At 61.5% G+C, this 56,913-nt stretch carries 53 protein-coding genes and 1 tRNA gene (2 of these 54 running past the window's edge); 36 read left to right on the top strand and 18 right to left on the bottom strand.

Annotated elements, in window-relative coordinates; genetic code table 11:
- Positions 1–39, top strand: partial view of a PLDc N-terminal domain-containing protein gene (locus tag IPQ13_13845; GenBank protein MBL0211973.1) — the end only. 204 nt of this gene lie to the left of the window's left edge; only the last 39 of its 243 coding nucleotides appear in the window; its start codon lies off the left edge, out of view; its stop codon occupies positions 37–39.
- 132 nt (positions 40–171) lie between these two features.
- Here the strand turns inward: IPQ13_13845 and IPQ13_13850 are convergent, their stop codons facing one another.
- Entirely contained in the window at positions 172–381 is a 210-nt protein-coding gene (locus IPQ13_13850; GenBank protein MBL0211974.1) for a hypothetical protein, read from the bottom strand.
- A 580-nt stretch (positions 382–961) separates the two neighbouring features.
- Positions 962–1,153: a hypothetical protein gene (locus tag IPQ13_13855; GenBank protein MBL0211975.1), complete on the bottom strand. Its 192-nt coding sequence runs from the start codon at positions 1,151–1,153 to the stop codon at positions 962–964.
- 265 nt (positions 1,154–1,418) lie between these two features.
- Between IPQ13_13855 and IPQ13_13860 the strand changes: the two genes are divergently transcribed.
- From IPQ13_13860 to IPQ13_13875, 4 genes are all read left to right on the top strand, one after another.
- On the top strand, positions 1,419–1,613 hold the full coding sequence (locus IPQ13_13860; GenBank protein ID MBL0211976.1) for a hypothetical protein: 195 nt from the start codon (positions 1,419–1,421) through the stop codon (positions 1,611–1,613).
- Positions 1,614–1,724: 111 nt separating this feature from the next.
- On the top strand, positions 1,725–2,270 hold the full coding sequence (locus IPQ13_13865) for a hypothetical protein (protein MBL0211977.1): 546 nt from the start codon (positions 1,725–1,727) through the stop codon (positions 2,268–2,270).
- A gap of 456 nt (positions 2,271–2,726) precedes the next feature.
- Positions 2,727–3,233: a hypothetical protein gene (locus IPQ13_13870; GenBank protein ID MBL0211978.1), complete on the top strand. Its 507-nt coding sequence runs from the start codon at positions 2,727–2,729 to the stop codon at positions 3,231–3,233.
- Positions 3,234–3,463: 230 nt separating this feature from the next.
- Positions 3,464–3,802 (top strand): hypothetical protein, encoded by a 339-nt coding sequence (locus IPQ13_13875; protein ID MBL0211979.1) that lies wholly within the window; start codon positions 3,464–3,466, stop codon positions 3,800–3,802.
- Positions 3,803–4,588: 786 nt separating this feature from the next.
- Here IPQ13_13875 and IPQ13_13880 read toward each other — a convergent pair.
- Entirely contained in the window at positions 4,589–4,795 is a 207-nt protein-coding gene (locus tag IPQ13_13880) for a hypothetical protein (GenBank protein ID MBL0211980.1), read from the bottom strand.
- Between the two features lie 1,468 nt (positions 4,796–6,263).
- On the opposite strand from IPQ13_13880, the gene IPQ13_13885 reads away from it, so the two are divergent.
- The 7 genes from IPQ13_13885 to IPQ13_13915 all read left to right on the top strand — a co-directional run bounded on the left by IPQ13_13885 (position 6,264) and on the right by IPQ13_13915 (position 12,191).
- The gene (locus tag IPQ13_13885) at positions 6,264–6,602 is read left to right on the top strand and encodes a hypothetical protein (protein MBL0211981.1); all 339 of its coding nucleotides are present in this window, start codon (positions 6,264–6,266) and stop codon (positions 6,600–6,602) included.
- A gap of 126 nt (positions 6,603–6,728) precedes the next feature.
- Positions 6,729–7,067: an NIPSNAP family protein gene (locus IPQ13_13890; GenBank protein ID MBL0211982.1), complete on the top strand. Its 339-nt coding sequence runs from the start codon at positions 6,729–6,731 to the stop codon at positions 7,065–7,067.
- A gap of 2,406 nt (positions 7,068–9,473) precedes the next feature.
- Positions 9,474–10,106, top strand: a complete 633-nt coding sequence (locus IPQ13_13895; GenBank protein ID MBL0211983.1) for a hypothetical protein — start codon at positions 9,474–9,476, stop codon at positions 10,104–10,106.
- A gap of 100 nt (positions 10,107–10,206) precedes the next feature.
- Positions 10,207–10,593, top strand: coding sequence for a VOC family protein (locus IPQ13_13900; protein MBL0211984.1), 387 nt, complete (start codon positions 10,207–10,209; stop codon positions 10,591–10,593).
- A gap of 292 nt (positions 10,594–10,885) precedes the next feature.
- Positions 10,886–11,236, top strand: coding sequence for a DUF2200 domain-containing protein (locus tag IPQ13_13905; protein MBL0211985.1), 351 nt, complete (start codon positions 10,886–10,888; stop codon positions 11,234–11,236).
- A gap of 144 nt (positions 11,237–11,380) precedes the next feature.
- Positions 11,381–11,638 carry a TfoX/Sxy family protein gene (locus tag IPQ13_13910; protein MBL0211986.1) on the top strand — a complete coding sequence of 86 codons (258 nt, stop codon included), beginning with the start codon at positions 11,381–11,383 and terminating at the stop codon, positions 11,636–11,638.
- Positions 11,639–11,753: 115 nt separating this feature from the next.
- Complete coding sequence (locus tag IPQ13_13915) at positions 11,754–12,191, top strand: helix-turn-helix transcriptional regulator (protein ID MBL0211987.1); 438 nt, start codon at positions 11,754–11,756, stop codon at positions 12,189–12,191.
- Positions 12,192–12,279: 88 nt separating this feature from the next.
- On the opposite strand, the gene IPQ13_13920 is transcribed toward IPQ13_13915, so the two are convergent.
- Positions 12,280–12,367: transfer RNA gene (locus tag IPQ13_13920), tRNA-Ser, on the bottom strand.
- A 16-nt stretch (positions 12,368–12,383) separates the two neighbouring features.
- Positions 12,384–12,845, bottom strand: a complete 462-nt coding sequence (locus IPQ13_13925) for a nucleoside deaminase (protein ID MBL0211988.1) — start codon at positions 12,843–12,845, stop codon at positions 12,384–12,386.
- Between the two features lie 184 nt (positions 12,846–13,029).
- Between IPQ13_13925 and carA the strand changes: the two genes are divergently transcribed.
- The 4 genes from carA to IPQ13_13945 all read left to right on the top strand — a co-directional run bounded on the left by carA (position 13,030) and on the right by IPQ13_13945 (position 19,446).
- Positions 13,030–14,112 (top strand): glutamine-hydrolyzing carbamoyl-phosphate synthase small subunit, encoded by a 1,083-nt coding sequence (carA, locus tag IPQ13_13930; GenBank protein MBL0211989.1) that lies wholly within the window; start codon positions 13,030–13,032, stop codon positions 14,110–14,112.
- Between the two features lie 88 nt (positions 14,113–14,200).
- Positions 14,201–17,440 carry a carbamoyl-phosphate synthase large subunit gene (carB, locus tag IPQ13_13935; GenBank protein ID MBL0211990.1) on the top strand — a complete coding sequence of 1,080 codons (3,240 nt, stop codon included), beginning with the start codon at positions 14,201–14,203 and terminating at the stop codon, positions 17,438–17,440.
- Between the two features lie 71 nt (positions 17,441–17,511).
- Positions 17,512–18,960, top strand: coding sequence for an aminoacyl-histidine dipeptidase (locus tag IPQ13_13940; GenBank protein ID MBL0211991.1), 1,449 nt, complete (start codon positions 17,512–17,514; stop codon positions 18,958–18,960).
- A gap of 75 nt (positions 18,961–19,035) precedes the next feature.
- Positions 19,036–19,446 (top strand): CoA-binding protein, encoded by a 411-nt coding sequence (locus IPQ13_13945; GenBank protein ID MBL0211992.1) that lies wholly within the window; start codon positions 19,036–19,038, stop codon positions 19,444–19,446.
- A 7-nt stretch (positions 19,447–19,453) separates the two neighbouring features.
- Here IPQ13_13945 and IPQ13_13950 read toward each other — a convergent pair whose 3' ends face one another.
- The gene (locus IPQ13_13950) at positions 19,454–20,050 is read right to left on the bottom strand and encodes a phosphatase PAP2 family protein (protein MBL0211993.1); all 597 of its coding nucleotides are present in this window, start codon (positions 20,048–20,050) and stop codon (positions 19,454–19,456) included.
- 149 nt (positions 20,051–20,199) lie between these two features.
- Here IPQ13_13950 and IPQ13_13955 point away from each other — a divergent pair, with 149 nt between their 5' ends.
- From IPQ13_13955 to IPQ13_13975, 5 genes are all read left to right on the top strand, one after another.
- Positions 20,200–21,108 (top strand): ACP S-malonyltransferase, encoded by a 909-nt coding sequence (locus tag IPQ13_13955; protein MBL0211994.1) that lies wholly within the window; start codon positions 20,200–20,202, stop codon positions 21,106–21,108.
- 169 nt (positions 21,109–21,277) lie between these two features.
- Positions 21,278–23,104, top strand: a complete 1,827-nt coding sequence (locus tag IPQ13_13960; protein MBL0211995.1) for an HD domain-containing protein — start codon at positions 21,278–21,280, stop codon at positions 23,102–23,104.
- A 143-nt stretch (positions 23,105–23,247) separates the two neighbouring features.
- Entirely contained in the window at positions 23,248–23,772 is a 525-nt protein-coding gene (locus tag IPQ13_13965) for a hypothetical protein (protein ID MBL0211996.1), read from the top strand.
- Positions 23,769–24,986: a D-alanyl-D-alanine carboxypeptidase gene (locus IPQ13_13970; protein ID MBL0211997.1), complete on the top strand. Its 1,218-nt coding sequence runs from the start codon at positions 23,769–23,771 to the stop codon at positions 24,984–24,986. The genes IPQ13_13965 and IPQ13_13970 overlap by 4 nt, the downstream gene beginning before the upstream one ends.
- 31 nt (positions 24,987–25,017) lie before the next feature.
- Positions 25,018–25,917, top strand: coding sequence for a DMT family transporter (locus IPQ13_13975; GenBank protein MBL0211998.1), 900 nt, complete (start codon positions 25,018–25,020; stop codon positions 25,915–25,917).
- 8 nt (positions 25,918–25,925) lie between these two features.
- Here IPQ13_13975 and IPQ13_13980 read toward each other — a convergent pair whose 3' ends face one another.
- From IPQ13_13980 to IPQ13_13990, 3 genes are all read right to left on the bottom strand, one after another.
- Positions 25,926–27,203: a nitrate/sulfonate/bicarbonate ABC transporter ATP-binding protein gene (locus IPQ13_13980; GenBank protein ID MBL0211999.1), complete on the bottom strand. Its 1,278-nt coding sequence runs from the start codon at positions 27,201–27,203 to the stop codon at positions 25,926–25,928.
- A 3-nt stretch (positions 27,204–27,206) separates the two neighbouring features.
- Entirely contained in the window at positions 27,207–28,952 is a 1,746-nt protein-coding gene (locus IPQ13_13985) for an ABC transporter permease subunit (GenBank protein ID MBL0212000.1), read from the bottom strand.
- A gap of 327 nt (positions 28,953–29,279) precedes the next feature.
- The gene (locus IPQ13_13990; protein ID MBL0212001.1) at positions 29,280–30,242 is read right to left on the bottom strand and encodes a MoxR family ATPase; all 963 of its coding nucleotides are present in this window, start codon (positions 30,240–30,242) and stop codon (positions 29,280–29,282) included.
- A gap of 279 nt (positions 30,243–30,521) precedes the next feature.
- Here IPQ13_13990 and IPQ13_13995 point away from each other — a divergent pair, with 279 nt between their 5' ends.
- From IPQ13_13995 to IPQ13_14040, 10 genes are all read left to right on the top strand, one after another.
- Positions 30,522–30,905: a hypothetical protein gene (locus IPQ13_13995; GenBank protein MBL0212002.1), complete on the top strand. Its 384-nt coding sequence runs from the start codon at positions 30,522–30,524 to the stop codon at positions 30,903–30,905.
- A complete protein-coding gene (locus tag IPQ13_14000) occupies positions 30,902–31,264 on the top strand; it encodes a hypothetical protein (protein ID MBL0212003.1) in 363 nt (120 codons plus the stop codon). Before IPQ13_13995 ends, IPQ13_14000 begins: the two co-directional genes overlap by 4 nt.
- Complete coding sequence (locus IPQ13_14005) at positions 31,261–36,006, top strand: hypothetical protein (GenBank protein MBL0212004.1); 4,746 nt, start codon at positions 31,261–31,263, stop codon at positions 36,004–36,006. The genes IPQ13_14000 and IPQ13_14005 overlap by 4 nt, the downstream gene beginning before the upstream one ends.
- A 168-nt stretch (positions 36,007–36,174) precedes the next feature.
- Positions 36,175–37,323 (top strand): thiolase family protein, encoded by a 1,149-nt coding sequence (locus tag IPQ13_14010; GenBank protein ID MBL0212005.1) that lies wholly within the window; start codon positions 36,175–36,177, stop codon positions 37,321–37,323.
- A 106-nt stretch (positions 37,324–37,429) separates the two neighbouring features.
- Positions 37,430–37,750, top strand: coding sequence for a GxxExxY protein (locus IPQ13_14015; protein MBL0212006.1), 321 nt, complete (start codon positions 37,430–37,432; stop codon positions 37,748–37,750).
- Between the two features lie 54 nt (positions 37,751–37,804).
- Positions 37,805–40,168 carry a crotonase gene (locus IPQ13_14020; GenBank protein ID MBL0212007.1) on the top strand — a complete coding sequence of 788 codons (2,364 nt, stop codon included), beginning with the start codon at positions 37,805–37,807 and terminating at the stop codon, positions 40,166–40,168.
- 41 nt (positions 40,169–40,209) lie between these two features.
- Entirely contained in the window at positions 40,210–41,082 is an 873-nt protein-coding gene (locus tag IPQ13_14025) for a hypothetical protein (protein MBL0212008.1), read from the top strand.
- Positions 41,079–42,083 carry a zinc-dependent alcohol dehydrogenase family protein gene (locus IPQ13_14030; GenBank protein ID MBL0212009.1) on the top strand — a complete coding sequence of 335 codons (1,005 nt, stop codon included), beginning with the start codon at positions 41,079–41,081 and terminating at the stop codon, positions 42,081–42,083. The genes IPQ13_14025 and IPQ13_14030 overlap by 4 nt, the downstream gene beginning before the upstream one ends.
- Before the next feature lie 51 nt (positions 42,084–42,134).
- A complete protein-coding gene (locus IPQ13_14035) occupies positions 42,135–42,587 on the top strand; it encodes a cell division protein DedD (protein ID MBL0212010.1) in 453 nt (150 codons plus the stop codon).
- Positions 42,587–43,000 carry a hypothetical protein gene (locus IPQ13_14040; GenBank protein MBL0212011.1) on the top strand — a complete coding sequence of 138 codons (414 nt, stop codon included), beginning with the start codon at positions 42,587–42,589 and terminating at the stop codon, positions 42,998–43,000. The genes IPQ13_14035 and IPQ13_14040 overlap by 1 nt, the downstream gene beginning before the upstream one ends.
- A gap of 12 nt (positions 43,001–43,012) precedes the next feature.
- Here the strand turns inward: IPQ13_14040 and IPQ13_14045 are convergent, their stop codons facing one another.
- The 4 genes from IPQ13_14045 to IPQ13_14060 form a co-directional block, all read right to left on the bottom strand.
- A complete protein-coding gene (locus IPQ13_14045) occupies positions 43,013–44,374 on the bottom strand; it encodes a 1-acyl-sn-glycerol-3-phosphate acyltransferase (GenBank protein MBL0212012.1) in 1,362 nt (453 codons plus the stop codon).
- A gap of 184 nt (positions 44,375–44,558) precedes the next feature.
- The gene (locus IPQ13_14050; protein MBL0212013.1) at positions 44,559–45,782 is read right to left on the bottom strand and encodes an ABC transporter permease; all 1,224 of its coding nucleotides are present in this window, start codon (positions 45,780–45,782) and stop codon (positions 44,559–44,561) included.
- Positions 45,779–47,047: an efflux RND transporter periplasmic adaptor subunit gene (locus IPQ13_14055; protein MBL0212014.1), complete on the bottom strand. Its 1,269-nt coding sequence runs from the start codon at positions 47,045–47,047 to the stop codon at positions 45,779–45,781. The genes IPQ13_14050 and IPQ13_14055 overlap by 4 nt, the downstream gene beginning before the upstream one ends.
- A gap of 1 nt (position 47,048) precedes the next feature.
- On the bottom strand, positions 47,049–47,804 hold the full coding sequence (locus tag IPQ13_14060) for a YIP1 family protein (GenBank protein MBL0212015.1): 756 nt from the start codon (positions 47,802–47,804) through the stop codon (positions 47,049–47,051).
- Positions 47,805–48,056: 252 nt separating this feature from the next.
- Between IPQ13_14060 and IPQ13_14065 the strand changes: the two genes are divergently transcribed.
- Positions 48,057–48,491: a hypothetical protein gene (locus IPQ13_14065; protein MBL0212016.1), complete on the top strand. Its 435-nt coding sequence runs from the start codon at positions 48,057–48,059 to the stop codon at positions 48,489–48,491.
- On the opposite strand, the gene IPQ13_14070 is transcribed toward IPQ13_14065, so the two are convergent.
- Both IPQ13_14070 and IPQ13_14075 read right to left on the bottom strand, forming a co-directional pair.
- Positions 48,448–49,650, bottom strand: a complete 1,203-nt coding sequence (locus IPQ13_14070) for an MFS transporter (protein ID MBL0212017.1) — start codon at positions 49,648–49,650, stop codon at positions 48,448–48,450. The genes IPQ13_14065 and IPQ13_14070 overlap by 44 nt on opposite strands.
- 19 nt (positions 49,651–49,669) lie before the next feature.
- Positions 49,670–50,506, bottom strand: coding sequence for a sulfurtransferase (locus IPQ13_14075; protein MBL0212018.1), 837 nt, complete (start codon positions 50,504–50,506; stop codon positions 49,670–49,672).
- A gap of 26 nt (positions 50,507–50,532) precedes the next feature.
- Between IPQ13_14075 and IPQ13_14080 the strand changes: the two genes are divergently transcribed.
- Positions 50,533–51,102 carry a TlpA family protein disulfide reductase gene (locus IPQ13_14080; protein MBL0212019.1) on the top strand — a complete coding sequence of 190 codons (570 nt, stop codon included), beginning with the start codon at positions 50,533–50,535 and terminating at the stop codon, positions 51,100–51,102.
- 4 nt (positions 51,103–51,106) lie between these two features.
- Complete coding sequence (locus IPQ13_14085; protein MBL0212020.1) at positions 51,107–52,237, top strand: sel1 repeat family protein; 1,131 nt, start codon at positions 51,107–51,109, stop codon at positions 52,235–52,237.
- Here IPQ13_14085 and IPQ13_14090 read toward each other — a convergent pair.
- Entirely contained in the window at positions 52,228–52,884 is a 657-nt protein-coding gene (locus IPQ13_14090; GenBank protein ID MBL0212021.1) for an HAD hydrolase-like protein, read from the bottom strand. The two genes, IPQ13_14085 and IPQ13_14090, sit on opposite strands and share 10 nt — an antisense overlap.
- A 110-nt stretch (positions 52,885–52,994) precedes the next feature.
- Between IPQ13_14090 and IPQ13_14095 the strand changes: the two genes are divergently transcribed.
- Positions 52,995–53,741 carry a hypothetical protein gene (locus IPQ13_14095; protein MBL0212022.1) on the top strand — a complete coding sequence of 249 codons (747 nt, stop codon included), beginning with the start codon at positions 52,995–52,997 and terminating at the stop codon, positions 53,739–53,741.
- A 23-nt stretch (positions 53,742–53,764) separates the two neighbouring features.
- Here the strand turns inward: IPQ13_14095 and IPQ13_14100 are convergent, their stop codons facing one another.
- Entirely contained in the window at positions 53,765–55,015 is a 1,251-nt protein-coding gene (locus IPQ13_14100) for an MgtC/SapB family protein (protein ID MBL0212023.1), read from the bottom strand.
- A gap of 53 nt (positions 55,016–55,068) precedes the next feature.
- Entirely contained in the window at positions 55,069–55,806 is a 738-nt protein-coding gene (locus tag IPQ13_14105; GenBank protein MBL0212024.1) for a hypothetical protein, read from the bottom strand.
- A gap of 82 nt (positions 55,807–55,888) precedes the next feature.
- Here IPQ13_14105 and IPQ13_14110 point away from each other — a divergent pair, with 82 nt between their 5' ends.
- On the top strand, positions 55,889–56,913 hold the 5' portion of the coding sequence (locus IPQ13_14110) for an amidophosphoribosyltransferase (protein ID MBL0212025.1). It continues 352 nt past the right edge of the window; only the first 1,025 of its 1,377 coding nucleotides appear in the window; its start codon is at positions 55,889–55,891; the stop codon falls past the right edge of the window.

The following is a 56,913-nucleotide window of genomic DNA, read 5'->3' on the forward strand; positions in this document are numbered from 1 at the left end:
CAAGATGCGTCACGCGCCAAGGATAAATGGGTTGTGTAGCCTGCCTAACCTCTCGTTCAACCCGGACCCAACCGTGCGCGACAACTGTCATGCTTTAAACATTCGGCTCTCGGTTGGGCCGGTTAACTTTGTTCGTTAGGCTGCAAGCGGGCGGATCTCTGGCAATACGATTCATGCGGTTGGTAACGTCCAAATTTCAAAAGCTGCTCCTTTGATCTTTCCAATTTCGGCGGTCACGTCAGGGCCAACATCGTCCGGCGTCTCACTGGCATCGGTCGTCAGTTGGTATTTTGGTCGTATCATGTGGGCACGATCTTCATTTAAGTCGGCCATCATTCGTTCTCCCGCAGTCGCGTCAAAAATTTCAGCGAGTCGGTACATGTCGCAAAACCAGTCCAGTACTCAGCCTAACCTCTCGTTCAACCGGACCCAACCGTGGGTTGCTGCTAGCTCCTTCGGGCATTCGGATATCTCGTCTCCACTCAACACCCGGCTCACGGTCGGGTCGGTTAACTTTGTTCGTTAGGCTGCATGCATTCAGCTCTTTCAAAATTCGTGTGGGATTGGTTGCGATTCGATTTCTGCGGGGTGCTTCTCTCGTCGGTCAGTTTAGGTTTCGCGTTAGGGCCAAATGTTTTGCGGCGTCTCACTGGCATCGGTCGTCAGTTGGTACTTTGGCCGTATCATGGTTGCAGGGTCAGCATTCAAACCTCGCGCCATCACTCGTTCTCCAACGGTCGCGCAAAAAATTCAGCGAGTCGGTACATGAATCAAACAAGCCCAGTTCTCGGCCTAACCTCTCGTTCAACCCGGACCCAACCGTGGGTTGCTGCAAGCTCCTCCGGGCATTCGGATATCGCGTCTCCACTCAACACCAGGCTCACGGTCGGGCCGGTTAACTTTGTTCGTTAGGCTGCACGCGGGTGGTTCTCTGGCAAAGCGTTTCGGGCTGTTGGTAGCGTCAAAAGTTCAAAAACTGCTCCTTTGATCTTTCTGATTCGGCGGCCACATCGGGGCCAATGTTTCGTGGCGTCTCACTGGCATCGGTCGGCAGTTGGTAATTTGGTCGTATCATGTGGGCACGATCTTCCTTCAAATCGGCCATCCTTCGTTCTCCCGCCGTCGCAGCAAAAATTTCAGCGAGTCGGTACATGTCGCAAAACCAGTCCTGTGCTTGGCCTAACCTCTCGTTCAACTCGGACCCAACCGTGGGTTGCTGCCACCATGCTTTAAACAGTCGGCTCACGGTCGGGCCGGTTAACTTTGTTCGTTAGGCCTCCATGTCTATTTCGCTTCGATCCTCTTCACTGGTCCTCGGGCTGATTTCGATTGCCGTACCCACATTCTTGGTAATTCGGACAAATCACTTTTCGGTGCAAACAGCATCAACAAACGGAGGGCTGGTTTGCGGAATGCCAATGCTGGCCGCCATCGTTTTCGGCACCACCTTCCTTGGCGTGTTTTCTCTGATGTCATTTCTTCTTGGAGTTCTGGCATTCCGTCGTTTGCCGATTCCTCGGTCAAAACATCGGCAAGTCGAACTCATCATTCTCGGGCTGCCCGTGGCTCTGGCCATACTTTTCTCAATCTCCCTATTTATTGTTCCGGCCTAACCTCTCGTTCAACCCGGACCCAACCGTGGGTTGCTGTCACCATGCTTTAAACAGTCGGCTCACGGTCGGGCCGGTTAACTTTGTTCGTTAGGCTTCTCCCCCGAGGCATAGATGCAAGACATCCCAAACAAGAATGAACAAATATTTGTGAGCACTTTACTCTCAGATATAAACGGGAAAACATCCTCCATTCTGGACGCTTTCTCTGGCTGGCTTGTTGCAGGGTTTGGAGCGGCTTCAGTGGTGCTTGTAAGTCAATACGAATCAATCGCCAAACACTTAGGCGTAGAAGCAATCCACCAATTTCTAATCCTTTTTCTTTGCTCACTTGCCATTGGGGTAATAGAAAAATACTTATTTGTTGGAATTACATCAAATTCTCAGGGCTTTGCAGTTGGATTTGACTTGGGCGAAAAAGCAAAGGCGAAGTCAATCACCTTAGACTTCGAGATCATCAACGCTGAGGTGTCGAAATCAGTCCTTCCTCCAATGCGCTGGCTTGTGACTAACAGCATTTCAAAGGTAACGAACGGTGATCTGATTTCGAGCACGCGTAGTTTTACTCGACTGCTCCAAATACAAGGCTTCCTCGCCCTAGCGCAAGCTCTGCTCATCATGGTTGCAATTTTTAAAATCGCCTTTGGCTTCCATGCCTAACCTCTCGTTCAACCCGGACCCAACCGTGGGTTGCTGCCATCATGTTTTAAACCTTCGGCTCACGGTCGGGCCGGTTAACTTTGTTCGTTAGGTCGCCAATGTTCGAACTCCTCACTTTCATCGTAATGATGACCCTGATGATACTGGGTTCGGTTCTTACGCATCGAGCAAGGAGAGACCCTGGGCTTTACAAGGTGGTGAAAATCTATGAATACACATTCTGTATGGCCGCTCTCTTGGTGGGCTGGCTGCTGTCTGTCGTGTTCAGCAAATCTTATGTAGGGCTAATGTTGCTGCTAGTCGGGTGCTTGGGTTTATATGACCTATACTTCAAGCAACAACAGCCCGCGGCCTAACCTCTCGTTCAACCCGGGCCCAACCGTGGGTTGCTGCCATCATGCTTTAAACATTCGGCTCACGGTCGGGCCGGTTAACTTTGTTCGTTAGGCGTCCTTCATGAACTCCCCCACAGCACTCCACCAACTCGGCCTTTTCATTTTTTCGTTTCAGCACGTTGAGAACCGGTTGAAAAACCTGATCGCCCTCATTGCTGGTGATGATGAGGAAGCAACGCAGATATTGATTAATTACATGGAATACAATCAACTTATAAAGACTATTGATGTTCTATTTGCAAGATATATCAATATTCATAAAGATGCAGAGAAGTCAGTGAAAGATGAATTCCATAATTTAATGGTAGATCTTGGAAAGCTCGGAGAGCGTAGAAATGAATTAGTACATTCTCACTACTTTCGGTGGATCGATATCGAAGGGCGCGAAGGATTGCTGCGCCAGAACTCGAAGCTTTCCAGGAAAGCTGGCATCAGTGAGGAGACTGAGGAAGAACTTCAACCAAATGCGTTCGACAACGATCTCAAAAAACTAGAGAACGCTGATGCGCACATTGAGTCATTTCGCCTGCAAGTTATCGACTGTCTCTACCCTGTAGATCGCGCCTAGGCACGGGGCAGGGTTTCTGACATCGTTTCGTCAAGCTCGAACGGTATGCTCGTTCAATGGTTCAAAAACAAATGCCCCCATCTCTGCCTAACCTCTCGTTCAACCGGACCCAACCGTGGATTGCTGCAAGCTCCTCCGGGCATTCGGATATCTCGTCTCCACTCAACATCCGGCTCACGGTTGGGTCGGTTAACTTTGTTCGTTAGGCCGCATCGCAATTCTGGGTGTTTATGACTGCAAAGAAACCAAACGCTTTTCTGGGTCGGTGGCGCATCACTGAGATGGAAGAATGGGACCAGGATTATGTGGACCTCGTCGTTCCAGGTTTCATCGAGTTTGATGCGGATGGCTCTGGAGAGTTTCAATTCGGTACGGTTCATGGTTTTTTAGATTGCCGGCTCGAAACCTATAACGGAAAGAAGCGAATGGAGTTTTCATGGCAGGGTGAAAACGACTCCGATCCTGGTTTCGGTCGTGGATGGGCCGCCCTTGAGAGCGGCGAGATGATTGGTCATCTTTTCATCCACATGAGTGATGATTCCGAGTTCTTGGCGATAAGAAACAAATGATTCCTGTGCGTGAACCCATGCGGTCTAACCTCTCGTTCAACCCGGACCCAACCGTGGGTTGCTGCCATCATGCTTTAAACCTTCGGCTCACGGTCGGGCCGGTTAACTTTGTTCGTTAGGCATCGTCCATGATCAGCATTGGCAGAGATGGTTTCGTTCTCCTCGCACTCCTTGCGGCTGTGATAGCTGTCTTTGTCGCTTTCGCTCTCGACTCTTCCAGGTCACAACGTGAACTGAAGCATTTTGGGAAACCAGATTTTCCCCCAATGAGAGCTGGAATCTTGAATTTGATCCCCGGTTTAGGCTTATGGAGATTAGGCTCACCATCCAAAGCCATCGCATGGAACATTGGCACATCATTCGTGGCAATTCTTTTGGCCATATTTTGGCCCAAGTGGTCCATAAACAATCGAATTCAACTAATCCTCACTGTCTGTCTTGTGTCTGCACTCACCGCTGAACGCACTGCTACCGAAATGTGGAAAAACCCCAAAAAATGAAATCCATCTGCCTGCCTAACCTCTCGTTCAACCCGGACCCAACCGTGGGTTGCTGCCTTCATGCTTTAAACAGTCGGCTCACGGTCGGGCCGGTTAACTTTGTTCGTTAGGCTGCACGCGGGCGGTTCTCTGGCAAGGCAGTTCGGGCGGTTGGTATCGACCAATATTGAAAAGCTGCTCCTTTGATCTTTCTAATTTCGGCGGTCACGTCAGGGCCAATGTTTTGCGGCGTCGCGCTGGCATCATTCGGCAGTTGGTATTTTGGCGGGGACACGGGGCAGGGGCTTCATTCACACCGGCCATCATTCGTTCTCCCGCCTTCGCTCAAACAATTCAGCGGTAACGTCAAATATTCACAACCAATCCCCTTTGATCTTTCACATTCAGCAGCCACGTCGGGGCCAACATCTTGCGGCGTCTCACTGGCATCGGTCGGCAGTTGGTATTTTGGCCGTATCATGTGGGCACGACCTTCTTTCAAATCGGCCATCATTCGTGCTCCCGCAGTCGCGTCAAAAATTTCAGCGAGTCGGTACATGTCGCAAAACCAGTCCAGTACTCAGCCTAACCTCTCGTTCAACTCGGACCCAACCGTGGGTTGCTGCCATCATGCTTTAAACCTTCGGCTCACGGTCGGGCCGGTTAACTTTGTTCGTTAGGCTGTACGCAATCTGCTCTTTCTAAACTGGCGTTGGGTTGGTTCGACTCGGTTCCTGAGGGCGTCTCCTTCGCTGATCAGTTTAGGTTTCGCGTCGGGGCCAAATGTCTTGCTGCGTCTCACTGGCATCGGTCGTCAGTTGGTACTTCGGTCGTATCATGGTTGCAGAGTCAGCAATCCATCCTCCCGCCATCACTTGTTCTCCCTCGGTCGCGCAAAAATTGCCGCAGGTCGGTACATGAATCAACGCAAGCCCAGTTCACGGCCTAACCTCTCGTTCAACCCGGACCCAACCGTGGGTTGCTGCCATCATGCTTTAAACCTTCGGCTCACGGTCGGGCCGGTTAACTTTGTTCGTTAGGCGCCAGCCATCTGGGTCTTTGTCAAGTTTGGTACATGTTCCGATCCCCGGGTTCGATGGCTCAACTACGGTCATTCGGTCGTCGCAAAGCGGAGCATTGTTCTCCTGGCCATACCTGGTCATTGGGCCCGCCACAGTACACGGTTCCGACTTCCGCGGTTCCGCTAGGCCCCGATTGGTCCGTTCCGCTCGGAAGCAGGGGATCATTCTTCCGTTCATCGCCCATCGCGTCGGCTCCTAGGCACGGGGCAGGGTTTCTGACATCGTTTCGTCAAGCTCGAACGGTATTCTCGTTCAATGGTTCAAAAACAAATGCCCCCATCTCTGCCTAACCTCTCGTTCAACCGGACCCAACCGTGGGTTGCTGCAAGCTCCTATGGGCATTCGGATATCTCATCTCCACTCATCGTCCGGCTCACGGTTGGGTCGGTTAACTTTGTTCGTTAGGCCTCTCGTGAAACGATCGCATCGAGTTATCCTTTTTTCAGCCGGAGTCTCAGGCTGGCTTGATCTAGCTTTTTGTTTGTTTTTTATATACGACCTGGTGGTTAGTTCTCCGCTGAAGGTGGAATTGTCAACATGGCCAATTAATGCTTTCATCCCGCTGCTGTTTGCCATGTTTGGCCTTTACTCACTATCTGCAGCCGGGGAAATCCGTAAATTACCTCTGCGCATCATCATGCTCATCTTTTCCGCGCTTATTCATCTTCTCTTTGGATTGGTATTCCACGACTCACTTTGGTCACCTGAAATGAATATAGTTTCTTGGGCAATCACACTCTCTAATCTGTTAACACTTCAACTCCCAAGTCAGCTCATCGGCCTAACCTCTCGTTCAACCCGGACCCAACCGTGCGCGACTTCCACCAAGCTTTAAACATCCGGCTCTCGGTTGGGCCGGTTAACTTTGTTCGTTAGGCCGCATCGCAATTCTGGGTGTTTATGACTGCAAAGAAACCAAACGCTTTTCTGGGTCGGTGGCGCATCACTGAGATGGAAGAATGGGACCAGGATTATGTGGACCTCGTCGTTCCAGGTTTCATCGAGTTTGATGCGGATGGCTCTGGAGAGTTTCAATTCGGTACGGTTCATGGTTTTTTAGATTGCCGGCTCGAAACCTATAACGGAAAGAAGCGAATGGAGTTTTCATGGCAGGGTGAAAACGACTCCGATCCTGGTTTCGGTCGTGGATGGGCCGCCCTTGAGAGCGGCGAGATGATTGGTCATCTTTTCATCCACATGAGTGATGATTCCGAGTTCTTAGCGATAAGAAACAAATGATTCCTGTGCGTGAACCCATGCGGTCTAACCTCTCGTTCAACCCGGACCCAACCGTGAGTTGCTGCTGTCATGCTTTAGACATTCGGCTCACGGTTGGGCCGGTTAACTTTGTTCGTTAGGCGTGCTATGAGACGTATTGTTGAAATTCGGTCGTACCTTCTCAAACCAGGGAGCGGGCCAAGATTTCACAGCCTGGTATCCAACCAAAGCATCCCATTGCTAAAAGAATGGGGGATGGAAGTCGTTGCCTTCGGCCAGTCTCTTCATAATCCAGATGCCTACTTTCTAATCCGGGCCTACAACGATCTTGATCACCTCAATTCATCGCAGGCCGAGTTCTATTCAACGGATGCATGGAAGAAAGGTCCCCGTGAGGCGATCATTGAGCTGATCGAATCGGATTACAATTCAGTCATGTGGCTCACTTCAGAGGCTATTGATGCGATCCGATATTCCCAACCCTAACCCTAGCCTGCCTAACCTCTCGTTCAACCCGGACCCAACCGTGGATTGCTGCCATCATGCTTTAATCCTTCGGTCCACGGTCGGGCCGGTTAACTTTGTTCGTTAGGTGCCTTATGTATAAATCTCAAAACGACCATTTAGCAATAGCTAGCCTTCTTATCCTCGTTGGCTGCGCTGATCCGACAGCAACGCTAAAAAAGTCGAATCTGACCCTGGGTATTTGGATGGTTAAGGACTCTGGTGGACGAGATTACCAATTTCAATTCAATTCAAACGGCACACTGTATTGGATCAGTCCTGAGTCTGCAGTAAAGAGAGGTGGGATATGGAAGAACGCAACGTGGGAATTTGTTGACAACCAAGTCAGGATTCGAATGAACAACGGATTCACTATTTGGGAAGCTGTATTGGAGGGTGAATCTATACGAGGACATGCGAGAAATCGCACAGGCCTTAAGTGGAACTGGTCTGCCACTCATTTCCCAGACAGATCCCTTGATCTTTCATTAATCGACCCAAAGCAGTTCCATGTCGATCCAATTTGAAATAGTCAAAGGTAATTCCTTGATCGCTTCTTCTTGCCCACACCCGGCACGGGCACCTAACCTCTCGTTCAACCCGGACCCAACCGTGGGTTGCTGCCATCATGCTTTAAACCTTCGGCTCACGGTCGGGCCGGTTAACTTTGTTCGTTAGGCGCTCCCCGTGCACTTGCTCGACTCCATCAAGGCCCTCTCACTGACTTCAGGAGCAGTAGTGGTCGGCGTCCTCTCGGCCGTCATAGCCATTGCCACTTCTTGGCTGAGACAACCTCTGCTCCGATGGGGTGCCTTGTTGGTAATTCCATTTATGCTGGCCAATTTACTTTATTGGTCACCGGTCATATTTGGTGACAGTTCACCTGTTGAATACTCAGCCTGGGCACTGATTTGCGTCGTGCCATGGTCCATTGTTGGCATGTTTGCCTCCGTGGTCGTCGCTCTTGTCTCTCGGCGTTTCATCAAGGCAAAACCTGGTGCCAACGCCTAACCTCTCGTTCAACCCGGACCCAACCGTGGGTTGCTGCCATCATGATTTAAACCTTTGGCTCACGGTCGGGCCGGTTAACTTTGTTCGTTAGGTCGCGTTACGATCATTACTCATTGGAAAGGTCAATTCATGTTCACTCGAAAAATACTATTTCTAGTCGTTAGCGCCTGTGCCTGGGCTCAGACACCGTACAAAGGAGAATTAAGTCTCTCTCAAGTCAAACGAGTCATTGAGGGTGGTTCTCCATCCATATATGGCGAAGGCCGAGCCACATCCCTGGGTGCTGGAGCCAGCCTAATTTTGAATCCGGCCAATACGCTGCGCCTCCGATATGAAAAATCCATTGCCGTTTCATCTCTACCGCCCTATGACCCATTCAAGGGCTCTGTTCGGCGAGACAAGGATTTTCAGAGCCTGTCTTTTGCCTACCTCCATTGGTTCTCCTCCGAAACGGCAGGTGGTTGGTTTTTTGGTCCTAGCGTTTCATTAAATCAAGTCAAACAGGATAGCAATGCGCCCATCCCTACTGAATCCACTGGTACTAGCGCTCGAGTTGCCATCGTTTCGGGTTACCAATTCGGAAAACATGTAGGCTTCGAACTTCATGCTGGCATCCCCTGGTCTTCTGCCTCCCTTGTCTACCGATTCTAGGTAAGGCAGTCAGTGGGCTCACACGGCCTAACCTCTCGTTCAACCCGGACCCAACAGTGCGATGCTGCAATCATGATTTAAACCTTCGGCTCTCGGTTGGGCCGGTTAACTTTGTTCGTTAGGCCGCTGCCAATGCAGATCAAACGCCTCAAACATCACGCGCAAAATCTCGGACAGATGTTCTGTGGCGATGAGTTGATGTTTGATTACCAACGAATCGCCCAAATGGATTCGGGGACACTGTTTCTGGACATGCTGACGGGCGATTGTCTACACAACGGTATCCCGATTTAAAAACTCAATATCGCAAGCACCTTAAAGCAATGGATGGAACATGATCTAAGAGTCCATGGAATTGAAATATCCGAAATCAAAACAGCTGATCTCACTGTCAAATTCAATACTGAAAGGTACCTCGGTCAGAAAACGAACTCCTCTTGGTCAGATCCGACACCATATTTTGTGGGTTGTACTCTTGATTGCGCTTCCAAAGTCCAGGCATTTGGCCGCGAATATTTATCCACCTATCACGATTCGGAAGAGTGGCCCGAAAGCTATTCCTGGTGCAAGGGCGGCCACGTTCATCGCGCCTAACCTCTCGTTCAACCCGGACCCAACCGTGCTCGACAACTGTCATGCTGTAAACATTCGGCCCTCGGTTGGGCCGGTTAACTTTGTTCGCTAGGCGGCAGGGCAGCCGTGCCTGCGTCTGGCGTCCCCCTCAACATGGAGATCGCAATCCAAGTCAACTCGCATTTTCGCCTTGCCTGGAGGGTCTTCAAGAGTCATTGGGTCGTGTTCGTGTGTTCTCAGCTCGTTCTCTTCGCCTCGTGGGTTGCGCTGGAGGTGACCGTTGTCGCCCTTCATGGCCTTGGAGTGGCCGTGAACGTGGCGCTTCACCTCGCTTTCGTCGTGTGTTTCAGCGGCCTTGCGGTCGGGTTTCATCGCATGGCCCTTCATGCAGTTCAAGGGGGCACGCCTGTCATAAAGGACCTCTTCGGCCTAATCCGCCGTGGTCCTACTGCCCTCGTCGCGTTCATCGCCTTCATCCTGGCGGTGGCGGCCGGTCTCGTCCTCCTTGTGATTCCAGGGCTGTATGTCGCCGTCCGCCTTTCCCTTCTCGGTTATGTGCTTGCTGCGCGACCGGTATCAAGCTTGGAGGCGTTTCGTATTGCGGCGTCGCTATCGCGAGAGAGGTCGGCGGCTGTCTGGAGCATCTCAATCAAGGCGTTTGGGCTCAGTGTTTGCGGCGCCGCGTGCCTTGGAGTCGGCCTTCTTGTTGCCTTTCCGGTATCCATCCTGGCAATGGCCGGCCTCTACCAAGCCTGCAGCGGTGAGGCCGACCCCACTGCCGCCTAACAACGCGTTGCAGCGGACTCGCTTCGCTCGCCGCTGAACTTGGTATCGTTAGGCCGTTAGAGAAACATTCCTCTCACTACCACAGCGCATCGGAGGGCTTATGAAACGAGTCACTGGCATCGGCGGCGTCTTCTTCAAGGCCAAAGACGCTCCATCACTGCAGGCCTGGTATAAGCGGCACCTGGGAATCGATGTCCAGGCCTGGGGCGGAGCTGCCTTCGATTGGACCGACGCCGAGGGCAAGCCGGTTGCAGGCACGACGGCCTGGTTGATCGACCCGCAAGAAAGCGATCACTTTGCTCCGAGCTCGGCGTCCTTCATGGTCAACTACCGTGTGGAGGACCTCCACGCCCTGGTCAAGGCCTTGAAGGAAGAAGGCTGCCATGTGCTCGAGAAGATTGACGATTCCGAGTATGGGAAGTTTGCCTGGGTCATTGATCCAGAGGGAAACAAGGTCGAGCTATGGCAGCCGCCTCAAGGCCAATGAGCAGCTTCGTTACTCACAGCCGCGCCACTGCTCTGCTTGATTGGCTAATCTCAAAGCTGAACACTGAGCATGCATTCAAAGGTTTTGATTCAAGGTCCATGCTTCGGTTCAGTTTCCCGGGTTCCTGCGATATATCTCCTTCCAGGCGTTCCCCGCGCTGCCTGACCGCTCGTTCAACCTGGATCCAACCGTGCGCGACGGCTGCCAGGCTTTAAACATCCGGCTCACGGTCAGGCCAGTTAACTTTGTTCGATAGGTGTTCCTGAAAACAATCAAGCCATGAGTCGTCACCATGTCCACACGCGAGATCTCAAAGCTGCTTTTCACGACTGTCTATCCGCTATACGTGCAAAAGGCCGAACGAAAGAATCGGACAAAGGAAGAGGTGGACACCATCATCTGCTGGTTGACGGGCTACAGCCGTGAGCAGCTCAGTCAGCACACAGCGGTCAACATTGATTTCCAGACCTTTTTTGACCAAGCCCCGGCGATCAACCCAAACAGTTCTCAGATCAAGGGCGTCGTTTGCGGCATCCGCGTCGAAGACATTCAAGATCCCATCACTAAGAAAATCAGATATCTCGACAAACTCGTTGATGAGCTCGCAAAGGGCAAATCAATCGACAAGATATTGCGCCAGTAGACCCAGGCTAATCGTATGACAGCCCCAACCATCGGATCGCTCTTAGCCAATCGCTCCCTCAGCTCGGGGCCCCGTGCAGGTTGGGACGTCCAACTTTGTTCGTTAGGTTTCTGAACTCACGACACTTCCCAAAGGGTGAACCGAGTGCCTCCAAAGCCCCCAGCTAAATTTCGGAACCTTGGTCCCAAGAGCACTATCTGGCTCAATGAAGCAGGGATAACCTCCATCGAAGAGCTTCAGTCCATGGGGGCTGTCGAGGCCTATCGAAGAGTCAAAATAATACGGATGGGGGTAACGGTTGTCCTGATTTACGCACTGCAAGGCGCCATCCTTAATTGCCATTGGAATGACCTTCCCCCAGGCATGAAGGAGGAATTACAGAATGCAGCTCAAAACCTTTAATCTCGTGGGCCTAAGCTTTCGTTCAACCCGGGCCCAACCGTGCGCGACTGCTGTCATGATGTAGGTTCCAGGCTCGCGATCAGGCCGGTCGAGATGCTTGATGAGGAGAATCCAAATGCCAAATATTGCCTCTGTCCTTAAGGATGAAATCGTCCGCCTCGCCAGAAAGGAAGTCCGCAAGGAAGTCGAAGGCCTCAAGAAGGCTTCGGCCCTTTACAGATCCGAAATAGCGGGGTTGAAGCGGCGCGTGGCGTATCTCGAAAAGCAGCATGGCCGGCTTGAGGAGAAGGGAGCCAAGAAGGTGGCCGTGGAGGGAGAAGGAGAGGGAACAACCCGCTTCCGCTTCAGCGCAAAAAGGTTCGCTGCCCAGAGACAGAAACTGGGAGTCACAGCCGAGAGCATGGGCACGCTTATCGGCGTATCCGCGCAGACGGTCTACAACTGGGAGGCGGGGAAGTCCCGGCCGCGGAAGCAGCAGCTCGCCGCCATCGCGTCCCTCAGGAAACTGGGCAAGAGAAAGGCGCTGGCCCAGTTGGCCCAACCGGCCGAATGATCTGGGAAGGCTTCATATCGACCTGATCTCCCGTTCCAGAATCGAGAAGCTGCCTAATCCGCCAAAAAGCCGCCTTTCGGCGGCTGTTTGGCGGAGAGAGAGGGATTCGAACCCCCGGTAAGTTGCCCTACGTCTGATTTCGAGTCAGGTGCCTTCAACCGCTCGGCCATCTCTCCTGGGCCATCCAGATTATCAGGATTGGCCGCGTTTGGCTTTGAAGAAGGCTTGGAGCTGGGCCCGGCAGTCGGGTTCCAGCAGGCCGCCCTTGAAGTCGATGGCGTGGTTCAGGCGGGCGCCTTCCAGGGCGGGCAGGAGGCTGCTCACCCCGACCTTGGGGTCGCTGGCGCCATAGACCACCCGGGCCACGCGGGCGTGGATCAGCGCGCCGAAGCACATCAGGCAGGGTTCGAGGGTGACGTAGAGGGTGGCGCCGCCCAGCCGGTAGTTCCGCAGGTAGCCCGCGGCGTCGCGCAGGGCCTGGATTTCCGCATGGGCGGAGGGGTCGTGCAGGGACACGGGGCTGTTGTGGCCCCGGCCCGCCGCCTGGCCCTCCACCACCAGGATCGCGCCGATGGGGACTTCGTCCCTGCGGGCCGCCAATTCCGCTTCTTCCAGCGCGAGGCGCATGAAATAGAGATCGTCGCTGGACCACATGGGTCCATTGTGGCGGCCTGGGGTTGTTCTTGGTGAAACGATTATTGTCCCGCAACCGGACTGAATAAAACAGCATATTTCTGCATAAATTTCATCGTTATACTGTATCCGGTTCCCCAAGAACCGACCTCACCACAGCCCTGCGATGCCCGTGCGATCGCGGGGTTTTTTCAGGGGGAAAGCCATGCGGGCCTATCTGATCCTCAAGGACGGCGCGGCATTCAGGGGCCGCGCGCCCTTGGGCTTCGGCGGCGCCGGCGAGGCGGTCTTCACCACGGCCATGGCGGGCTACCAGGAGATCCTCACGGATCCGAGCTTCGCGGGGCAGCTCGTGGCCATGACTTTCCCGGAACAAGGCATCTATGGAATCCATCCGGATCTGAAGGAATCGTCGAGGCCCTGGGCCACTGGCATGCTCTGCCGAAGGGTTTCCGGCACGCCGGACCACCGGCTGTCGGAGAGCGACCTAGGTGGATGGCTCAAGCGGCACCGCATTCCCCTGATGACCGAATTGGACACCCGCGCGCTCACCCAGCGCATCAGGGACGCCGGATCGCAGCCGGCGGTCATCTGGACCGAATCCGACGGCAGCCTGGAGGCAGGCATGGCCAAGGCCGCCGCGCTCCCGGACATGGCCGGCCAGGCGCTCTGCTCGGCGGTGAGCTGCAAGGACCGCTATGAAGTGGCCAACGAGGAGGCGAAGTTCCGTGTCTCCGTGCTGGATGGCGGCATCAAGGATTCCATCCTGAAATTGCTGCACTCGGCTGGCATGCACCTGGAGGTTTTCCCCTGGGATACGCCCGCCGCAGAATTGCTGGCGCCGCGCTTCCACGGCGTCTTCCTCAGCAACGGCCCCGGCGATCCGGCGGCGCTGCCCGGAATGCAGGGCGAGGTGGCCAAACTGATCGGCGAACGGCCGGTGTTCGGGATCTGCCTCGGCCACCAGCTGCTCGGCCATGCCTTCGGGGGGTCCACCTTCAAGCTTAAATTCGGCCATCGCGGCGCCAACCAGCCGGTCCTGGATCTGCAGACCGGCCGGGTGGAGATCACCGCGCAGAACCACGGCTTCGCGGTGGATGACAAGGGCCTGCCCCCGGACATCGAAGTGACCCACCGGCACTTGAGCGACGACACGGTGGAGGGTTTGCGGCACAGGACGCTGCCGATCTTCTCCTTGCAGCATCATCCGGAGGCGAGCCCGGGCCCTCACGATGCGCGGGGGGCCTTCGGGAGGTTCGTGAAGCTGATGGACGATTTCCACAAATGAATTCACAACCGCGAAAATCGCGAAAGGACGCGAAAAAACATTTCGCGGAATTTCGCGGCTTTCGCGGTTCCACTATTTTTGGTGAGCCATGCCCAAGCGAACTGATCTGAAGAGCGTCCTCGTCCTCGGCAGCGGCCCCATCCAGATCGGGCAGGCCTGCGAGTTCGATTACTCAGGCACCCAGGCCTTGAAGGCCCTCCGTGAAGAGGGCATCCGCACGATCCTGCTGAATTCCAATCCGGCGAGCATCATGACTGATCCCGAGCGGGCGGATGCGACCTACCTGGAGCCGCTCACGCTGACGGTGCTCGAAAAAATCATCCAGACGGAAAGGCCGGATGCGATCCTGCCGACCGTGGGGGGCCAGACGGCGCTGAACCTGGCCATGGAAGCCCATCAAAGCGGTGTGCTGGAGGCATACGGCGTGAAGCTCATCGGCGCGCAGCCCGCGGCCATCGAACGCGGCGAGGACCGGAAGGTCTTCAAGGCGCTCATGGATGAACTGGGCCTGGAGACCTGCCGCGGGGGCTTCGCGCACACCATGGACGAAGCCAGGGAACTGCTCCATGCGACCGGATTTCCGGCGATCATCCGGCCTTCGTTCACGCTGGGCGGCAGCGGCGGGGGCATCGCCTACAACATCGAGGAGTTCGACACCATCTGCCAGCGGGGCCTGGACCTTTCGCCCACCAAGCAGTTGCTCATCGAAGAAAGCATCCTGGGCTGGAAGGAGTTCGAGCTGGAAGTGGTGCGGGACCTGGATGACAACGTGGAGGTCATCTGCTCCATCGAGAACTTGGATCCCATGGGCATCCACACCGGCGACAGCATCACGGTCGCGCCTGCGCTGACCCTGACGGATCCCGAATACCAGCGCATGCGGAACGCGGCGATCGCGGTGATCCGGGGCGTGGGCGTGGAGACCGGCGGGTCCAACATCCAGTTCGCGCTGAACCCGGAGGATGCCCGCATCATCGTCATCGAGATGAATCCGCGGGTTTCCCGCAGCTCTGCGCTGGCCTCGAAGGCCACGGGCTTTCCCATCGCCTGGGTGGCCACGAAACTCGCGCTGGGCTACCGGCTCTGGGAATTGCCGAATGTGATCACGGGCCGCACCAAGGCCGCCTTCGAACCGGTCCTGGATTACATCGTCGTCAAGATCCCCCGCTTCACCTTCGAGAAATTCCCCCAGGCCGAGAAGGTGCTGGGAACCCAGATGAAGAGCGTCGGCGAAGTCATGGCCATCGGCCGGACTTTCCAGGAAGCCCTGCAGAAAGGCTTGCGCTCGCTGGAGGAAGGCCACCAGGGCTTCAGCGGCGCCATGGAAGGAAAGCTGGACCTGGCGCGGCTCCGCGAGCATCTCCTGATTCCGGGGCCCGAGCGGGTCTTCTGGCTCTACCACGCCCTGAAAGCCGGCCACCGGGTGGAGGAATTGCACCGCCTGACGAAGATCGCCGAGTGGTTCCTGAGGGAAATGGAGGAGATCGTGGTCCTCGAGGGGCGCCTCCGGGGCTTCGGGCTGGAGCGCCTGCCCGGAGACCTGCTGGAGAAGGCCAAGCGGGCGGGGTTCAGCGACGGGCAGATCGCGGCCTGCTGCGGCGGGGCCGACACCGAGGTGAAAGCCCGCCGGCATGCCCTGGGCATCCATCCGGTCTTCAAGCGCGTGGACACCTGCGCGGGGGAATTCGAAGCGGAAACACCCTATCTGTACTCCACCTGGGAATACGGCCAGGAAGGCGAAACGGATGGCAACGAGGCACCGCCGTCGGGCCGTAAAAAGGCCATCGTTTTGGGCAGCGGCCCCAACCGCATCGGGCAGGGCGTGGAGTTCGACTGCTGCTGCGTGCAGGCGGTGGAGGCCATCCGCTCCGCCGGGGTGGAGGCCATCCTCATCAACTGCAATCCCGAGACCGTCAGCACGGATTTCGACACCTCCGACCGGCTCTATTTCGAGCCGCTCACCCATGAACACGTCAAAGCCATCGTGCGGCGCGAGGCCCAGAACGGGGACCTGCTGGGCGTCTTCACGCAGTTCGGAGGCCAGACCCCGCTGAAACTGTCCGGGCGCCTGCATGCCGAAGGCGTGCCGCTGCTGGGGACTTCACACCAGACGATCATGGATGCCGAGGACCGCGAACGCTTTGGCCATGTGCTCTCGCGCCTCGACATTCCGGTGGCCAAGTGGGGCATGGCGTTCAGTTTCGATCAGGCCCGCGCCGTGGCCCATCAAATCGGATATCCGGTCATGGTGCGGCCCAGTTTCGTATTGGGCGGCCGCGCCATGGCCGTGGTGTTCGATGACGAAGGACTTTCAAAATACATGCGCGAGGCCACCGCAGTGAACGAGGACCAGCCGGTGCTGCTGGACCGCTACCTGGACGGCGCGCAGGAACTGGACGTGGACCTGGTCTGCGATGGCCAGGAAGTCCGCATCGCCGGGGTCATGGCCCACATCGAAGAGGCCGGCATCCACAGCGGCGACAGCTTCGCGGTGTTCCCTGCCATGGGCGTCGAAGAATCCGTGCTCGAAACGGTGCGGATGCAGAGCCGGAAACTGGCGCTGGAACTGGGCGTCCATGGCCTGATGAACCTGCAATGGGCCATCAAGGACGGCATCGCCTACTGCCTGGAAGCCAATCCAAGGGCCAGCCGCACGGTGCCCTTCATCAGCAAGGCCACGGGCGTGAATTGGGCGGGCGTCGCCGCGCGCATCGGCCTCGGCCAATCCCTGTCCGAGCAGAACATCAGCGATGGGGAAGCCCTGGCCGTGGCGGTCAAGGGCGTTGTCTTCCCCTTCGCCAAGTTCCCCGGCGTGGATCCGGTGCTGGGCCCCGAAATGAAGTCCACGGGCGAGGTCATGGGCATCGGCGGCACCTTCGGCGAAGCCTATGCGAAGGCCCTGATCGCCGCGGGCGTGCCCCTGCCGCTTTCGGGCACCGTGTTCCTCAGCGTCAACGACCACGACAAGCCGAAACTCTCCGAATTGGCGAAGAAGCTCACGGCCCTTGGATTCGCGCTCTGCGCCACCGAGGGCACCGCGCGCCATTTGGAACATGCGGACGACCTCAAAGTGCGCCATATCTTCAAGGTCAACGAAGGGCGTCCCCATGCGGTGGACCTCTTGAAAAACGGCGAGATCGACTGGGTCATCAACACGCCCCTGGGCCGCGAGGCCTATTTCGACGAGGGCGCCATCCGCAAGGAATCCCTGCGGCTGAAAATCCCCTGCCTCACCAACCTCAACGCCGCGCTGGCCGCCTGCGAAGCCGTGGAGACTCTGCGGGGGGAGACGCGGGTGCGGCGGCTTCAGAGCCTGATGCGGCCGTGACCGCAGTCACCCCTCCTGCGCTCTAGAGTTTCAAGGTGGCGGCGTCTGGATCCAGCCGCGCGGAGATGACCATGGAAAGCCTGCTCGCGGGCCTCGAGCCCCAAACGCTTTGGGATTATTTTTCGGAGCTTTCAAAGATCCCCAGGGGGTCCAAGAACGAGGCGGCCGCGGCCGAATGGGTGGCCGAGCAGGGCCGCGGGCTCGGCTGCAAGGTCGAGCGCGATGAAGTGGGCAACGTGCTCATCCGCAAGGCCGCTTCGCCTGGCCGCGAAGGCCGCCCTGTGGCCTGCCTCCAGGCGCACGTGGACATGGTCTGCGAAAAGAATGAAAACACCTCCCACGACTTCACGCGCGATCCCATCCGGCTGGTTCGGGACGGGGATCTGCTGCGGGCCAGCGGCACCACGCTGGGCGCCGACAACGGCATCGGGGTCTGCGCAGCGCTGGCGGTGCTGGCGAGCCGCGACATCGAGCACGGCCCCTTGGAAGTCATCGTGACCATCGACGAGGAGACGGGCCTCACCGGCGCCAACGGCATCCAGCCGGGCTGGCTGCAAGCGAAGTACCTGCTCAATCTGGACAGCGAAGAAGAAGGTTTCCTGACCATCGGCTGCGCCGGGGGCGAGGACACCATCGCCACGCGCAGGCTGTCCATGGAGCCGCCTAAGTCAGGCACCCGCCCCTATCGCCTGAAGGTCTCCGGACTGAAGGGCGGTCACTCCGGCATCGACATCCATGCAGGCCGGGGCAATGCCATCCGATTGCTGGCCCAGGCGCTCCGGGCCCTGAAACCGGGATTCGAATTCCAGTTGGCCTCCATCAGGGGCGGCAACAAGCGCAATGCCATCCCCCGCGAGGCCTTCGCCGTCCTGTTCCTGGATCCGGCCCAGGAATCGGCGTTCCAGGCCGAATTGGCCCGCCATGAGTCGCACTGGAAAGCCGCCTTCGGCGCATTCGACCCGGGCCTCGCCTTCGCCCTGGAGCCGGGCCAGGGGGACCGGGCCATGTCCGAGCCGGATGCGGCCGCGGTCCTCTGCCTCCTGCTGGCGCTTCCACACGGCGTGGAAGCCATGAGCCCAGGCATCGCCGGGCTGGTGCAGACCTCCACCAACCTGGGCGTCATCGAAACCTCCGAAGGCTCCGTGGAGGTCAACCTGCTCACCCGCAGTTCCATCAATGCGTCCAAGGTAGCGCTGGGGGAGCGCATCGCCGCGATCTGCGCGCTGGCGGGTTTCGAATCCCGGCGCTCGGGCGGCTACCCGGGCTGGAAGCCGGAGCCGGATGCCTCGCTTGTGAAACTCGTCAATGATGCGAACCAACAGGTCTTCGGCAAGGCGCTCAACATCGTGGCGATCCATGCCGGCCTGGAATGCGGCTTGATCGGCGAAAAATATCCCGGAATGGAGATGGTCTCCTTCGGGCCGAACATGTGGGATGTGCACACGCCCGACGAGCACGTGAGCCTTCCTTCGGTGGAAGCTTTCTGGAAGCTGCTGGTGGCGGTGCTGGAGCGGGTCTGATCCGGATTCCCCGCCCTGGAGGAATCAATCGCCAGCGCTTGCCAGGTCGAGAGATACTGCAACGCTGGAGCGCTCATGACCGGCAACCTCGACGACCGCATCAAGTCCTTCATGGCTTCGGGCCCCTACGCGGTGGTCGGAGCCAGCCCGGACCGCGGGAAATACGGCAACAAAGTGCTGCGGGCCTACCAGCAGCGCGGGATGGAGGTCTACCCCATCAATCCCAGGGCCTTGGAGATCGAGGGGCTGAAGGCCTATGCCACCCTGGCGGATGTGCCGGTGAAGCTGCGCGCGCTCTCCGTCATCACGCCACCGGCCATCACGGAACAAGTGGTGGAAGCCGCCGCCGCCGCCGGAATCCGCATGGTCTGGATGCAGCCGGGCGCCGAAAGTTACGAAGCCATCCGGAAGGCCGAGGAGCTGGGAATGGAGGTCATCGCCGGCGGTCCCTGTTTCCTGGTGCTGGCGCATTACAGGGAATTCTGATGCTTGATCAGGCGCCGCCCATCCAGGTGAATGCTTTGAAGGCCGCCCAACCGACCACCGCGCCAAAGGGCAGATCGATGAGGTAGTGCTGCTTGGTGAACAGGCAGGAGATGGCTATGAGCACGGGGAACGCGAAGGCCGCGGGGCCCAGGCTGGCCTTGGCGTGGAAGGCGGTGAGCACGGCCACGGACACATGCATGCTGGGAAAACAGTTGGAGGGCGCGTCGAACTTCTGCACGAAGCGCAGAAAGCGTCTGGATAGGCCATCGCCCTGGGCGAGCTCCCGCCAGCGCTCCGGCGTTTCGACCGGAAACAGCAGGAAGAAAGCCATCTGAATTCCCAGCAGCACGAAGAAACTCATGGCCAGGTGGTTGAAGTGCCGGGGCGAGCCCACCACCCAGTTCAGGTAGACGATGGCCGGGTAGTAGAGGAAGCTGTAGACCCAAGCCCACACGGGCCAGAAGGGGATCAGGTCATCCACCTTGGTGCTGAACCGGAGCACGGGCCGCAGGCGCTGGCGCTGGCACCAGAAGTAGAACTGGTAGACCCCGAAAATGAGGAAGAGGGTCATGAACAGATGGATCAAGTAGTCGCTGCGCTGCATTGCGGGAGGCCTCCAGGCGCCACAAGGGCCCCAAGGGGCCCTCGTCGCTTTGAGTCTATTTCAAAATAGTCCGGGGTCAGGCCGTTTTGGCAAAATATGCCGTTGCGACAAACTGATCCGGTCCTGGAGATTTTCATGAACGTGCATTCTTGACGGCCCCGCTTCTGCTCTTTCCGGGCCAGGCCACCGAATCGATCGGGATGTCCGAGGGCTGGACATCCAACCCGGAATGGATTGATACCATGGCGGAAGCCGAGGCCACCACGGGGTATGCGCTGCGCGGCTGGATGTCCCATGGCCCCCTGGAAGCGCTCCGCGCCCAGCGCCACGCGCCCTGCGTGGTGCTGGCCCACTCCGTGGGGCTGTACCGCGCCCAGCGGGCCGCTGGAATGCCGCTGCCCGCAGGCGCCTCGGGCCATTCCATGGGCTTCTTTTCCGCCATCGTGGCCGCGGAGGTGGTTCCCCTGGCGGCCACCCTGGAACTCATCAATGCCACCGAAGACTGCGCCGAGGCCCGCTTTCCGCCTGGCCAGATGGGCATGGCCTTCGTCATCGGCATCAGCGAGCCGGAAATCCGCAAGATCCTGGACCGGCATCCGGAACTGCTGTTTTCCAACATCAACGGGAAGGCTCAGTTCACGGTTTCAGGGCCGCGGACCGCGCTGCACGCTTTCATTTCAGAAGTGACCCCGGATTCGTTGAAATGCGGGCTGCTGCCGGTGCGGCATCCGCTTCATTGCGATCACATGGCGCCTCTGATCCCCCGCATCAAAGCGCGCCTGGAGGCCTGGGTCCCGAAGGATCCTGCCTTTCCGCTCATCTCGCCCCTGGACGGACGCCGTCTGGAGGGGGGCTTCGAAGCCTGGGAAGAAACCATCGTCAGCATCGCCTCCGCTGTGAACTGGCCGATGGCGGTGATGGGATTGAAAGGATTGCAGGGGGAGGCAGGGCCATGCTTCGAATGCGGTTTTGGATCGCAGTTGAAGAATCTGACGGGTTGGATCGACCGCGGCTTGAGGGTCGAAAGCCTCCAGCAGCAACACTCCTGGAAGCGATGACCGCCGCTGGCCGGGGTACCTCCGCCGCGCCCGCAGGCCGAAAGCAGCCCAGGAAACAGGAATCGGAACCTCCTGCTCCTAGCAGCCAACCCGAATTTGGCCTAGGATCGAGTTCTTCCAATCCCTTTTGATCGACCCACCCCACCTTTGGCACCGGCCTCTTCCGACCATGAACCCTACCCATCCGGCCTTCAGCGACGAACTCGCGTACCAGTGCACGCAGGAGCTCTACCGGTGCCTGGAGGAAGTGGGCAGCACCAAAGGCGTGCTGTATCTCCGGGTGCCGAAAGGCTTCGCGGATGAAGGCGCCTTCCAGAACGTGTGCGAGTACGGGTGGCCCCGGGGCAGCCACGCGCCTGCCAGCATTCCGGCCCAGGATCCCCTGCTGATCTGGGTCCAGAGGGAGAAACGCGCCTTCGCGGTGAACGATCCGGAAGAATTCCAAGAGTTGGATCCATTCTCAAGGGGGTCCAACGATCCCCGGTTCCTGCTCGCGCCCATCTACCTGAAAGGGGATTGGGTGGGGCTGTTGATGCAAAGGGACCGGAACAAGGGCGTGCATTACGACATCGACCACGATGAAAAACCCACGCTCAGGATTTGCAATGATGTAGTCGAGACCCTCAGGAAATTCAGGCTTTATGGGGAAGCGGCGCCTCCAGCCCCGAAACCCATGCCCAGGAAAGGTCCCGTCGGCTCCACCATGCCCATGCCGACCGTCCAGACCCCGTTGCCCGGCGCGGGCCTGATTCCGGAAATCCTCGATTCCGGATCAGCCCAGGCGCACCAACCGGCGCCTTCCAGGGATCGTCCCCATGGCGCCCCCAAGCCATCCAAGAGGGAGAGCTACGGCCAGTTGCCCTGGGGGCATGAAACCAATGCCGGGATCCAGCCGATGGCCGCCCCCGAACCGCTCCCGGCGAGCGCGGCCGCGGATCCCGGCGCCGATGCCCTGGATGAGGGATTCGTGGACACCAAGCGCCGCAGCATGCCTTCCCAGGAGCAGAAGGAATTCTTCTGGCAGGCCGCACGGCTGCTGTTCCGGATGTTGCCCCTGGATGCAGCCGCGCTCTGGATGGATGAGCTTGATAAGCTGCGCCCCCTGCTTGCGTTCAGCGACCGCCCCCTTTCTGCGGAGCTGCAGCAACAGTTGCTGGCCCATGCGGCCACGATCCTGCCTTCGGTGAAAAGGGAGGACCTCCGCATCCTGGCCCGCCCTGAAAAACGCGAGGTGATGCCTTTGGCGGGATCCTTCGCGACCTTTGTTTCGCTGCTGCTTGGCGATGCCGTGAAACCAGCGGAGGGGGGCAGGGATCTGCTTCTGCTGTTCAGGCTTTCGGACGAGCCGTTCACAGAAGCCGAGCTGGCCTTGATCCGCCAGGTGGGAAACCTGCTCAGCCTGCACCTGGAAGAAGGGCGGCTCCACGAGCGCTACCACCGCGCCTTCCTGTCCGTGAGCCACCGCATCCTGAAATCCGGCGAAGGCCGCTCGCCCAAAATGAAGGAGCACAGCCTCAACTGCGCGAAGCTCTCCCGCGGCGTGGCGCTGCGGATGGAACTGCCCACCGAGGACGTGGAGGCCATCAGCATCGCGGCCATCCTCCAGGATGTGGGCTCGCTGCTTCTGGATCCGGCAATGATGGCCAAACCTGAGCTGAGCGCGGCGGAGCTGGCCAAGGCCCGGACCCATCCGGTGCTGGCGGCGGCCTTCCTGAAAGGGCTCCGATTCCCCTTCGATGTGTTGAAGATCATCCGCCACCACCACGAGCGCTGGGATGGCAAAGGCTATCCCGACGGCCTCGCAGGCGAGGAAATCCCCATCGGAAGCCGCATCATCGGCCTGGTGGAAGCGTTCGACGTGATGACCACCGGCAAGGGCTACAAAGCTCCCAAGGCACTGGCCAAAGTCCTGGATGAGCTCCGCCGTGAATCAGGCCACCAGTTCGACCCGAAGACGGTCGAGGCGCTCATCTCGGTCGTGGGGAAGGGGAAATAGGAACTCACGCGCCCCCATCGGCACCCTACACTTGAACCATGGCCCATCCCTCGCCCAGAAACCCAGCCACACGCGTCGACTTCCGGCGGGGGGACGGCTCCGCCCCGGGGACGGATGCCCGGCAAAGGCAGCGGGGTTTCGTCATGGCCATGCTCATGGCCCTCATCACCATCATGGGGATTATGCTCATGAAAGGAATTCCGGCCATCAGCACCGAAGTCCAGCGTGAGCAGGAAGCGGAGCTGATTTTCCGCGGGGAAAGCATCGCCAAGGCCATCCGGCTCTTCGCCGCGAAATCCGGACGGTATCCCATGGCGCTGACGGAACTTGAATCCGTGCGGCCGCGCATCATCCGCAAGGTCTACAAGGACCCCATGACCGAATCCGGCGAATGGGACCTGCTCTACGCAGTCCAGCCGGGCGCCACAGGCGACACCCGCAGCCTCCCCATCGTCGGGGTGAAGAGTAAAAGCCAGAAGGACAGTTTCAAGATCTACAACAATAAAACCATTTACAGCGATTGGGCCTTCACCGCCACCAGCAACCTGCTCGGCCTGCCTTCCGGCGTTCCGGCTCCGGCGACCCCCGGGGACCCGGGCTCCGGGAAGGATGCGGGCTCCCAGGATAGTGGCGGGGGTTCACCAGCCAAGCCCGGGGGCAAGGGTTGAGGACTGCGAGGCGAAGGCTCTTCCTGGCCTCGGCGCTGGTGGTGGCCGCGGCTGTGGCCGTGGGGGTCCATGCCCGCGGCCGGGCGGCCTTCGCCCCGGCCTCGGCCTTGGCATCGATGCCCGGCCCCAACGAGACGTTCGATGCCTGGGCCCGGCGGCTGGAAGCCAAAGGTGTCGAGGTTTCGGCTGGAATCTGGGATCTCCAGAGCGGAAAGCTCCTGGAGTCCCACAACCCTGATGCGGCCTTGCTGCCCGCCAGCACCACCAAAATCATTTCCACCTATGCGATGCTGCGGATCTGGAAGCCGGATTTCGAGTTGAGGACCGAAATCTTTGGCAACCTCAGCGGCAACACCGTGCGCGGCGATCTGGTCATCAAGGGGGGAGGCGATCCCTTCCTCACTTCGGAGCGCATCTGGGTTCTCGCCCAGGACCTCAAGCGCCTGGGCGTGTATCGCGTGACGGGCCGCCTTCGGCTGGACCAGAGCGCCTTTGACAGCCAGCGCTACGCCCAGGGTTGGGAGAACACCAGCGCCAACACGACGCCTCCCATCTCGGCCCTGGCAGTCAATTTCAACCGCGACGAACGGGGCAATCTGGTCGTGGATCCCGATGCCCTGGCCTACACCACGTTTCAACGCGTCTTCCAGGAAACCGGCATCGCCTTCGACGGCCTCCAGACGAACGAGCCGCCCGCCCGGAAACTCATGGATTTCCCTTCTCCGCCCTTGCGGATGCTGATCCAGGACATCAACAAGTTTTCGAACAACTTCATGGTGGAGATGCTCTTGAAGGCCCTGGGCGATGGTTCCTGGCCCTCGGGGGTCGCCAGGGTCCAGGCCTTTTATCAAACCAACTACGGCCTGGGGCCTGACAAGATCCGCTTCACGGATGGTTCTGGCCTCAGCAAGGACAACCGGCTGTCGGCGCGGACGCTGGCGGTGGTCCTGCGCGGCGCTTGGAATGATTTCGAGGTGGGTCCGGAATTCCAGGCCTCCCTGAAAGTCATCGGCGGCGAACCGTGGAGGCTGAAGATCAAGGACCCGAACCTCGCCCGCCGGGTGCGCTGCAAGACCGGCCATTTGAGCGGCGTGGACACGGTGTGCGGCGTGATCCAGATGCCCGATGGAAAGTTGAGGGTCTTCGCCATCCTGCTCAACGGCAAGGCCAATGACCAGGATGTGTGGGAGCAGGTCAGCCGCTGGGCGAACTGATATCCAGCGGAACTGCTGCCATGCTGGACGCATGCGGACGAGCGACCACAGCACGGGGCTCCTGGTGACCATCCTCGGCGCCGCTTTGCTGGGTTTCGCCGGAATCTTCGTGAGGTGGTCGGCCCCTGCGAGCCCGGTGATGGTGGGCTTCTACCGGATGGTGTTCGCCCTGCCGGGGCTGTTGATCCTGGCGTGGCGGAGCCCGAAACGGGAGGGCGTCACGCCGGAGGCGGAACGCCGTGGGACCCTTTGGGCCATCGCGGCGGGACTCTGCTTCACGGGAGATCTCTGGACCTGGCATGCGGCCATGAACTACACCACCGTCGCCAATGCGACGTTGCTGGTGGGCCTGGCTCCGCTGTGGGTGGCCCTCATCTCAGTCGCCTTCATGTCCGTGCGGCTGCGCAAGCGGTTCTGGGCCGGACTTCTGCTTGCCTTGGCCGGAGCCCTGGTCCTGGGTTTTGCCAAAGGCGCCAGGTGGGGCACGGGGAGGGGCGAGCTGCTGGGCGGGATCGCCTCCCTCTGGTACGCGGTCTTCACCCTGGCCATCGCCAGGGCCCGGGCCCACCTGAGCGCGCTCATGGCGCTGCTCTGGGTCGTGATCACCTGCCTGATCGGCTTCGGCCTCATCGGGGCGGTCCAGGGCGCCGCCTTCAGCGGATTCCCATCGCAGGCCTGGCTTGCCTTGGCGGGTCTGGGGTTGGTGGTGCAGGTGCTGGCCTGGTGGCTCATCACCTGGGGCCTGGGCCACGTCAGCACGAGCCTGGGCAGCGTTGGACTGCTCACGCAGGCCATCGCCACGGTCCTTCTCGGCTGGATGCTTCTGAGCGAACCGGTGAAACCGCTCCAGGGCATCGGCGCCGGATTGATCCTGGCGGGCATCGCCATGGCCGCGTTGGCTCCGCCGGTACCCAAATTCAAGGCCGGGTGAGGGGCGCGTTATTCCGGCGTGAGCACGCCGCGATCCTCGCGATAAGCGAACAGTTCCCCGAAACGGCCCCACGTCACCAGGGTGCCGAACGTGTTTTCGAGGTTTTCCATGGGGAGCCTCACCGTGAGCTCCGACAGCAGTTCTTCCTTGGATAATTCGCCTTCCCTCAACTCGATGAGGTCCCTCACTACGCGGAACAGCTTGAGGTCCAACAATTGGGCCTTCCAGATTTCCTTGCGGCTGTCCATGTCCGCCGCGACGAACCGCTTTCCCAACTGCGTCAATTTGACGTTCCGGCGGGGGGTTTCCACCAGTTCGAGCATTTCGGCGCTCTTGACGATCGGCAGCACCTTTTCGAAGGGGACATGGGTGAGGGAGACCACCTGGAAGAGGTCGCAGCTGCCGCCCTGCTGGGTATCGAGGAATTCCAGCAGGCCCAGGATGTCGCCGGTGTTGGCGAAGGGCAATGGCTCGATGATGTCATTGTCCAGGTCCTGGGTCACGGTGGTGATCGAGACGTCAGGCAGTTCGGCCGATGCGATGACATCATGGAGCTGGTCCACGAGCCGCCGGAATTCGCTGCTGCGGGGGTCCCGGGGCCGGGGCAGGGGGATGTCCACCACCGTGCGGATGGAACTGGGCATGCCGCCCAGCACCGCCACCCGATCCGCCATCAGAACGGCCTCGGAGATGCTGTGGCTCACCAGCACGATGGAGCTGGGATTGATGTCGGCGTTGCTCCAGATATCCAGGATTTCCTGCCGGAGGGCCTCGGCAGTGAGCGCGTCCACCTGGCTGAAGGGATCGTCCATCACCAAAATTTCCGGATCCACCGCCAGAGCGCGGGCCACGCCCACGCGCTGCTTGATGCCCCTGGAAAGCTCCCGGGGGAAGGCTTCCTCGAAGCCCTCCAGGCCCACCTTCTGGATGGCGCTGGCGGCTTTCTCCCGGACCTCTTCTTCGGGCAATTCCCGGGCCCGGAGCACCATGCGCACATTCCCCTCCACGGTCATCCAGGGCACCAGGGCGAAGGTCTGGAAGACCATGGCCACGCTGAGGTTGAGGCCGCGCAAACGTTCGCCATGCCAGCGGACCTCGCCCTTGGTCGGGTTCAGGAGCCCCGACATGATGCGGAGCAATGTTGATTTTCCGCTGCCGTTGGGCCCCACCAGGCAGAGCACTTCGTCCGGCTTCACCGATAGATTGAAATCCTCCAGGACTCGCTTCACCTGGCCCTTCGGCCCGGGGAACCGCATTTGCACACCTTTGAGCTCGCAGAGGTACATGGGTCACCGATCCAGCGTGTAGCGCGTCTCGGCCATGCGATAGAGCGGCAGCCAGACGATGCGGTTGAATAGCACCACGATGCCGGCCATGAGCAGGCTCGAGGCGGCGATGAGGGGGATGCTGTGGGCCTCGGTGGCCAGCTGCAGTTGGCTGCCCAGACCGAAAGTGGAGTAGGTCTGGCCTTCGCCGCTCACGAATTCCGTGAGGATGCTGGCGTTCCAGGCGCCGCCGGTGGCCGTCACCCAGCCCGTGACCATGAAGGGGAAGATGGCAGGAAAGTACAGCGTGGTGAACCGCTTCCAGCGCGTCAGCCGGAAGGCCTTCCCCATCTCCCGCAGATCAGAGGGGATGGCCTGCGCCCCCGCGATGATGTTGAAGAGCAGGTACCACTGGGTGCTGACAACCATGAGCAGGACGCTGGAGGCGCCCAGTCCGACGTGGAAACGCAGCATCGAAGCCGCGATGGCCGCGAAGAGCAGGCTGACCGGATAGCTCACCACCACCTGGACCACCGGTTGCAGCCGTTTGGCCCATTTGGGATTGAGGCCGATCCAGAGTCCGGCGGGGACCGTCCAGAGCGTCGCCAGCAAGGTCGAGGCCAGGACCCGTGTCAAGCTGATGCCCCCAGCCTTGAAGAGCCTGGACCAATCCTCGCGTCCCACCAGAGCCAGGATCTTATAGAGTTTCAACCCGCCTGCCGCCAGGAATAGGAGCAGGAGCAGCAGGGTGCCGGCGGCCAGGAATCCGATGGCGCGCCGCCTTTGCTCGGGTTCCCTGGGCAGTATTTTGGGCAGGTCCTTGGGATTCGGGATCCGTTTCATCAATCGCTCGGTGCGGAAATGTTCGAGCCAACGCAGCAACCGCGAACGGCGGAAGATGCTCAGGATCAAACTTTTCGGTCGCTCCGGGTTGAGGCTTTCATCCATCTGGAAACCCTGGGCCCAGGCCATGACGGGGCGCCAGAGCAAGCGGTCCAGGGCCACCACCAGCAACAGCATGGCCACGATGGCGCTCCACTTCGCCGTGGTGTTGCCTGTTTCGACGGCGGTCTGCATGTAGGCGCCGATGCCCGGCAGCCGGAAATTCTGATTTCCGGTGCTGAAGGCCTCCGCGGACATCAGGAAGAACCACCCGTTGGCCACGCTCACCATGGAGTTCCATGAAAGACCCGGGGTCGCATAGGGCAGCTCGATCCAGCGCAATTTTTGGTACCAGTTGAGTTGATAGGTACTGGCCAACTCCTCCATTTCGGGTGGAAGGGTCTTCAAGCTCTGATAGAAGCTGAAGATCATGTTCCAGGCCTGGCAGGTCACCAGGAGAATGGCCGCTGAAAGCTCGAGGCCGATGTTGTTCCTGGGAAAAATGGCCAGCATCGCGATGATCACCGGCGGCAGGAAAGCGAGGATGGGCACCGACTGGAGGATGTCCAGGATCGGGACGAGAAAGCGTTCGGCGATGGGGTCTTTCGCGGCCCAGTAGGCCAGGGTGAAGGTCAGGCTGAGGCAGATGCAGAAGGCCACGGAGGCCCTGACAATGCTGAACAGCATGTATTTGGGGAGTGCCGAGAGCCGCAGGTCGATGTCCACCAGAGGCCGTTGCGCCCCGGTCCATTCCCGGCCGACGATCACCAATCCGTACAGGATGCCGACCAGGGCCACCAGCACCAGCAAATCCAGGTAGCGCTTCCGCTTGGGCGCGAAAAGCGCGTTGGCCTGGCCCCACATGCTGTTGAGGATGCTGTTGATCATCGCTGAAACCCAAAGGTCTAGGGAGGCGAGCCTGGATCCTGGTGGAAGCAGGCCAAACCATTCCGCCGCCGCGTGACCAGGACGCTATGGCCTCCGTCTACCCATCCAAGGAGCGGGGCCTCAGTTCCCGGCGCGCGGCCTGGACGACGGAGGTTCAGCGATCGTGGAGCCACTTCCCATCGCAACCTCCTTTCCGTCAAAGCCATGGCCAGGATGGCCTGCCCGGCATCCTGCGGTCAACAGTCCAGAAAGGTTTTAGTCAGCCTGCTGCCGGAGCAAGGCCGAAGGTCTTCCGGCCTGTTGCGAAGCACCCACCATTTAGTGGACCTAGGGACGAGGGACGGATTGGAGGAGCTGCGTGATCACTTGATCCGTCGTCAAGCCATCGGCTTCGCTTTCATAGGTGAGCAGCAGGCGATGGCGCATCACGTCAGGGGCCAGGCTGATCACGTCGTCCGGCAGCACGTGGTCCCGGCCGGCCAGGAATGCCAGGGCCTTGGATGAACTCTGCAAGGCCAGCGAAGCCCGGGGGCTGGCGCCGCAACGGATGTTCTCCCGGCCTTTCCACTCCTTGCCGTGCCCGGGGCGGGTGGCCTGGACCAGTTTCACGATGAAGTTGCGGATGGCGTCGTCCAGGCGGACCCTCGCGGCATGCTGGCCCAAGGCAAGAATCGTGGGGCCATCGGCGATCGCCCTCACAAGCTCTTCGTTCCCATCGGCCCTGCGGAGAACTTCAACCTCCTCGGCGGGCCCGGGGTAATCGACCCGGAGTTTGAACAGAAACCGGTCCATCTGGGCTTCGGGCAACGGGAACGTGCCCTCCTGCTCCAGAGGATTCTGCGTGGCCAGCACCAGGAACGGGTCGGGCAGCAGGAAGCTTTCATCGCCAAGGGTCACCTGGCGTTCTTCCATGGCCTCCAAAAGGGCGCTTTGGACCTTGGAGGGGGCCCGGTTGATTTCGTCCGCCAGCAGCAGATTGGCGAAAACGGGTCCTCTTTTGGGGGTGAAGGTCAGGTTTTTGGGATCGAAGATCAAGGTTCCGATCACATCGCTGGGGAGCAGGTCCGGGGTGAATTGGATGCGGCGGAAAACCATCCGGCTGGCCCCGGCCAAAGTCTTGATGGTGCGGGTCTTGGCCAGGCCTGGCAGGCCCTCGAGCAGGACATGCCCCCGGCAGAGCAGGGCGACCAGAAGCCGGTTGAGCAGGAGATTCTGCCCGACGATGACCTTCCGGCATTCAGCCAGCAGGGGTTCCATCGGAGATGCGGCGGCAGGAGTAGGCATGGACATCAGGGTATCGGAATCAGGGCGGGGATTGGGTTCAATCCAGCTAGGCGTGGTTCCAGCACCTTCGGAATCGGGGAGCTGGCAGCTTGCAAGACTTCAGGTGGGCAATTATTTCTTCCTGTTTATTCTAACTAAATCGTATTGCATGTAGCCTTATCTTTGCTGATACTCTGCCTAATGCTTTAATCCTCTCCTGCTCCAAAAAGCTTTTTCACCCGTAGTGCGCCCGTTCTTTTTCATCTCGTTCTGGCCGCAAGGTCTGGATTTTTTCTAGGAGGCTCCATGAGCAACCCCAATCCGAACTTCCGGAATGCGTTAGGCATTTCGGCTCTCACGGCGTTTTCGCTGGTGATGATCGGCTGCGGCGGATCGTCATCGTCGGCTCCGGCGGTGGCGACCAATGCGGCCCCCAGCGCTCCGTTGATCACCACGGGCCCGACCTCGGCGGTGACCAAGCACCAGTACACGTACAACCTTTCGTCGGTGGATCCCGAGGGCGATGCGATCACGTATTCGCTGTCGACGGCCAATGCCGATGTGAGCATCACGGGCAGCGTTCTGACCTACAAGCCCAGCGCGCCGGCCTTCGGCGGGGCTCCGGTGAACGTGACGCTGTCGGTGGTGGCCAGGACACGCACAACAACACGTCGCCTTCGGGTTCGGTGACGGTGAATGTGATTCCGAACCGGGCGCCGGTGTTCTCGAGCGGGAACAGCATCCAGACGATCGGGAATGGGGCTGCGGTGCCGGGGACGTTCACGTACGCGGCGTCGGCGGTGGATCCTGATACGGATACGGTGACCTACGCGGTGAAGGCGGGTTCGGTGTCGATCGTGGACAACGCGGGATCGCCGGTGGCGGTGCCTTCGACCTGGACCGGCGGACTGCCCCCGATCGCGGCGGGCGTGGTGTCGTTCCCGAACCTGTCGGTGCCGGTGGGCAAGACGTCGGTGACGGTGGGATTCACGGTGGTGGCGAGCGACGTGGTGGCGTTCGGGGGAGCGATCCTTCAGAGCGCGCAGTGACCGCGACGTACTTCAGCGGGAACACGGCTCCGATCATCACGAGCACGTCGATTCCGGGAGTGCCGCAGAACCATGGCATTCCGGTGAATTCGAGCGTGCCGCCGTACCAGTTCAGCGCATCGGACACGGCGGGGGATCCCCTGACGTGGTCGTTGGTGAGCGCGCCGGCGGGCTTCTCGCTGACGTCGGGCGGCGTGTTGACGTGGAGTTCGAATTTCGCGACGGGATCTGATTTCGCGGTGCGGACGATCACGGTGAAGGTGACGGACGCGGGCGGGCTGTCGGACACGAAGACGCTGCAGATCAACATCGTGTCGGACACGAAGCCGAACTTCACGACGCAGACATACACGGAGACCGTGACGAACGTGCAGTTCCACGATCCTTCGAACCTGCGTCAGAAGATCACGGGCTATAGTTTCTTCAATTTCCTGGACACGAATGCGGCGGACCGGGAGTACTACGCGGATCCGAGCAGCTCGATCAAGGGGTGGCGCGCGGGCGTGACGGCGACGGACGCCGAGAACGACGTGGTGGTGTACAGCGTGAAGACGAATTCGGTGTTCCGGTTCGGCTCGCCGTACGTGGCGACGACGGATTCGAATGCGTCGCCGGCGGGCGGGCGGTATCCCTATGTGGTGCCGGGGCCGACCGCGGACACGTCCGGAACGGGCGTGGTGCGGAATCCGGGCGAGATCGTGTGGCGTCCGGGCCGCAACCTGGGGAACCCCGGGACGAACGGAGCGGTGCTGAACACGGGCATCAACACGGACGCGCTGACGGGCTCCGTGGACGGGACGCCGACGCATGATCCGGCGAACTGGTCGTTCACAGTGGTGGCGCAGCAGTTGATCGGGACGACGGCGACGCCGGGCCAGTTCAACGAGACGACACTGACCATCAAGGTGCAGCCGAACCACCAGCCCTACATCGGAGCATTGACGACGATCAACGTGCCGGCCATCACGGCGGGCGTGAATGTGGGCGCGGGAACGGCAGTGGTGCCGAACGTGGGCCGTCCTGCGATCCAGGAGCCCGTGGCGAGCGACACGAGCACGCCGGGAACGCCGAGCAAGTGGATCTGGGCCATCAACACGCCGGGAGCGGCGAGTTCGGACACCACCATCGGGGATCCGAACACGAACGGATTCCATGGGCACCAGGACGCGATCCAGGTGTTCTTCGGAAGCGCGCCGTACAACACGGTGAACGGCATCGGCGTGCTGACGGTGGGCAACTACCCGACCTTCGACACGACCGGGAACTACCCCGCGGTGCTGACCTCCGGAACGATTCCGAACGGCTTCTACAATCCGTGGCTGGGCGCGGTGCCGAGCCCCGCGACCTACACCGTGGCCTGGGCGCCGATCCGGATCCAGTACCAGCTGGGCCGCTACCTCTATTGCTTCACCGGAACCCCGAACGCCTACAACTTCCCGTTGAAGGTGGAAGACCAGTACACGCTGTCGAACACCGCCGCGGTGAACATCTTCCCGATCTTTGGCACGGTGAAGTTCTTCAACAGCCGCTTCCGCTTCCGCCTGGATGACGGGTCGGATGAAAGCTGGGCCTTCCCAAGGGGCTTCTATAACACCGCCGGCAATTTCTTCAGCGCCTACAGCGCGGTATCCGGAGCTCCTCCCCGCTACACGTTCAACTACTTGCCCATCGGCGTGAGTTCGGCGTCCGGCAGTGCTGAAATCCTGACCAGCAGCGGCACGTCGACTTACGGTTCCAACCTGTTCGGCCGCGCCAATCCCAGCGTGCTGGGGGCTGCAGCCTCAGGCTATGGCAGCTACGGCGGCGGATACCTGGCTCCTGGCCAGTGGGGCGGCACCGCGCAACTGACCGCAGGCAACTGGCACACGCTGGACGGCTTGAATGTCAATGGCGATGAAGTGAACGCCTTCCTTTCCCCCGGCAACCCGCTGAACACCCTGTTCAACCCGGCTTCCCACGCGGCTGGCATCCCAGGCACAGGCGGCGGCACGACGGCCACCTACACCCAGTTCAAGGGCTCCGCCGCGGCGCCCATCTCCATCGCCCTGGATGGCTCCCCGTACACCAACAATGAAGCCGACGCCCGCGTCATTCCCTCCAACTCGCCCTACCTCTTCAATGCCAGCGGTCTGGGGCTGCCCTATGGCGGGTACGGAGCCATCGCGCCGTACTTCGATGGATACCTGTGGGGTAACAATGTCCGTTACCCAGATCTCCCGGCCCAGGGTGGCGTGGACGGATACTTGGCTACGGGCTTCTTCGGCAACTATTACCTTGGCCGCGCCTATGCGTACCCCATCCAGTGGGCCGCGGGTTGCGCCCAGAGCGAAGTCAACTACCAGCAGGTCCTGGGCGGCCGGGCTGTGTACTTCTCGGATACCTGGAGCAATTTCAACTTCTTCCCCGATGTGGATGACACCTCGGTCAATACGCCTGGTTGGAACCCCGACGCGCGTCTGCGCCTGAGCTTCACCTGGCCGACCCTGGTGACCAACTCGGCCGCGGGCTACCCGGTCTCGGGCAGCGCCAACACCTGGGGCACCACCGATGTCATGCAGGTGGCGACGCCCAACATGGGCGGCCGTTCGCGCTTCTTCTTCACGGGCAATTACGTGGGGACTTCGGAGTCCGATCCCCTCAACTACTGGAAGTTGGGCTACGCCCAGTCCACGGGGCTGAATTTCACTAGCAATGGCGCCATCGACGCCATCAGCCAGCCGATCCATGTGGTGACCAATTCCCTGTGGCTGCCAGCCGAGGCCGCGGGCCACTTCAACCTGCTGAACACCCTCACCACGCCGGCGGGCGGCTCGGGCTACACGGATCTACCCTTCACCGGCATCCGCGGCTACGTGCATCCGAACATCTCGGTCTGGCCTTTCTTCGCTCCGTTCACCGCCTACTCGGCCGGTACACCTTACGGCCAGAACGCCATCATTCCTGATGCGAACGTGTGGGCCGCGAACTACCAGGACACCTTCTCCGCCCTGGCCGTGGATTGGCATGTTGGCAACCTGACCCAGACCGCCTACGTCGACGACAACAATGTCAACCCAGCCCTGATCGAGACGGGAAGCGGCGACAACGCCTTCTTCCTGTGGATGAAGCAGGATCCCACCATCCTGGATGCCTACGGCACCTACGCGGGTTCCTACCTCAGCGGCGGCGTGTCCACGACCCTGGCGGTGGGCGGCCACACAGCCGCGCCTGATTTCTGGATGGACTACGGCCTGACGGACACCCAGTCCCAGGTCTCCTTCTCGGAAATCGGCACCCAGCTCGGCGGCGTGAACCAGGCCATCAACAGCGGCATCGGGATGACGGGCTGGAACATCACCCAGTTCGAGCAGCTGCGGTCCCTGGCCGCCGCTCCCGCCCAGTATGGCAATGCGCCCCGGGCCAGGCTGGTGGATCCTGCCCATAACGCCACCGCCCTCGGCTACGCGTCCGACAACCGCATCGAGACCTTCGATACGGCCACCGCGCCCACCTACGACGGCATCGTTTCCAACAGCCTGATCGTGTATGCCATCCAGAACCGCGGCACGGATGCCTACGGCAACTCGCTCCTGGGCGAGGCGGGCATCGAGCCCGGCGCGCCGGTGCTGGCGCAGTGGTGGAACAACCTGACCCACACGGATGCAGCCGTGGCTGACTTCCCCGAGGTCCTGCTGAACTACACCTCCAGCTTCCTGCCTTCCGGCTACCAGGAAGTCGTGGAGCTCAAGCACAACTACATCGGCAAACTGATGTACCCACAGGTTTCCCCCGCCGGGACGCCCATCCAGAAAGTCGTCCTGTCGGCCGGCATCATCGCCCCCAAGGGCGATGCGCTGCTGAACAATGCCATTCCCGTGGTCACCCCGGTCCGCCAGTTGGCCATCAATGACATGAAGATCAACACGGCCACGGGCACGACAGCCATCGGCACGAAGCTGGATATCTTCAACGGCACCGCGGACTTGAGCGCGAACGGTCTGGCCTTTGGATCCCCCTTGGGCGGCATCCCCAGCTACAAGCTGACGGATGGCAATAGCCGGGGCTCCGACAACCGCCTGCATGGTGATTCGAACATCCAGATCACCTGGCAGCCGGGCGTGAACGATCTTCGCAATCCCAGCGGGTACGAGGTCACCCTGTACACCCCCAACCTCTTCCAGAATCCTGGATTGGGTTGGATCGCCATCCAGAAGGTGCGGGTCCCCCACAAGGGCGGCATCGGTGCCATCCAGACCCTGAACCTGCCCAGCTTCCGCGCTATGGATACCATGGATGCCTGGACGCCCGTCGCACCCTACAGCTTCACCTATGCGGTGAAGGTGCGGAACATCTGGATGAACGGCAACGAAGGTCCGGACAGCAAGGGCTTCGACATGGCGAAGGAACCCAATGCCAGCCGCTTCCCGATGGCCTGGGCAGACTGCCTGTCCGGCGTGTTCGTGGTCGACTTCGGTCCTGGCAATCCGCTCTATCCGAAGGTCGGTCCCTCTGGAACCAACGCCGCTGGACTCGCCTCCGGCGCCACGGGCCCGACGGGTCCGCGGTTCTCTGACCGCCACATTGGCGGCGGCCCCATCGGCGCTTCCGGGGGCCAGACGGATCTCCGCCAGAAAAAAATGACCCCAAGCCGTCGTCCGGTTGCCGCCAGCATCACCGGCCCCACGGGCGGACAGTCCTCTGACCGCCACATCGGCGGCGGCGGCCCCGTGGGCGGCGGCGGCTTTGGCGAGGGCAGGAGATAATTAAGTCCTACAAACCTGTATCGCACATGATCAACATTGCCCCCGCTCCGGCGGGGGCTTTTTCGTGGCAGCAAAGAGGTGAAGCGGAAAATAGTTCATTTCGACCGAGGGTAGGCGGTGAAACCGGGTGGGTCTCGGTGCTAGGCTCACTGCATCAAGGAGCCCACCATGCGATCTGCCGTCATCGTAGAAGCCAAGCGCACGCCCATCGGCCGCGCCATCAAAGGCAGCACCGCCGCCACGCGGCCCGAGACCATGGGTGCGCTGGTGATCGAGGCCATCAAGCCGCTGTTGAAGGACTGGAGCGCACTTGAGGATGTCATCGTCGGCTGCGCCATGCCCGAAGGCGAACAGGGCATGAACGTGGCCCGGATGATCGCCTTTCGCGCGGGCCTGCCCTTCACCTCCAGCGCCACCACCGTGAACCGCTTCTGCGGGTCCAGCCAGGAGTCGGTGCTCATGGCGGCCCGGGCGATTCTCGCCGGAGCCGGCGACCTGTTCCTTTCGGGCGGCGTGGAATCCATGTCCAAGGTGCCCATGGGCGGCTTCAATCCGAGCCTCGATCCCTGGCTTTCGGAGCACTATCCCCAGGCCTATTGCTCCATGGGCATCACCGCGGAAAACCTGGCCAAGGAATATGGCATCACCCGGCGCGAGCAGGACGAATTCGCCTACAACAGCCACCAGAAGGGCGCCGCCGCCTGGACCGCGGGGAAGTACGCGAAAGAAACGGTGCCCTACCACACCAAGAATCTGGAAGGCAAGGAAGTGACCGTTGACCGCGACGAATGCGTGCGGGGCGACACCTCCCTCGACAAACTGGGCGAGCTCAAGGCGGTCTTCCTGAAGGACGGGAGCGTGACCGCCGGCAACAGTTCGCCGCTGACCGATGGCGCGGCCTTCCTGCTGGTCATGGAAGAGGAGGCGGCCAAGGCTGCCGGCCTGAAACCCCGCGCCCGCATCCTGGGAGGCGCCGTCGCGGGTGTGGAGCCGGATCGCATGGGTATCGGCCCTGTGCCTGCCACCCGGAAGGTCCTCGGCCGCCTGGGCCTCACCCTGGACCAGATCGATGTCATCGAATTGAACGAGGCATTCTCAGCGCAGAGCATCGCCGTGATCCGCGAAGGAGGCTTCGACCCCGCCAAGATCAACGGCTGGGGCGGCGCCATCGCCATCGGCCATCCGCTGGGCTGCAGCGGCGCCCGCATCCTCACCACACTGCTGCATCGCCTGGAGGACAGCAAGGGCCGCTACGGCCTGGCCACCATGTGCATCGGCGGCGGCCAGGGCATCGCGACGGTGATCGAGAGGATCTAGTCCACAGATTCCATTGAAAAAATATCAATCCACAGATTCACACAGATTTTTCGGGGAGCATGTGAACGCGAGGGATCCGCAGACCTACGCGATTATTGGGGCCGCGATGGAGGTCCACCGTGTGTTGGGGTGTGGATTTCTTGAAGCGGTCTACCAGGAGGCGCTGGCCATGGAATTGTCGCTTAGAGGTATTCCCTTTCAGCGAGAAGTGGTTATTCCAGTGATGTATAAAGGCTCCATGTTATCGGTGGGTTATCGTGCGGATTTCATTTGTTTCAACCGGGTCCTTGTTGAGTTGAAAGCGATTTCAAAACTTGGCTCGGTTGAGGAGCGGTGTCCGGTCCTCCAATGGTGGGGGCGGACATGCCCGGGGGGGGGGGGGGGGGGGGGGGGGGGGGGGGGGGGTTTGAATCTGTGGAATCTGTGAAATCTGTGGATAGAACATTTTTACAAGAATCGGTGGATTAGAGAGAGGGCAATCATGGACATCAAAAAAATCGCGGTACTTGGTTCGGGCGTGATGGGCAGCGGGATCGCGGCCCACGTGGCTTCGGCGGGCTGCTCGGTGGAACTGCTGGACATCGTCATCGATGACGGGGCTCCGGACAAGCTGGCGGAAGGCGCCATCGCGGGACTGCGCAAGAGCAAGCCCGCGCTGATGATGCATGAGTCGTACTTGAAGAAGATCCGCCCGGGGAATCTGCGGGACCACCTGGACCGCCTGGCGGATTGCGATTGGGTGGTGGAGGTGGTGAAGGAGGATCTCCAGGTCAAGCGCGATCTGTACGCACGGCTGGAGCAACACCTGAAACCGGGCGCGTGGATCAGCTCGAACACATCAGGCATTCCCTTGAAACTCCTGGTCGAAGGCCGCGCCGAGGCTTTTCAGAAGCACTTCGTCATCACGCACTTCTTCAATCCCGTGCGCTATCTGCGGCTGCTGGAATTCGTGAAGGGGCCGGATGTGGACCCCGCCCACGCGGCGGAATTCGGCGCCTGGCTCGAAGAAAAGCTGGGCAAGGAAGTGGTGCCCGCTTTCGACTCGCCCACCTTCATCGGCAACCGCATCGGCATCCACGGCATCATGTCCGTGCTGCACCTGGCGCTGGCGGAACACATTCCATTCGAAGTCATCGATTCGGTGCTGGGCGACGCCGCGGCCCGCGCCAAGTCCGCGTCCTTCCGGACCGCTGACCTGGCGGGCGTGGACATCATGTCGGCCACCGCCAAGAATGTGTATGACCTCTGCCCCGGCGATGAAGCCCACGATGTTTTCAAGCGCCCCGACTATCTCCAGTGGATGCTCGACAACAAGCTGCTGGGGAACAAGACCAAGGGTGGATTCTTCAAGAAGGGCGAGAAGGACGAGAAGGGCAAGAAGACCTTCCTGGCCCTGGATCCCGCCACCCGCGAATACCGGCTTCAGATCAAGAAGGATTGGCCGATCCTGAAAGAGTTGAAGGGGATCGACGACCCCGCCGAGCGCGTGCGGACCCTGCTCACCAGCGACAGCGAGGCCGGAAAGCTGGCCTGGCGCTGCATCGCGCCGAACCTCACCTATGCGGTGAACCGCCTCGGTGAAGTCACCGACCTGCCCCTCAACGTGGACAACGCCATCAAGAACGGGTTCGCCTTCGACCTCGGCCCCTTCGAGTTGTGGGACGCGCTGGGAGTGGACCGAGTGGTGGCGCGCATGGACTTCGAGGAATTGGCCGTTCCCGACCTCGTGCGGAAAATGCTCGCCAAGGGCATCTCCAGCTTCTACCAGTGGGAACACGGCGTCGCTTCGGCCCAACTGGATCCAAGATCCTTGAAATTCGTGCCGATCGCCGAAGACAAGAAAATCGTCCAATTGAAGCGCGAGATCGGCCGCGGCAAGGTCATCGCCGAGAATTCCTCGGCGCAGCTCATCGACATCGGCGACGATGTGGCCTGCCTTCAGTTCCGCACCAAGATGAACGCGCTGGACGACGGCATCGTGATGCTCATGGAAGATGCGCTCCAGAAGCACATCCCGGGCAAGTTCAAGGGCCTGGTGCTGGGCAACCAGGGACAGCATTTCAGCGCCGGGGCCAACCTGGTCTTCGTGCTGAACGCCGCCAAGGACAAGCAGTTCGACCTGATCGAGGAGGCCTCCAGGCGCCTGCAGTACGCGGCCAGGATGCTCACCTACGCGCCCTTTCCCACGGTGGCGGCGCCCTTCAACCTGGCGCTGGGCGGCGGTTGCGAATTGACCATGGCCTGCCAGCGGGTGGTGGGCCACGCGGAGCTGTACTTGGGCCTGGTGGAGGTGGGCGTGGGCGTCATCCCCGCAGGCGGCGGCTGCCTGCAGATGCTCCTGCGCATGGAAGAGGCCCTGAAGGCCAAGGGCGAACTGGGGCCCATGCCCAAGATCAAGGCGGCCTTCGGCTTCATCGGCACGGCCAATGTGAACACGAGCTTCGACGAAGCCCAGCGCAACGGGTACCTGCGCCGCACGGACCGGCGGGTGATGAACAAGGCCTTCCTGCTGAACGATGCGAAACAGGAAGTCCTGAAAATGGCCGCGGAGTTCAAACCGGTCGAGGAACGCACCTTCAAGCTGCCGGGGCTCGGCGGCGTGGAAGCCCTCAAGAGCGCGGTCAAGGATTTCCAATACCAAGGCCTGGCTTCGGAACATGACGCCATCATCATGGGCGAACTGGCCTACATCCTTTGCGGCGGCGATGTGAGCCCCGTGCAGGAAGTCACCGAAGAACGCATCCTAGAACTGGAACGCCAGGCCTTCGCGCGGCTCTGCGGCTATGAAAAGACCCAGGCCCGCATGGACAGCATCCTCACCAAGGGCAAGCCGCTGCGGAATTGAAACCCATTATTTTCACGCCGCCATCCCGATACCATTGGGGCATGGTTTCTTTCCAATTCCGCGTTGGCCTGGCCGCATTGCTTAGCCTGGCCTGCGCCATGGGCTCCGCTCAACCGGCGCCGCCGATCTTCCCCCTGCCGGCCTACTTCCCTTTGCCGCCGGGGATGGAGGTGAAGGAGGGAAACCGGGAAGCCTGGCCCTACGATCAGGAGTCCTTCGATCTGCGCAACCCGGCGAATCTGAGTTTGGTGAAGGTGCCTGTCCAGGGCCGCACCTGGCGCTTCATCCTGCATTCCACCGAGGCCCGGCCGGTGGGTGCGCTGTCTTTGATGGCGCGCCACAAACCCATGCTGGAGGCGGCGGGCTGGATGTGGCAGTGGGAGGAGCGGGGCATCGCCAAACGTGTGGTGGGAGAGGCGGAAAGCTGGCTCCGCATCGCCCCCGCGGGGGGTGGGGAGCTGAAGGTGGTGCTGGTTGAGCGGGGGGCGCCTCGGGTGCTGGTGTTGCCGAGCCCAGGCCCCAAGCCGGAACTTCCATCCGGCAAGGAGGATTTTCCCTACCTGCCCCCCTGGCCGGGCGCGAAGCTCATCGCCAGCGCCGTGAGCCAGTCGCCGGTGGGGCTGAAGCTGCCGGACGGGAAGGAAACCATCGCCATGGCCAACTTCATCGATAAGGAATACAAATTGGCCGAGCCGCCCTCGGTGGCGGAATTCCTGGCTGCCTACCGCAGGGCGCTGGAGAGGTCCGGCTGGGAGATTGAAGGGGCCTTGCGCGGCTCGGTGCCCCAGATCCAAGCCAACTACATCAAATCGGGCCGCGACATCCGCGCGACGCTGCGGCTTTCGGGCGATGCCCAGGGCATTTCCGTGGCGGATGTCGGAGCCCAAGTCGCGCCACCTTCGAAGGAGAAATGAACATGGGTCCAGCGGAATTGATGCGCGCTCTGCAATTTGAAATGCCCGGCGACCCCAAGGAGGTCCTCCGGATGCGGCAGCTCCCCAGGCCCGAGCCGGGTCCGGGCGAAGTGCGCCTGGCGATGAAACTTCGTCCCATCAATCCGTCCGATGTGCTTCAGGTGAAGGGCGTCTATGGCCGGAAGCCACCTCTGCCGGCCATCGCCGGGCTCGAGGGACTGGGCCTGGTGGATGCAGTGGGGCAGGGGGTCACCGGCTATTCCATCGGCCAGCGCGTGGTGCCCCTGGGCCTCCAGGGGTCCTGGGCGGATTACGTGGTCACGACCGCCGACAATCTGATCGCCATCCCCGATGGCCTGTCCGATGAGGCAGCGGCCCAGGTCATCGTGAACCCTCTGACCGCCTGGATCATGGCCGTGGAGGAATTGAAACTCGGGGCAGGGGAGTGGCTCGTACAAACCGCCGCGGGATCCGTGGTGGGGCGGTGCCTCATCCAGATCGCCAAGCTGCGCGGCTACAAGACCCTGAATCTGGTGCGCCGGCCAGCGCAAGTGGCCGAGCTGCTGGCCGAGGGCGCCGACGAGGTGCTTTGCACCGAGGATCCGGCCTGGATGGACAAGGCCCAGGCGATCGTGGGGGCCAGGGGCGCGGCCGCAGGGGTGGATTCGGTGGGGGGCAGCCTGGGCGGGTCGGTGGCCATGCTGCTGAGGCGTGACGGGACCCTGATGGTCTACGGCGCCCTCTCCATGGATCCGCTCAAGGTGGCGGGCGGCCAGTTGATTTTCCGGACCCTGACCATCCGGGGGTTCTGGCTGACGGACTGGAAGATCCGGACGCCCAAGCCTGAACGCGACGCGATCATCAACGCGCTCCTGGAGGCCATGTCCAAAGGCCAGATTTCGCCTCCGGTGGAGGCGGTGTTCCCCTTGGCCGAGTTCCAGGCGGCCATCGAGAAGGCCGACGAACCCGGGCGCAGCGGCAAGGTTCTGCTCGCCAACTGAACTCCCACTGCTGGTCCCATTGGATACGATGGAGTTTTCCGGACGCTGCACATGACCGATTCGAATTCCGCCCCAGCCACGCGATCGGCCCTCAAGGATGAAGTCTTCCTGCGCATGGCCCAGGAATTGAGCCGCCTGGGCACCTGCTGCCGCCTGAAGGTCGGAACCGTCCTGCTGCGTCCCGATGGCGGCATCGCCGCGGCTGGATTCAACGGCGCCCTGCCGGGCATGCCGCACTGCACGCCCGAGACCTGCAATGAAACCACCCGCTGCCTCCACACCAGCCATGCGGAGGAAAACGCGCTCGGATTCTGCGATGGCCCCGTGGCCACGGCCTATGTCACCCACGAACCCTGCCTGACCTGCGCCCGCGCGCTGGTGCGGCGCGGCGTGCGGCGGGTGGTCTTCGCCAAGGCCTACACCAGCATCGGCGAGCAGGAGCGGAAAGAGCGCCAGGGTATCCTCGACCACTATCATGTGGCCTGGGAACAGTTGGTGATTTGATGCGCAGCGATGTTTCCCCCCTGGGATTGAAAACCGCCTGGGTGGTGGCGGTGGGCGTCGACGCGCTTCAGGTGTTCATTTTTCCCGCGACCATCGAAGGCGTTTTCTCGCCGGTCACTGTGGTCCTCGACATCATCGCCATGGGGGCGCTTTCTATGCTTGTTGGTTGGCACTGGGCCTTTATCCCGTCCATCGTGGCGGAACTGGTTCCCGGGCTGGAGCTGGCGCCCACCTGGACCATCGCCCTGGCCATCGCCACCCGGGGCGTGAACGCGAAGGTCCCGGCGGCCCCAGCATCCCCCATGAACGGAGCGCCGGCGCCCAAGGATGTCACACCCATGGACGAGGCCCACACCATCACTGTGGAGGCGAAGTCCAGCCCATCGGCCGGGGAGCCGGGCAAAAAGGATTGATCGTCCGGGCCGTCATCCGAAATGATGGGCGATGCTGTTGGCGTAGTAGCTCAGCAGGGGTTCTTTCGCCGGATCGGAAGCCAGGACGTCGCCCTCGGCGACCAGGATGCCCCGCAGGGTGAGCACCCGCAGGCCCATCTCGAAAATGCGCTGGAAATTCCCCCGGGCCATGTACAGGGGCAGGTTGCGTTCCGCGGCCCAGGCCATGGTTTCCAGGGTCTTCTGGCGGAGCGCCAACCGGCCCACGGATCGGTTATTCAATTGCACCCAGCTCCAGGCCACCACGGCCACGGGCGTGATGGGGACCTGGTTTCCGACGGCCTGCAGCAGCCTGTGCGCCACGCCATCCAGGACCGGCTTGCGCTCTTCCCACTCCATGCCCCAGATATCGGCGCCATCCGTGAGTTCTCCGATGCCGAGTGGCGGGCCGAAATTCGCGATGGCGTATCCAAAGCGGTAGAAACGGCCCAGGGCCCCCCTGAACATGAGGCCGGACAGCCAGAACGCCGAACGCCGCAGATTGACGTGGAGCCCGTGCTTGGGCAGGCCGCTCAGTTCGCGGACCAGCGCGCTGTCCTCCACCACGCGGTCGTAATTGATGCCCACGGGGATGAAGACGAGATCCTTCGCGTTGGCGCGGGCCATGTAGTCCAGCAGGCCCAGTTTCGGCGGCTGCAAGGCTCCATCGCGGCTGAGGCCGCCTTCCAGGAAGATGCCCTGGGTGATGCCCGCCTCCACCGCCCGCTGCACGTAGCGTTCCAGCACCGCGTGGTAGAGCGGATCCCGGAATTTCCGCCGCACGAAGAAGGACCCGAAACTCTTGAAGAGGCGCTCCAGGGGCCAGATGCGGGCCCATTCGCCCACGGCGTAGGAGATGGCCACGCGGTTCGCCAGCAGGAAGGCCACCAGCAGGTAGTCGGCGTTGCTGCGGTGGTTCATGACATAGACCACGGACGCGGTGCGGGGAATGCGGTTGAGCTCCGCCTCGGCGCTGCGGCCAATGCGCACACGATAGAAGGACCGCAACAATACCGATGCGGCCTTCTTGCCGAAGCGGTAGGCCGTGAGCAGGTTGAAATTCGGGATGATTTCGTCCAAATAGTCCGTCACGCGCATCCAGGCCTGGGCTTCTTCCGCGCCGGTCCGGACGCATTCCTCCCGCACCAGGGCCTGGAGTTTCGGGTCTTCCACCAGCTCGCGCTTCAGTTTCTGTTTCCGCGTGACGGTGACGGGATTCAAGTGGAACCCGAGCTCCCGCCGGGTGCGCACCGCGGCGCGGTAGACCCGCCGCCTGATCCACCGCCGCAACAGCCAGACGCCCATCAGCAGGCCGAGGCCGAGGCCGAAGATCACCCAGGGGTTTGGCAGGAGCATGCTGCAGTATCGCCGGAATCGCGGCCGAGGGACATCGCGGGTGGTGGGCTATCAGCAATCAGCTATGAGCAATCAGCTGATCTGGAAGCGCCTCCGGCGCGCCATGAGTAAAGTCGCGGCCTCCGGCCGCATCCCATGAAGCTCATAGCCCATAGCTCATGGCTCATAGCTCAAAGCCCATCCCTCATTCGTACCGCAGCGCGTCGATGGGATCGAGCTTGCTGGCCTTGGCGGCGGGGTACATTCCAAAAACCAGCCCGATGCCCGCGGGTACTGCGAAGGCCGAAACCACGGCCCAGAGCGGGATGCCACCCATCTGCCCGAACATCATCTTGCCCACGATCGCGCCGAGAGCGTAGCCCAGGAGGATGCCCACCGCCCCGCCGAAGACGCAGAGGATGGAGGCTTCGATCAGGAATTGCAGCAGGATGTCTTTCCGCTTCGCGCCCACGGCCTTGCGCACGCCGATCTCGCGGGTCCGCTCGGTGACGCTCACCAGCATGATGTTCATGATGCCGATGCCGCCCACCAGCAGGGCGATGGACACCATGCCCCCGGCCACCGCGGTGATGACATTGGTGATGCCGCCGATGATGCTGGTGATCTGTTTGGGGCTGAAAACCTTGAAACCCGAAGGCTCCTTGACCCTCAGGCCCTTGATGCGGCGCAGGGCGTCCTCCAGCATGTCCGCGCCGTCGTCGGCGGAGATCCTTGGATCCACGCGGGCCTGGAAAAAGAGTTGTCGACGCTGGGCGTCCGTGAGCTGGGCCATGCCGGTACTGAGCGGGATGACCACCATGTTGTCGGGGTCATTGCCCAGCGAGGAACCCTGCTCTTCGAGGATTCCGATGATTTCCAGGCTGAGCGAAGGTGTGCTGATGGTCTTGCCGATGGGATTGCCCTTGATGCCCAGCTTTTCGACCACATGGGGGCCCACCACCGCGATCTTGTTGCCCAGGCGGATATCCGAAGGCACGAAGTTGCGCCCCGTAGCCACATCGATGCTGTTGAGCTCCAGGTAGGTCTCATCGGTCATGATGATGCTCACCGTGGAGCTGCGGCCCTCGGACTTGACTTCGGACCCGGTGAAGAAGAGCGGCGTCATCTGCGTGATCTGCGGGACGGTCCTTTGAAGGGCGCGCATGTCCTCGATGGTCAGGTCCTTGTTCTTGATTTTGGTGAATTCCTCGTAGGGCATGTCCGTGGGAAAGACCGGCCGGACGAAGAGCGTCTGGCTGCCGGCCTTCTCGATCTGCTTGAGCACGCTGCTCTTGAGGCCCTGCACCAGGCTCACCACCAGGATCACGGCCGCGACGCCGATGATGATGCCGAGCGTTGTCAGGGCCGAACGCATCTTGTTGGCTTTGAGCGCGCGCACCGCCGCGGAGACGGGCTCCTGGACATTCATCGCTTCGCTTCCGAGCCGGCCTTGCGCTTTTTCGTAGCCTCTTCAAGCTCAGTGTCCGACTTGGCTTTGAGCTTCACGGAAGCCCGGTCTTTCAGGTCCTTCAACTTGCGGATGGGCCCCGTGAGCACCTTGTCGCCCTCATTCAAGCCGCTTTTGGCCTCGAAATACTGGGTGTTGGCGATGCCCGTCTGGACCACCTTTTCGGAGGCCTTGCCATCCTTCACCACCATGGCCACGCTGTGCGAGGCCGGGGCCAGGAGGCCCCGTTTCTGCGCCTCTTCCAGGGATTCGTCCCGTTCCAGAACGGCCTGCAAGGGAACCCGCAGCACGTTCTTAGCTTCACTGGTGAGGATGACCGCCCGGGCGCTCATACCGGGCCGAAGCTGGCCCACATCCTTGGCCAGCATGTCGACGGCCACTTTCACCTTGTACATGTTGGCGTTGGATCCGGTTCCCTCGCTGCCCGTGGCGACTTCGGCCACCTTGCCCTGGAAGACACGCCCCTGCAGCGATTCCACCGTGACCTGGGCCACCTGGCCGGTCCTGACCCGGACCACTTCGCTTTCATTGACCTTCACTTCCGCCACCAGCTCGTGCATGTCGGAAATGATCATGAGCGTAGCGCCTGGCAGGTTGCTCATGCCGGGGATGGCCATCTCGCCCTTCTCCGCCTTGAGGCTCGTGATCCGCCCATCGATCGGGGCCCGCAGGGTCGTCTTGCTCAGGTTGTCGCGCATGGACCCGAAGTTGGCTTCGCTTTGCGCAATGTTCGACCGGGCGCCCTGGTAGGTGAGCTCGGCGCTCTGTTTGGTGAGCTTGGCCTGCCGGAAGTCCTCATCGCTGATGAGCCCCTGCTTGAAAAGACTTTCCTGGCGGGCGAAGGTCTGCTCCGCCCGATCCTGGGCCGCCTTCAGCCGCTCGGCGTCCTTCTTCACGCCTTCCAGCGCCGCGGTGGCGCGGGCCATCTCCTGCTGGAGCCGGATCTGATCAATGGTCACCAGCAGGTCTCCAGCCTTCACTTCCTGCCCATCGACCACATGGATGGCCTTGATCTCGCCAGCCACGTTGGTGCCGACATTCACGCGGGTCTTGGCCTGGATTTCTCCCGAAGCGCTGATGGTTTCGCGGATGTCGCCTTTGGAGATCTTGTCCCAGGAGTAGGCGTCGGGGTCTTCCTTGCCCCCTCCTAACAGGACGCCAAGGACCAACAGCAGCGCCATCCCCAGGCCGATGCCCAGGATGAGTTTCGCTTTATTAGAGGCCATGTCATTTCGCCATCAGGACACGGAAGGCGACGCCGAGCAGCAAAGCCACCAGCGTGCAGACCACCGCTCCGGCTGGCTTCAGCTTGAGCAGGTAGCGGGCGCCCAGGAAGATCAGCACATATTGAAATATGATGAATGGATCGATCTGGCAGAACAGCGCGTACAACTTCGGGTTTTCCGGGTGCAGGTAGAACCCGACCGAGCTGGGCGAGAGCTTATCCGGCGTCAGGCCCCCGACGGGGCGGATGAGGCACATGACCGAGATCAGAAGGGTTTGCGGCAGCATGGCCAGGCTAGGCACCGTGGCGAGGGAAAGCGCCTGGACATAGCTGGGCTTCTGGTCCTCGGCCATTCCCTTCCCGATGAGCCAGTAGATGAACGCCATGAACGCCACGACGATGGGGACGCCAAAAAGGACTCCCAGGAGGCCGAAGGGAATCATGAACTTCTTCTGGAAGTCGATGATGGTATCGATCTGTTCGGCCGGAATCTTTGGATTGGCCTCCATGATCGGGCGCAGCATGGCGTCTGCGTCCACTTTCAGGCCCCAGATGACCGTCACGATGATGCTGACGACCATCACGGCGCCCAGCGCCCACGCCCAGCTCGGTGCCGCGCTCAGCTTCTTGAAGGTCTCCACGGGTTCCGTGAACACCCCGATGATCTGGTCCATCAGCCCCAGGGCCGGCGCCGGGGGAGGCGCAGGGGGAGCTTCGGGATTCACGTTGGATCCATACAGGGATTCGGATTCGCTCATTGGGTGCCTCCAGAAAGGGTGGCTTGAGTCTAGCGGAGGTTCTTTGGATTGTTCCCGGCCTTCGACGAGTGGAAGAAAACGACCGGTGATCGGTGGGGGATGGACGGCCGGGGTCTTGGCGGGGAGGCCGCTGATGGCAAGTGTGTCCGGATCCGTTGGAACGCCCGAAAGGTGATCGATATTACAGAAATTTAACGAGCTGATGCGCCACTGTTTAGTGTGTGATTAGAACCATCGTGGAGTTCAGCATTCATGCGCCGCATCGCCTTCATTCTCCTGCTACCGCTTGCCACGCTCACGGCTCCTGCCCAGGCCATGGGAGAGCCGGATGGATCCCGATCCACAGGCGTTGTGCCGCCTTTCCTTGGGAACCCGGCTCCGCCGTCCTGGCTTAGGGCCGCCAGCCACGCTGTCGCCCTGGTGGATACCCGCCATTATCTGTACGAGGCGTATGGTTCGGCTGATGCGGAAGATTCGCGCCTTTCCCAGTGGATTGTCCGGTATGTGATGCTGCCCGAGGGCAACGAGGCCTTCCGGGAACTTGAACAGGTCTTCCTTTTCGATGGCAATCCCAAGCGCAAGCCGAAGGAATTGAAGCCCAGCGAAGTCCTGGTGGAACCCCAGGACGCTACCTGGAAGAAGGTCAAGTACAAGCTGGTGGACCGCCGGGACCTGGTGGTGAAATAGCCTCGGGTTTGATCCGCGACAAGGCCAGCGCCGATACCAATCCCAGGATTCCCATCACGGGCCAGAGGACCCGGCCGCCCCAGGCATCCAGCATCCAGGTTCCGATCCATGGGCCCAGGCTGAAGGCCATGCTGAAGGTGAAGGTATAGAGCCCCATGTAGGCGCCTCGGCGGTCGGCTGGCGCGATGGAGGCCACATAGTCCGACATGCCCGGAAACAGGATCATTTCGCCGAAGGTCCAGACCACCACGGTCGCGATGACCGCAGCTGGCGCCTGGGCCGCCACCATGGCCCCAAAGCCGATGGCGTAGAGAAGGCTGCCCAGCATGAGCGTGCGGCGGTGGGGCCAGTGGGAGGTCGCCAGATTGAGCCGCACCTCCAGCAGCACGATGAGGAGCGTATTGATGGTGAACAAGGAACCGTAAAAACTTTCCGGCAGCGCGAGGTCGCGAACCAGAAAGATCGGCATGGGGCCTTCGTGCTGGAAGAAGACGACCACCACTGGAATGATCGCAAGGAGGAAGTAGGCCATCGCCGGGTCCCGCAGCGCCGACAACGGCGCCGGACTGGAACTTTTTTCCCGCTGGTGCGGATGGTTGCGCACCAGCAGCGCCAACACGGCCCAGGCCGCCAGCGTCGTGGCGCCATCCACCCAGAAGAGCCCGCGATAGGAGCGGGTGGCGATGAAGCCTCCCAGCGCCGGCCCCACGCTCATGCCCAGGTTGATGGCCAGCCGGTTGAGGCTGAACACCGCCTTGCGCAGTTCCGGGGGCGCCAGGTCCGCGAGGATGGACATGGACGCGGGCCGGAAGCCCTCGCTCACCAGGGCCCACAGCCCGATGAGCAGGAAAAAGCTAGGCACATCCCGGACGAGGGGCAGCGCCAGCATCAGCAGTCCCGAGAGCAGCAGGGAAGTCCGCATGACCATCAGCGGCCCGTGCCGGTCCGCCAGCCAGCCTCCCAACGGTGCGGCGACCATCGCGCCGAACCCGAACACGATGAAGCCCTGGCCGGCCTGGGATGCGCCGAGGCCCATCTGCTTCATCAGGTAGAGCGCGAGGAAAGGCAGGGCCATGGTCCCGGCCCGGTTGATGAAGGTGGCCACGGACAGCACCCACACCATGCGTGGCAGGCCGCCCAGGCCGCGCCAGGGATTCATGCAGGTGGATGCCGGGGGCTCATGGCGTTTCGCCGGTCGCCATGGGCTTGCCGCTCCGGCACCATTCGCTCCAGCTCCCCACATAGAGCGCTGCGCCCGGCAACCCGGCGTATTCCAGCGCAAGCAGCGTGTGGCAGGCCGTGATGCCCGATCCGCAATGGACCACCAGGTGGTCGGGGCGCAGATCCCCGAGCAGTTCCGAATAGAGGACGCGCAATTCGCCGGCGGACTTGAAATGGCCCTCGGCATCGAGGTTCTCGGTGTAGGGCAGGTTCAGGGCGCCAGGAATATGCCCCGCCACAGGGTCCAAGGGTTCTTCATCGCCTCGGTAGCGCGCCTTGGACCGCACATCCAGAACCTTCCACTCGCGATGTTTCGCGAGCTTTTCCACCACGTCGATATCCGCCGTGGGAAGAAGCCATGCGGTGGCCGGGTATTGGGAGCAAGGCTGGGCGACCGACACGCCGGTGCTGAGGTCCCAGCCTGCCTCCAGGGCTGCCTTCAGGCCGCCGTCCAGCACCTGGACTGGAGCATGGCCGATGGACTGCAACATCCACCAGGCCCGCGCGGCTGCATTGGCGCCGCCCTGGTTGTCGTAGACGACCACAGGGGTGTCCGGTGATATGCCAAGCAACCCAAGCGTGGTCCGCCATCTTTTCAAGGACGGCAGCGGATGCCGCCCACCCTTCGCCGGATCCGAATCCGGCTCCGAGGCGCCGCTCAAATGCACACCCACATCCACATGCAGCGCGTTGCGCAAGTGGCCTGCATCGAAGTCGGGCTTCGGACGCGCATCCAGCAGCACGGCGCCTTGGAGAACAGCCAGGTCCCTGGGTGAAATGAGCGGTGATGCCATGCTTTACTTTGCCATGGAGGGCCCCGATGAACGAAGAGGTGAAGGAGCGCATCCGGGACCACTGGAGCCGATGGGGCTGTTTCGTGACGCTCGGGCTCGTCGGCCTGGTGCTCTTGTTCGGCATCTGGAGGGTGAAGCGGGACAGCGCGCCGCTTGTGGGCGCCGATGTCCGCTCCGTGGCCTTCCTCGATGCCGAAGGCCGCCGCCATACCCTGGCGGAATACGCCGGAAAGGTTGTTGTGGTGGACGTTTGGGCCACCTGGTGTCCGCCTTGCCAGGCGAGCCTTCCGGAGCTGGCCAAGCTCCAATCCGAGGCGGACGGACGCTATGCAGTGCTGCCCATTTCCATCGACGATGGCGGGTTCAGGGATGTGGCCGCCTATTTGAGCCGCCACCCGATGCCGCTCAAAGCTTATGTGCCCTTGGATCGAGGCGCACTGGAACCCTTCGGCCCCATCAACGGGATACCAACCACGATCATCGTGGATGGAAACGGGAAGCTCCGTACGCGCTGGTCCGGCTACGGAGCGGGGCGCGCCGAATCCGAATTGAAGGCGGCGCTGGCCGGCTCCGCAAGTCCTCCAATGCGAAGATAGATCCATGGCCGCCGCCCTTGAAATCGCCATCCGCGCCCTTGGCGCCAGATTCACGAAGGACCCGGGAGAGGCCTGGCTCCGCTGGGGTCGCAACGCCCACTACGTGTCCCAAGGGATCGCCTGTCTTGAGCGAGCGGCGGGGCTGGGCAGCGCGGACGCCCATTTCGAACTGGGACTTTACTGCGAGGGGGGAGGCTACGGCATCGGTGTGCGGGAAAAAGCCATGGACCATTATCGCCATGCGGCGGAACTGGGCCACGCCGAAGCCACCTTCCGGATGGGCGAGATGCTGCGTTGGGGCATCGGCATCGCCGCGGATCCGGAGGCTGGACGCACCGCCACCCGCCGGGCCGCGGAAATGGGGTGGAAACCTGCCATGGAGTGGTTGGCGGGGGCCTACGAAAAGGGCGAAGGCATGGCGCCGGATGCCGAATTGGCGGCCTTCTGGCGTCGGCGCGCCGAAAAGCTCGAATCGGTGGGGCCTTCCCGGAGCGCGTTGCTGCCGCTGCCTTCCGAAGCATCGGGGGACCCGCTGGTCCGCCTCACCAGCGCCATCGCCGATGGCCTGGATGAATGGATGGGAGCAGCGGTCCACGGGAACTGGTTCCCCTGGTTCTTCTGGATCGTCATCGTCCCTTGCGGGCTGGCGGGATTCCTCGGGCTTCTCGGCGCGGCGCTGGCCTTCATCGGCTTTGCGACCTTCCTTTCCGCGCCGTGGGTCACCGCCGCTTTCCTGAGCATCGCGTTCGGAGTGCCCGGACTGCTCTTTTCCTACTTCTGGATGTCGAACCGGCGTGGCATGCATTGGAGCCTCCAAGGGCGCCGCCGCCAGGCCAAGGCCGAGCGGGGCGATCCCCAAGCCTGTTTCGAGCGCGGAATGGCCTTCCTGGGGGGCAGCGCCGAGACTCCGCGGGACGCGGCCGAGGCGCGCCGCTGGCTGCTCAAAGCCTCGGAGGGCGGCCATGCGGAAGCCATGCACCAGCTTGCGGGGCTCCTGCGTTTCGGCCACGGGGGGATGAAGGATTCTGTCCAGGCCGGGACTTGGCTGCAACAAGCCGCGCAGGCCGGCCACCAGGGCGCGATGAAGGCCTTGGAGGATCTGGCGGACCAAAAGGCAAAGAGCGATCAGGGATAGCCCCGGCCCTGCATTGAGATGATCCGCTCGATGGCCGCGACGAGGTGCGTGGCTCCGGTGTCGGCACCCAGGACCGGATGCTCCCCGGGCACCGCGTCGCCGATGCCGAGAAAGGGAATGTCCGCGGCCCTTGCGGCCTCGCGGTCATGGGGGCGGTCGCCCACGTACAGGTGCGGTCCCGCGCGATCCTGCACAGCCCTGCGGATGAGGTCCGCCCGGCTGCATCCGGGGAGGCTGCCCAACCGGTGGATCCGTCCGTCGATGCGGAGGACGCTGGCTTTGAACTCCAGGACCCGCGGCACATTGCCTGACACCAGCCAGACCGCATGGCCGCGTTCCATCAGGTGGTGCAGGCCTTCGATGATCCCCTGGAAGGCTGTGGGGAGTTGCCCTTCCGGATGGAAGGTGGCGCGGAAGCGGGCCAGGCAGTCCGCATCGAACGCTTCGTAGTCAGCGTCTGCGAGGCCGGTCCCGAAGCGGATGCGGTGCAGTTCATCGACGATCTCCCAATCCGTGGACCCGGCGCAGGCACGAAGTTCTTCAAGGGTCGGCGCGGTCCCCCACCGTTCTCCAAGAGTTTCCCTCAGCAGCGCGTAGCCGCCGCCGAAGGTGCCCAGGGTTCCATCCAGGTCGAAACAGAGCGGCATGCTACACGTTAGCAATGCGCACGGCCATCCGTGGGGGAATCGTGCCGGATCGCAATCCTCGCCTGGAATGTGGGGCCTTGCATCTGGCATCGTAGAGAGCAGGAGGCCGGATGGCTGCGATGAAAGCGATGCGGGCGGTCCAGGTCCTGCTGCTGCCGGGAATGATGGCCGTGTCGCTGCCGGCGCAGAAAACAGAATCCGTGGTGGCGCCCGCAGGGGCGCCGCAAGGGCCATCGGCGCCGGCGGGCGAACCTGCCAGGGCGCAAAAAAAACCTCCCCAGGATGCGCTCCCGAAAGGATCCGCCCTCCGCTACCACGTGAAGATGAGGATGCGCGGCGAGGATGCGGCCATGGAGACGGATTTCCTGCTGGTGCCCACGCCGGCGAGGCGCTCCAACAACAAGGTCCAGAAGCCGCGGCTCGGCGGCTGGAGGCTCGAAGCGGACCGCGCCGCGGGTACGCCCTTCGCCCAGACGATGCTGCTGGCCCGTGCCGAGCGCCTGATGTATTTCTCGGGGCCCGCGCCCTCTCTGAGGCCGGAACCCTATGGGCTCCGGTTCGGCGCGAGGACCTATCCGGTCTGGGAAGTGCCGGTGCCGGCCAATGTCCAGGGCTTCGCCAGCCTTCTGGAAATCGGAAAGAACACCCTGGTGCTCTGCGATGCCACGGTGAAGTTCGACACGGGCGAGGTCGCCACGCTGGAAGTGCATCTCGAAGCCTTCAACCTGAAGCCTGGCGCGGCTCCGCCCGAAGACGGCACGGCGCTCCTCAGCACGCTGCAACAGTGGTCCCGCGCGCCGCTGGAAGGGGCCGGACGCCTGGACGACGGCATCACGCGGACGCAAAACGTGGATTGAAGAGGCCGGAACCTCGCCCCTGATCAAACCCACCAGGCGGGAATCAGGCCGAGGATGGCCAGGATGATGAGCAGCACCAAGCTCCAGCGGCCCGCGCGGGGGTCCGAGAAGGAGCGCGCGTAGACGCCTTTGATCAGGTTGTTGCTGGACACGGCGATCAGGATCGCGGTCGAAGCCACATGGACCGGCGTGGAACCCGCGGCGGTCTGGGTCATGCCCATGATGAAGGGGTCCACATCCGACAGCCCCATGACGGCTGCCAGGGAATACACGCCGCCCGTCCCCAGATGGGTCACGGCGAGATGGGTGACGAGGAGCATGCCGAGGAAAATGGCGGCGAACAGGAAGGCCGCTTTCAACTCCAGGGGATTCCGCGCGGGTTCGATCTGGCTCGATTGTCCGCCTGCCTCGTCTTCCTGCCGGGACCAGATCCACGCGCAGAAGATCGCGGCCAGGCCCAGCAGGCCGAACGCCGGACCGAGCCTCAGGAACAGCTCCCGGTTGAACAACCCCACCAGCACAGCCAACCGCAGGTACATCATCCCCGATGCGGCGAGTATGCCGCCGGAGATGGCATGGGGGCGATGTCCGCCGGCGCCCTGCTTCGCCAGCACAACGGTGGTGACCGTGGATGAATAGGCGCCGCCCAGCAGCGCGGAAAGGAAAATGCCGCCGCGCCCTTCCAGCATTTTTTGCAGCACATAGCTGCCGTAGGAGACGGCGCTGACGGCCACCACCACCAGCCAGGTCTTGAAGGGATTGATCTGGAAGGAGGTGAATTCCCGGTCCGGCACCACCGGCAGGATCACCGCTGTCAGGAGCATGAACTTGGTGAAGGCGATGACTTCCATGGGGGCCAGCCGTTTCGCCATGCCTTCGAGCCCGGATTTCAGCTCCAGCAGGAAGAGATGGATGACCACCAGGGTGGTGGCGATCCAGAAATGCCCCTTGAACACCAGGGCGCCCACGAGATAGATCGCCAGCGCCGACATCTCCGTGGTGGTGCCGGCCTCATCTGTCTCGGAACGCTTGTGCCAGTAGGACACCATGCCGAAGCCGCCCACCACCGCGAAGCCCAGCACCAGGGGAAGGATCTGGCCGTTGGACAACAGGGCCAGGGCGTAGCCCAGGAGTCCGATGATGGGGAAGGTGCGGACTCCGCCGAAAACCCTGTGGCCTTCGACGCTCCGCTCTTCCCGGTCCAGCCCCACCAGGAACGACAGCAGCAGGACGAGGATGATCTTCGGACCTTCAGGCGGAATGAGTTGCAGAATGTCCTTGAACACAGGTCCGTCCGATCGCGATCACGCGTAGACAGGGTAGCGCTTCAAAAGAACGACAGGGCCGTCACTTTCTTGGAGGTGTTCGAGAAGCCCATGCCCGAGCCGCTGTTCTCCTGGGTTTCGCTTGCCACCACCAGCCGGCCGCCCAGCACCGCCAGATTGCGCGCCTCGCGGTTGCTGGCGGTGAAGCTGATGAGGAATTTCGAGGCCTTGATGGCCACCGCATGCTCGGTGCCCACGGGTATGCCATTGCCGTCGAGCCAGACCTTCAGCGTCTCCTTGCGGTCCTTGATCATGCTCTTCTCCTCAGCACCCACGGCCGGGTCCAGCTTGAAGGCCAGCAGCCGCGCCGGTTTTCCCATATAGGTGTCCGACCTGTCTTCCAGCAGCGAGGCGCCCTTGAGTTGCTGGAGCAGATGGTCGCCCTGGCTGAGGAAGGTGGCGGCGCTCAGCCCATTCAACGCGCTCAGGGAATCCAGGTTGGGCGTGGCGGCTTCCGGGTCCGTCGCCTTCAGTTGCGACTCCTTCCGGGCTCCCTGGATCTGGGAGGGGCTCCAGCCAAGGCGCAGTCCGCTGGGGCCGTCTTCGAGCTGCACCGTGCTGCGGGACTGCTTGATGCGGGCCTTCTTGCCCTCGCCCTCTTGCCTCCAATTCTGGATCTCCGCGGTGGCGCGGACGCTTCCGCTGCCCTGCAGCCTTGACAGGATGCCGCGCAGGTCCGCCAGGCCATCGGCCGCGCAGGGCAGGGCGGCCAGTACGAAAAGGACTGTCAATCTGGGCATGGAAGCCTCCTCATGTTCATGCGCATTCGGGCCCAGGTGGTTCCGGGATGGTTCCGAGATAGAATTTATGCATGGAGCCATCATGCCGTTTAGGGACGAATGCGGAGTGTTCGGGATTTCTCCCCAGACCGAAGCCGCGCGGCAGACTTATCTAGGACTTTACGCCCTCCAGCACCGGGGCCAGGAAGCCGCGGGCATTTGTTCCAGGGACGGCGGGAAGCTGTTCCTCCACAAAGCGCAAGGGCACGTGGCCGACATCTTCGACCAGCCGACCCTCGATTCGCTGCCCGGGGACACGGCCATCGGCCACACGCGCTACAGCACCACGGGCGGCAACGTGGCGAGCGCCGCGCACCCCTTCCTGATCCATGGCCGGTTCGGGCAGGTGGCCCTGTGCCACAACGGCAACCTCACCAATACCGAAACGCTGCGCGCGGAACTCATCAAGGAAGGCCACACCTTCACGAGCCCCAGCGATTCCGAAGTCATCCTGGCGCTCATCAACCGCGCCCATGCGGCCAACATCGACGATGCGGTCGTGGAGGCCCTGAAGCGGTGCGAGGGCGCCTTCTCGTTGCTGGTCCTCACGGAGGACGCCATCATGGCGGTCCGGGATCCAAGGGGATTCCGGCCGCTCGCCATGGGGAAACTGGCCGGTGCGGTGGTCTTTTCCTCCGAGACCTGCGCCTTCGATCTGCTGGGCGCGGACTATGTGCGGCAGGTCGAGCCGGGCGAGCTGGTCATCGTGAGGGGAGCAAGCGTGCAGTCCCGGTTTCCGCGGCCCAGGGTGCAGCCCCAGCCTTGTTCCTTCGAGCACGTCTATTTCGCGCGGCCGGATTCCAATGTGTTCGACCGCACGGTCATGGCCACCCGGCGCGAAATGGGGCGGATGCTGGCGCGGCGCCATCCGGTGGAGGCCGACCTGGTGGTGCCCGTGCCGGACAGCGGCATGAGCGCCGCTCTGGGTTACGCCGAAGCCAGCGGAATTCCCTTCGAATTCGGCATGATCCGGAACCACTACGTGGGCCGCACTTTCATCGAGCCCAAGCAGAGCATCCGCAGTTTCGGCGTGAAGGTGAAGCTCAATCCCGTGAGGGATCTCCTCTC

This window comes from Holophagaceae bacterium (assembly GCA_016720465.1).
In the GTDB taxonomy this organism is placed as follows: Bacteria; Acidobacteriota; Holophagae; order Holophagales; family Holophagaceae; genus JANXPB01.

Bases quoted from the DNA above. Each gene is read 5' to 3' on its own strand.
- IPQ13_13850 (MBL0211974.1), bottom strand. From the start codon at position 381: ATGTACCGACTCGCTGAAATTTTTGACGCGACTGCGGGAGAACGAATG.
- IPQ13_13855 (MBL0211975.1), bottom strand. From the start codon at position 1,153: ATGTACCGACTCGCTGAAATTTTTGCTGCGACGGCGGGAGAACGAAGG.
- IPQ13_13860 (MBL0211976.1), top strand. From the start codon at position 1,419: ATGCTGGCCGCCATCGTTTTCGGCACCACCTTCCTTGGCGTGTTTTCT.
- IPQ13_13865 (MBL0211977.1), top strand. From the start codon at position 1,725: ATGCAAGACATCCCAAACAAGAATGAACAAATATTTGTGAGCACTTTA.
- IPQ13_13870 (MBL0211978.1), top strand. From the start codon at position 2,727: ATGAACTCCCCCACAGCACTCCACCAACTCGGCCTTTTCATTTTTTCG.
- IPQ13_13875 (MBL0211979.1), top strand. From the start codon at position 3,464: ATGACTGCAAAGAAACCAAACGCTTTTCTGGGTCGGTGGCGCATCACT.
- IPQ13_13880 (MBL0211980.1), bottom strand. From the start codon at position 4,795: ATGATGGCCGATTTGAAAGAAGGTCGTGCCCACATGATACGGCCAAAA.
- IPQ13_13885 (MBL0211981.1), top strand. From the start codon at position 6,264: ATGACTGCAAAGAAACCAAACGCTTTTCTGGGTCGGTGGCGCATCACT.
- IPQ13_13890 (MBL0211982.1), top strand. From the start codon at position 6,729: ATGAGACGTATTGTTGAAATTCGGTCGTACCTTCTCAAACCAGGGAGC.
- IPQ13_13895 (MBL0211983.1), top strand. From the start codon at position 9,474: ATGGAGATCGCAATCCAAGTCAACTCGCATTTTCGCCTTGCCTGGAGG.
- IPQ13_13900 (MBL0211984.1), top strand. From the start codon at position 10,207: ATGAAACGAGTCACTGGCATCGGCGGCGTCTTCTTCAAGGCCAAAGAC.
- IPQ13_13905 (MBL0211985.1), top strand. From the start codon at position 10,886: ATGTCCACACGCGAGATCTCAAAGCTGCTTTTCACGACTGTCTATCCG.
- IPQ13_13915 (MBL0211987.1), top strand. From the start codon at position 11,754: ATGCCAAATATTGCCTCTGTCCTTAAGGATGAAATCGTCCGCCTCGCC.
- IPQ13_13925 (MBL0211988.1), bottom strand. From the start codon at position 12,845: ATGTGGTCCAGCGACGATCTCTATTTCATGCGCCTCGCGCTGGAAGAA.
- carA (MBL0211989.1), top strand. From the start codon at position 13,030: ATGCGGGCCTATCTGATCCTCAAGGACGGCGCGGCATTCAGGGGCCGC.
- carB (MBL0211990.1), top strand. From the start codon at position 14,201: ATGCCCAAGCGAACTGATCTGAAGAGCGTCCTCGTCCTCGGCAGCGGC.
- IPQ13_13940 (MBL0211991.1), top strand. From the start codon at position 17,512: ATGGAAAGCCTGCTCGCGGGCCTCGAGCCCCAAACGCTTTGGGATTAT.
- IPQ13_13945 (MBL0211992.1), top strand. From the start codon at position 19,036: ATGACCGGCAACCTCGACGACCGCATCAAGTCCTTCATGGCTTCGGGC.
- IPQ13_13950 (MBL0211993.1), bottom strand. From the start codon at position 20,050: ATGCAGCGCAGCGACTACTTGATCCATCTGTTCATGACCCTCTTCCTC.
- IPQ13_13960 (MBL0211995.1), top strand. From the start codon at position 21,278: ATGAACCCTACCCATCCGGCCTTCAGCGACGAACTCGCGTACCAGTGC.
- IPQ13_13965 (MBL0211996.1), top strand. From the start codon at position 23,248: ATGGCCATGCTCATGGCCCTCATCACCATCATGGGGATTATGCTCATG.
- IPQ13_13975 (MBL0211998.1), top strand. From the start codon at position 25,018: ATGCGGACGAGCGACCACAGCACGGGGCTCCTGGTGACCATCCTCGGC.
- IPQ13_13980 (MBL0211999.1), bottom strand. From the start codon at position 27,203: ATGTACCTCTGCGAGCTCAAAGGTGTGCAAATGCGGTTCCCCGGGCCG.
- IPQ13_13985 (MBL0212000.1), bottom strand. From the start codon at position 28,952: ATGATCAACAGCATCCTCAACAGCATGTGGGGCCAGGCCAACGCGCTT.
- IPQ13_13990 (MBL0212001.1), bottom strand. From the start codon at position 30,242: ATGTCCATGCCTACTCCTGCCGCCGCATCTCCGATGGAACCCCTGCTG.
- IPQ13_13995 (MBL0212002.1), top strand. From the start codon at position 30,522: ATGAGCAACCCCAATCCGAACTTCCGGAATGCGTTAGGCATTTCGGCT.
- IPQ13_14010 (MBL0212005.1), top strand. From the start codon at position 36,175: ATGCGATCTGCCGTCATCGTAGAAGCCAAGCGCACGCCCATCGGCCGC.
- IPQ13_14015 (MBL0212006.1), top strand. From the start codon at position 37,430: ATGGAGGTCCACCGTGTGTTGGGGTGTGGATTTCTTGAAGCGGTCTAC.
- IPQ13_14020 (MBL0212007.1), top strand. From the start codon at position 37,805: ATGGACATCAAAAAAATCGCGGTACTTGGTTCGGGCGTGATGGGCAGC.
- IPQ13_14025 (MBL0212008.1), top strand. From the start codon at position 40,210: ATGGTTTCTTTCCAATTCCGCGTTGGCCTGGCCGCATTGCTTAGCCTG.
- IPQ13_14030 (MBL0212009.1), top strand. From the start codon at position 41,079: ATGAACATGGGTCCAGCGGAATTGATGCGCGCTCTGCAATTTGAAATG.
- IPQ13_14035 (MBL0212010.1), top strand. From the start codon at position 42,135: ATGACCGATTCGAATTCCGCCCCAGCCACGCGATCGGCCCTCAAGGAT.
- IPQ13_14040 (MBL0212011.1), top strand. From the start codon at position 42,587: ATGCGCAGCGATGTTTCCCCCCTGGGATTGAAAACCGCCTGGGTGGTG.
- IPQ13_14045 (MBL0212012.1), bottom strand. From the start codon at position 44,374: ATGCTCCTGCCAAACCCCTGGGTGATCTTCGGCCTCGGCCTCGGCCTG.
- IPQ13_14050 (MBL0212013.1), bottom strand. From the start codon at position 45,782: ATGAATGTCCAGGAGCCCGTCTCCGCGGCGGTGCGCGCGCTCAAAGCC.
- IPQ13_14055 (MBL0212014.1), bottom strand. From the start codon at position 47,047: ATGGCCTCTAATAAAGCGAAACTCATCCTGGGCATCGGCCTGGGGATG.
- IPQ13_14060 (MBL0212015.1), bottom strand. From the start codon at position 47,804: ATGAGCGAATCCGAATCCCTGTATGGATCCAACGTGAATCCCGAAGCT.
- IPQ13_14065 (MBL0212016.1), top strand. From the start codon at position 48,057: ATGCGCCGCATCGCCTTCATTCTCCTGCTACCGCTTGCCACGCTCACG.
- IPQ13_14070 (MBL0212017.1), bottom strand. From the start codon at position 49,650: ATGAATCCCTGGCGCGGCCTGGGCGGCCTGCCACGCATGGTGTGGGTG.
- IPQ13_14075 (MBL0212018.1), bottom strand. From the start codon at position 50,506: ATGGCATCACCGCTCATTTCACCCAGGGACCTGGCTGTTCTCCAAGGC.
- IPQ13_14080 (MBL0212019.1), top strand. From the start codon at position 50,533: ATGAACGAAGAGGTGAAGGAGCGCATCCGGGACCACTGGAGCCGATGG.
- IPQ13_14085 (MBL0212020.1), top strand. From the start codon at position 51,107: ATGGCCGCCGCCCTTGAAATCGCCATCCGCGCCCTTGGCGCCAGATTC.
- IPQ13_14090 (MBL0212021.1), bottom strand. From the start codon at position 52,884: ATGCCGCTCTGTTTCGACCTGGATGGAACCCTGGGCACCTTCGGCGGC.
- IPQ13_14095 (MBL0212022.1), top strand. From the start codon at position 52,995: ATGGCTGCGATGAAAGCGATGCGGGCGGTCCAGGTCCTGCTGCTGCCG.
- IPQ13_14105 (MBL0212024.1), bottom strand. From the start codon at position 55,806: ATGCCCAGATTGACAGTCCTTTTCGTACTGGCCGCCCTGCCCTGCGCG.